The organism is Streptomyces sp. NPDC090119, from assembly GCF_044747085.1.
In the GTDB taxonomy this organism is placed as follows: domain Bacteria; phylum Actinomycetota; class Actinomycetes; order Streptomycetales; family Streptomycetaceae; genus Streptomyces.
Genome location: NZ_JBIVDK010000004.1, coordinates 448519 through 504083, shown reverse-complemented (window position 1 = coordinate 504083; position 55565 = coordinate 448519). Strand labels below are relative to the sequence as shown.

The following is a 55565-nucleotide window of genomic DNA, read 5'->3' as shown; positions in this document are numbered from 1 at the left end:
GTACCTCGTCGCCGTGGTGGTGCGCGGCGGCGGTGCAGATCCGGATCAGCGCGAGGGAGTTGTCGACCATCTCGCGGTACCAGTCGGGCAGTTCACGGCCCTCGTTGAGGACGTGCAGGCTCATCAGCCGGAAGTTCAGGTCCAGTTGCCGGTGCTGTGCCACCTCGAGTATCCAGCGGGAGGTGATCCAGGCGAAGGGGCATGCCGGGTCGAAGTAGAAGTCGACCTTGGCGGTGTCCGTACCGGCGCCGGAGGCCGACGCGGTGGCGGGCGTGTCTGCGGTCATGCGATGGACTCCTCGTGGACGGCGACGAGCGTGCCGTCGCGGTCACGGACAGGGGCGGTCGGCTCGGCGTACCGCTCGCGCGGGCGCCGCTAGGGCCTGCAACAGGCCCTAGCGGACCCTACCGGTGGCGCCCATGGGCAGACCGGTCTTTTTGCGGGACGCTCGCCCGCGGGCCCGGCGACTGCCCCTCCCGACCCTCCACGCCGTCCGCACGGGTGGTTCAGAGGCGCAGGTACGCCGGCGCTCCGGGTGCGGTGGCCTCGGCGACCGTGCCGTCCTTCGCGGGGTCGTCGCGCAGAAGGTCGGCCACGATCTCGGTGGCGAGCCGGTGCCAGGTGGACAGGCGGCGCAGCATGGCGTGTTCCGCCCCGCTGATCATGACCATTCCGGCATGCGCCCCGGCCGTGCGCGCCCGCAGCACGAAGTTCACGGAGTCGTCCGCGCCGGTGATCCGGTCGGCGTCCCCGTGCAGCACCACGAGCCGCTGTCCGTGCAGATGGACGGCGGGCTCGGCGGCGGGCAGCCAGGGAGCGAGCGCCAGCACCCCGCGCACGGACGGGTGGGCGGCCGCGTGCAGGGCGGCCCGGCCGCCCATGGAGTGGCCGACCAGCACGACGGGCAGCGGGCCGAACCTCTCCTGGAGTTCTCCGAGGGCGCGCAGCACGTCGTCGGCGGCCGCTCCGCCGTTCCAGCCGCGGTGCCGGTAGCGCACCTCGCCGAGCACGATGCCGTCCGACGGCAGCCCGGTGGCGACGGCGCGCAGGATGGGGCGCATACGCAGCGCCGCGAGGTGCCAGGGCCGGCTGACGGAGACGTCCTCGGCCCGGCCGCCGTGCAGGGTGAGCACCGCGGCCTTCGGGGACTTCGGGGCGTAGCGGACGACCAGCGCGCTCTCGGGGCCTTCCAAGCCCTCGCCGCCCTGGTGCCGTGTCGTCTCGTCCGGGCCGTCGCTGTGGACTCTCAACGGGGGCGCCTTCCCTTCGGGCGGTGGTACGGGATCGTCACGTGGAATCCGTAGCCGCTCGGCACGCGGCTTGGTCGGAGGGTCCCGTTCCGCCTACTGCGACGGGCGGGGCAGAAGCACGTCTGAGAGGGTCGGACCGGGGCACATGTGCTCAGGCAAGGACTTATCACCGCCATGACAGAGGTGAATCATGACCAGCCGGACCAAGGATCTGACCCCGAAGTACACCGTGCCGGGCCTCGAACGTGAGGCGGCGGGCAAGCTCATCGGTCTGCTCCGCCTCCGTCTGCACGCGCTCAACGACCTCCACCTCACGCTGAAGCACGTGCACTGGAACGTGGTGGGACCGCACTTCATCGCGGTGCACGAGATGATCGACCCGCAGGTCGACCGGGTCCGTGACATGGCCGACGACGTGGCCGAGCGGACCGCGGCCCTCGGCGGCGTCGCCCAGGGCACGCCGGGCGCGCTGGTGGCCGAGCGCACCTGGGACGACTACTCCATCGGCCGGGGCGACGCCATCGCGCACCTCGCCGCGCTCGACGTGGTCTACACGGGTGTGATCGAGGGCGTACGGGCCGCGGTCAAGGAGGCGGGCGAGATCGACCCCGCGACCGAGGACCTGCTGATCGAGCAACTGCGCGACCTGGAGCAGTTCCAGTGGTTCGTGCGGGCGCACCTGGAGAGCGCGCGGGGCACGCTCGCCACCGAGGACGCGCACTCCGAGAAGGAGGCGGCCGCCAAGGGCGCCAAGGTCAGCTGAGTCACCGGTACGGAATTCGCCGCGCGCCGCCGCCCCTTCTCGGGCGGCGGCGCGCGGCGTTTTCCGTGTCCGGTCGACCTGTCCGGTCAGGGGGGCGCGTCGCCCCGGTCCCGTTCGGTGCGCAGGACCTCCTCCAGGTCGCCGAGCCGGTCCAGGCCCTGCACGGCGCGCGAGGTGCGGTTGTTGGCGGCGAGCAGGTCGCGGTGGCGGTGGGTGAAGGCCCAGTACCCGGTGGTGTAGGGGCAGGCCCGGTCCCCCGTACGGTCTCCGGGCCTATAGGCGCAGCCACCACAGAAGTCGCTCATGCGGTGGATGTAGGCCCCACCGGAGGTGTACGGCTTGGTGGTCATCCGGCCGCCGTCGGCGTACTGGGACATGCCGACGACGTTGGGCAGCATCACCCAGTCGTACCCGTCGACGAAGCAGCGGTGGAACCAGTCGGTGACGGCGCGCGGCTCCCAGCCCTTCTGGAGGGCGTGGCTGCCGAGCAGCATCAGACGCGGGATGTGGTGGGTCCAGCCGGTGTCGCGCACCTGGGCGAGCGCGGTGGACAGACAGCGGGCGGTGACGGCGTCGGCGTCGAGTTCGAGGAACCAGTCGGGCAGCGGGGCGTGGGCGCCGAGAGCGTTGCGGTTCCGGTAGTCCTCCCCGAAGTACCAGTAGAGCTGCCACACGTACTCGCGCCAGCCCGCGACCTGCCGGATGAAGCCCTCGGCGCTGGAGATCGGCGTGTCACCCGCGCGCCAGGCGTCCTCGGCGGTGTGGACGACCTCGGCCGGGTCGAGGAGGCCGAGGTTCAGGGAGGAGGAGAGGAGGCTGTGGCTCATCACCGGGTCGGCGGCGAGCATGGCGTCCTCGTGCGGGCCGAATCCGGCGAGCCGGTGCCCGGTGAAGCGGCGCAGCGCGGCCAGCGCCTCGCGGCGGGTGGCGGGGAAGCGGCGCGGGCCGTCGCGGCCGACGAAGGTGATGCCCTCCTCCCGCTCCCAGCGATCGAGGTCGGCGCGTACCTCGGCGTCGATGTCGTCCTCGCGGGGCCGGTAGGGCTTGGGCGCGTCGAGGGTGCGGGCCCCCTTGGGCGGGGGTTCGCGGTTGTCGTGGTCGTGGTTCCAGCGGCCCCCGGCGGGTTCGCCGCCGTCCATGAGGAGGTCCAGCTCACGGCGTACCCAGTGGTAGAAGTCCTCCTGGCGCAGCTGTCGGCCGTCGCGTCCGTCGGCCCAGGCGCGGAAGGCGTCCTGCGGGAACAGGAAGCCCCTGGCGGGCAGCACGCGCACCTGGTCCAGTGCGCGGACCAGGCCGAGGGCGGCGCGTGAGGTCGGGTGGTGCACGGTGAGCGGGGCGTCGCCGACCGCCTCGCGCAGGCCGTCGCGGTAGGTCTCGGCGCGGACGTAGCGGGCGCGGTCGCCTAGTTCGGCGGCCCGGTGGCGCATCGCGGAGAGGATCAGCTGGGCCTTGGCCCGGTGGAAGCGGCGGCGGCGGAACACCGAGCGCGCTTCGATCATGACCACGGGGGCGTTCCGGTCGGGTCCGCCCGGTCCGGGGGTGAGGAAGTGGGGGCCGAGTTGGTCTCCGAACAGCCAGTGCCGGTCGGTCATCGCGGCCACTCCTCGATCGGGGCTACGTGCGGCGGACCGCACAGGCGGGGACGTATCCATGTGGCGTGGATCTCATGGCCGTCCGGTGAAACACTTGCCGTTTGACAACTATGACCATGAAGCAAGAAAGTATCGGTGTCATAGCAGGAGGGGAAGGATCTGGGATGTTCCGGTCGGCGGAGGCCGCTCCGTTCGCCGGTCACCGGCCACGATCCACGGCAGCCCTGGCGGCTGCGGACCGGCTCGCTCAGGCGGTCCGGGTGCCGGAGGACTCGTCGTACCCGTGTATCTGTTCCGAAGCCACCGCGCAGAACGCCTCGAGCCCGGTGAGCAGGGCGCTGCGGTCCCCGGACGACATCCGCTCCAGCACCGAGCGCAGCGTCTCCTCGCGCCGGGCGCGCAGGTCCGTCAGGAAGGCCCGGCCCCGGTTGCTGAGGTACAGGCGCACCTCGCGCCGGTCCGTACGGCTCAGTTCGCGCTCGACGAATCCCGCGGCCTGGAGCCGGTCGCACAGACGGCTGGTCGAGGGCGGGGTGGAGGCGAGATGGTCCGCGAGGGTGCGCAGGTTGATGCCCTCCTGGTGCTCCAGGATGAGCAGCACACGCAGCTGGGACGCGGAGGCGGGTGCTGTGGAGGCACGGCCCCACAGGACTTCCAGCAGTTCCGCGGCCGTCGAGGTCACACGCGCGACTTCGACGGGTTCTGGGCGGGGGTGGAAGTTCGTCACGGTCACACTCTCGCAGGTACGGGGACGACCCACAGCCTACTAGCAGGCAAGACGGTCCGGAATATCCAAGAAGACGGCACGCTACCTCCACCACTCGGCCCATCGCGGGGCGGGCGTAGCGTTCTCACGGGTGAGAGATTGGCATACCTACGATCGTGAACAGATTCATGGCTGTCGAGCGGGCGCTGCGCACGGCGCCCCCCTACGCCCTGGCCGACGCCGTCCGCCGGGAGCTGGCCGCGCACTACGCGGCCGAGGCCGTGGAGTTCCTCCTGGCCGATTACAGCCTCACCGTGCTCCAGCCGGTCACCACACCGGCCCACGCGCTGCCCCCGGTCTCCCTGCGCAACAGCGCCGCGGGCCGTGCCTTCGGCGCGCAGGAACCCTTCCTGGAGGGCGTCGCGGAGGACAGGGTGCGGGTCCAGTTGCCCGTGACCGTGCACGGAGACCGGCTGGGGGTGCTCACGGTGACCCTGCCCGACACCGAGGAGACCCGCGCGGCGCTGCCCGAGCTGGCCGCGATCGCCCAGGTGCTGGGGCACGAGGTGCTGGTCGCCGACCGCGAGACCGACCTGTATCTCCAGGCCCGGCGGCAGGACCGGCTCACCCTGGCCGCCGAGATGCAGTGGCAGCTGCTGCCCGGCCGCTCCTGCTCGCTGCCCGAGTTCGACCTCGGCGCCCAGCTGGAGCCCGCGTACGCGATACACGGCGACAACTACGACTGGTCGTCCACCGCGGACCAGCTCACCCTGTACGTCTCCAACGGCATGGGCGAGGGCATAGAGGCCGCGCTGCTCACCAACCTCGCGGTCAACGCCCTGCGCAACGCCCGCAGGGCCGGCATCCCGCTCGCCGACCAGGCGGCCCTGGCCGACCAGGCGGTGTACGCCCAGTACCAGGGACACCGCCATCTGTCGGTGCTGATGCTGGACTTCGACCTCGCCACCGGGCGCACCAAGGTGGTGGACGCGGGCTGCCCGCAGATGCTGCGGCTGCGCGACGGCGCCGTGGAGCGCATCGGCTTCGACGCCCAGCTGCCGCTCGGCATGTTCGAGGAGACCGACTACGTCACCCAGCACTTCCAGGTCGAGCCGGGCGACCGGCTGGTGTTCGTCAGCGACGGCGTGTACGCGGTCGCGTCGCCCAAGGGCGAGGCGTACGGGGACTCCGCGCTGACGCGGGCCATCCAGTCCACCCGGCTGCTCCCGGCCTCGGAGGTGCCCGGGGCGGTACTGCGCGAGCTGGCCGAGCACCGCGGCACCCCGGCCCCGGACGACGACGCGCTGGTGGTCTGCCTGGACTGGCACGGCCGCTGACGGCCCCGTTCATCGCGCACCGGCCCGGTGCGACCGCCGGACCCACACGGCGGCCGCACCGGGCCGGAGCTTTTCAGTCGACCAGCCGCAGCGAGCGGCGGGCCGGGGTCGCACGCGGTTCCCCGGCGGCCACCGGCGCCCCCGTGTCCGCGTCGACATAGCTGACCCGGATCACCGGATCGCCGGGCGTGTCACGGCCGACGGAGGCGTCCAGGGCGAACAGGACCGCCACCGGGCGGGCCGCGTCACCCTCGCCGTGGACGCCGGAGTAGTGCAGGATGCGCCAGCCGTCGCTCTCCCAGTGATCCAGCAGCGCCGACCGCACCACGGGTGAAGTGGTCTGCCAGGCAAGGGAGTTCTCCAGCAGTTCGACGCTGGCGGCCACCGGCACCCGCTGTGTGCCGCCCCCGCCGGTCAGCGGGTGGCCGAACACGCGCAGCCGGGTGCGGCGCAGCGGCAGCAGCCACCACCGGTCCAGGTCGGCCGAGAGCGCGAACAGCACCAGGGCGCCCACAACAAGCAGCACGGCCGAGGTCACCGGCCGGTCCCCCGGCGCGCCCCACCAGGTGCGACGCGCCACCGCCGCCGTGACCCCGCCCGTCAGGACGAGCGCGGCGCGGGCGAAGGCACGCCAGGTGACCGGTGTGTCCTCGCTCGCGGAGCAGCCGCAGGACGCCTGAGGGGCCCGGGCACGGCCGTACCCGAGATAGCCGAGGAACGCCGCCCCGAGGACCGCGGTGGCCGCTCCTGGCAGCGCGCTGCCGGGTACCGCCAGCAGAGCTCCGGCCAGGAGCAGTTCGGCCCACCCCGTGGCACGGAGCACCAGGACGGCCCGCTCGCTGCTGCTCAGCAGGCGGGCCAGTGCGGTCTTCGGCGCCGTACGGACGACGTTCCGGCCGAGGGCCTTCACCGCGCCGGCCCAGCCGAGCAGCCCGGCGAGGAGGAGCGGGACGAGTCCCGTGATCAGTGACAGCATCTGCGCCTCTCCCGATGTCCGATGTTCGACGTCCGATGTCAGTGCCCGACGGAGATACGGACGACGTCCACGGAGTCGTCGGACGGCCGCCAGGCGCCCAGCACTTGGGCGCTCTGTCCGATGCGCAGCCGGGACAGGTCCGAGGTCAGTCCGCGTCCGGCGTAGGAGGCGCCGGTGTCGGGGAGGATGTTGCCGACGACCTCGTGCTGTCCGTGGGCGAGGTGGACGCGGTTCCTGGCGATGCCCCGGATCTGGGTGTCGAGGTTGACGATGTTCACCCAGACCGCGTCGGCGGCCACCGTGCCGTCGGGCATGGGGACTCCGCGCGCGTAGAGCCCGTCGCCGACCTCGATGACCTCGGCGGTGGTGGGCCGGACCTTCCACACGCTGGTGACGTTGGTCATCCGTACCCGCGCGTGGCCGCCGGTGGAGCCGGCCACCTCCAGCACACTGCCGGTGATGCCGGTGATCCTCCCTTCCACGAAGGAGGACTTGGCGATGGCCGGGTCCAGCGAGGGCTCGGCCGCGAAGGCCGCGTCGGCGTCCAGCCCGCCGAGTGCGCTGGCGCCGACGATGGTCGCGCCGCCGAGGGCGGCGGTGGTGAGGAAGCGGCGGCGGCGCAGCCCCTCGGGGGGCATACCCGGGTTGTTCGTCGCGTTCATGTCGGGCCTCCTCACTCGTAGCTGTAGACGGGGAGCCTGCCGGAGCTGAGGTTGCCGATCGCCGAGAAGGCGGCCGGGGTCAGGTCGAGCACGCGGTTGGTGCGGCAGGCGCCGTTGCAGCAGGTGGCCTCGCCGCACCAGTCCTTGGTCCGGGGGCCGCAGTCGGTGATGGTGATGCACACCGTGGCGCCGGAGCACTGGTGGCGGACGTTCATCACCGAACCGCAGCCGCGCCGGGGGATGTTCTCGCCGCAGAGGTCGGGCCGGGTGATGTTGAAACAGTTCGCCGAGGCGTTGGGCCAGGCGCCGTGGTGCGCGCTGGACTGGCAGTTGCCGCAGGCGCCGCCACCGGCGCTGCCGCAGGGCCCCCATGAGTTGCCGCAGCAGAACCAACTGGTCTCACCGGCCCAGAGGCTGGTCGATCCACAAGCCATCGTGCGGTCCTCCCTTATTGCAGGTACATGACAAACTTGGGATGGGGCGGAGCGATGGAGCGATGGAGCGCTCCCATGATGCGCGCGTCTACGCGGGTTGCATAGAGCACGCACGCGGTGCCTGACGGTGATCTTCCGGGAGTGCGGAAGGTCACCGCTCGCCCCTGGGCTGGGATTCGATGGACCCCGTACGGCACGATGGCCTCATGGTGAACCGCAGTCAGATGTTTGAGGAAGCGATCCCCCCGGCGGTGGCGTACTCGCGGGCCGACGGAGAGCTGTGGGTGATCGGACTGCGCGGGCACCTCGACCCCGAGGAACTCGAGACGGTGGAGGACGCGACCGAGGACGCCCTGGTCGGCTGGACGGGGCCGCTCGTGTTCGACCTCAGGGAGGTCGGCTTCTGCGACTCCTCCCTGCTCAACCATCTGCTGCGTACGGCCCGGCGCCGGAGCGTCGGCGTCTTCGGCGGTGACGGAACCGTGCGGCGCCTGCTGGAACTCACGGGAGCGGGCCGGGTGCTGCCCTCGCATCCCGATCTGGAGTCGGTCCGTGCCGCCCTGTCCTCGCTGCCGCGTCAGGCACGGCCGTGAGCGGTTCTGTCCCTCTTGTCGGCGTGTACCGTCCGGGCGGGGGCACGTGCAGGGAAAGCACGCCCGCACGAAAGGGGCTCATGTTCACCGCACACTCCCAGGCATCGTCACCGGCCGACGCACGTCGGCTCGCGGCGGCGTACCTGGACGCGCACTGTCCGGGCGCGGACACGGAGGCGGTGCAGATCGTCGTGAGCGAGCTGGTCACCAACGCCGTCCGGCACACCCCCGACGGCACCTGGTCGCTCGTCCTCAGACACGAGGAGGGGCAGCTCGTCCTGGAGATCTCCGACGACAGCCCCGAACTGCCCACTCCGCGCCCGAACCCGCCCCTGGACGGCAGGGGGGGACTCGGTCTCGGGCTGGTGGAGAGACTCAGCGACCACACCGCCATCGCCCCCACCACACGGGGCAAGACGATCACCGCGTGGTGGAAGCTGCCCGCCGGTGACCTCGCGGAGCGGTCGGCCACGGAGCACTGAGGCGGTCGGTCCCGGAGCGCTGAGGCGGTCGGTCCCGGAGCGCTGAGGCTCAGGACGAGGTGGAACCGGCCTCGTCGGCGAGTTCCCCGCCGGGCCCGACGGTCTCGGCGGTGCCGTCCGCGGCGGCGGTGAGGTACTCGGCGGTCCCGGTGAGCGCCAGCATCCGGATCAGCTGCACCGGCCGGTGCCGCAGGTGCAGGGTGATGCCCGCCGGGTGGGTCCGGCGCCGCAGCGTGAGCAGGGCGGACAGCCCACTGGAGTCGAGCAGGCGCAGGCCCGCGCAGTTCATGTGCAGCTCGCGCAGGACCGGGCCGTGGTCCACGGCGTGCGCGTCCAGCGTCTCGCCCACGACGTCGAGGAACTCGTCCCCGGTCTCGAAGTCGAGGACTCCCTGGAGGGTCAGCCGTATCGTGCGCGGGTCGACGGCTTCGACGGTGACGGAGAAGCCGACGGGCTGGTGGAAGGTCATGCGGTCTTTCCTGGGCGGGAGCTGGTTCGGGTGGCGGGCGGCGCGGGCAGGGCCGCCCCGGCCGCCTTGAGGAAGCCGAGGGCGCGGGGGAAGTCGCGCAGTTCCTCCCCCAGGATGTCCAGCCCCGTCCGCAGACTGTGCGGGGGAACGCGGCGGGCCCGGAGGATCTCCGCGCTCCACAGGATGAAGCCGGTGAACAGCTCCGTGTCGTCCACGTAGAGGGCGGTGGCCAGGAAGTCCACGATGTGCGCGAGGTCCTCGGCGGTGCGCTCGCGCTGGACCTCGGTGTACGCGCGCATGCCGGGCCAGCGTGTCTCCAGCGTCGCGAGGGACTGCCGGACGAGGGCGGAACGGTTCCCCTTGATCAGGGTGTACTCCTGGTCCGCCAGGTGGGGCAGGTCGTCGACCTGCTGCCGCGTGACGGGCTCGGGGCGGATCAGCCCGTCCGCCAGCAACCCGGCGGCCGCGCGGGCGTCGGGGGCCCAGGCGTCGGCGCCGATCAGCCGGGCGTAGCGGCCGTCCTCGCCGAAGGCCGCCCCACCGACCATGACGGGGATGCCGACGGACTGCACGGCCGTCACCGCGGTGTGCGCGCTCGGCAGGTGCAGGGGCAGCGAGGCCGAGAGCAGCGTGGCCACCGGGTTGGTCGCGTGCAGGTGCGCGATCAGATGGGGGGTGGAGGTGTGGGCGCCCAGGAAGTCCACCTGCCAGCCGCGCCCGGTGAGCACCTCGGCGAGCAGCCGGGCGGGCAGCACATGCCATTCGCCGTCCACGCAGGCGACCGTGATCCGGGGCCGGGACCCCGAGCGGGCGGGCGCCGGGACGCGGTGGGCGAGAGCGGCGATGACCCGGTCGATGATCGCGGTGGCCGCGTGCTCCTCGGCGACGCTGATCCGGTCGGCGGCCCATTCCGTGCCGACCCGGCGCTGGACCCCGCCGAGCACCTCCAGCAGCAGACTCTCCCGGCCCGCTCCCTCGTCGGCCGCCGCGAACACCTCGCGTACGGCAGCCGACTCGTCCTTGGCGATCACCGCGGCCCACAGCCGCTCCGACAGCTCCGCGCGGTCCTCCACCGTCGCGCCGGTACCGCTCATCGACGACCCGCCCCGTGTCCGGACACCGCGTCGTGCTGGCCGCCCACGGCGTGCAGGGCGCCGTGGCCGCCGGCCGGGTTGGTGATGGCGAGGCTGGCCATGTCGTCGTGCCGACCGCCGTCCAGCCACTGCGCCGCCAGCATCTGTACCCGCTCCACCACCGCTTCCGCGGGCATCCGGGCGCACGGGCCGAGGGCCGCGCGCAGCCGCTCCTCGCCGAAGAACTGGTCACCCAGCGGGCCGCCGGAGGCTTCGGTGATCCCGTCCGTGTAGAGCAGGCAGGTCTCCCCCGGCGCCAGCGACACATGGGCGCTGCGGGCGGTGACCTCGGGCATCGCGCCGACCAGCTGCCCCTGGGTCGGCGCCTCCTCCACCCGGCCGTCGCTCCTGATGATCAGCGGCGGCAGGTGTCCGGCACTGGTCAGCCGCAGCCGCACCTGGCCGGAGCGGCGGGTGACGGACGCCAGCACCAGCGTGGCGAACCGGGTGTGGTGGCCGTTGAGCAGGGCGCCGTTGAGCAGCGACAGCACCTGCTGGTGGTCGGCGGACAGCGGCAGCAGCGCGTGCAGGACGCTGCGGATCTTGCCGGTGAGGACGGCGGCCTCCAGCCCCTTGCCCGCCACGTCACCGAGGACGACGAAGGTCTCCTTGCCCGCGTCCGCGCCCGGATGGACGTCGTAGAAGTCGCCGCCCACCCGCTCGTGGTCGCGTGCCGCCCGGTAGGCACCCGCGTACTCGACGCCGTGGACGCGCTCCAGGCGCGGCGGCAGGAGTTCCCGCATGAGGGTGGTGGTGATGGAACGTTGTTCGGCGTACAGACGTGCGGCCGAGAGTGCCACCCCGGCCCGTGCGGCGAACAGCCGCGCGAAGACCTCCTCGCCCTCCGTGAACGCCTGGTGGGTGCTGGAGCGCAGCAGGATCAGCACGCCGGCGGGCACGCCGTGGCCCGGCAGCGGGGTGACTATGACCGATCCGATCGGGCCGTCGAAGTCCTCGGGCACGGCCCAGCCGGGCAGCTCGTCGGGGTCGATCCAGCGGGCGGGGACCGGCGGGAAGCCCTGGAGCGCCTCCGCGAGCCCGGCCACCGAGCGCGGGTCGATCTGCAGCATGGTCTGGGTGACCTCACCGCTCGACCGGGCATAGGTCAGCGGGTGACGGCGGCCCTGGGCGGGGGCGACGATCATCGCCGCGTCAGCGAGATGGCCCGCGGCCATCCGCGCGGTGACCGTCATGCACCGCTCGACGTTCAGCGAGGACAGCAGGGCGCTGGAGACCTCGGCGAGCAGGGCGGCGCGCTCGCGCTCGCCGCGCAGCGCCCGCTCGGCGAGGCGGCGGTCGGTGTCCTCCAGCAGCCACCACACGACGGTGCCGTCGCCGCAGTCGGAGGGATACGCCTCGAAGCTGCGTCCGGCGATCTCGCCCGACACACGATCCACCGGGGCTCCCGCGGCGCGCAGCGCACGGTCGGCCGAGGCCAGCCAGGCCGGCATGGCCGCCGCCGCGATGGAGTCCCCTGCCACAAGCGGTATCAGGCGGCGTGCCGCCTCGTTCGTCTCGACCACGGTCCCGTCGGTGTCGACCACCAGCACGGGACAGGGGGCGTTGTTCCACGCCGTGTCGACGCCGACACCGGTGGCCTGCGGACTATCGGGTGTACCCGGAGAAGAAATCACAGTCGGGGAGCGCGAGCGTGCGCTCCACCACCTCTCTGTCGATCGAGAACGTTTACCGATGACAACGGTCTCGCATCCACCGGCCACACGCAACGCCCGACAGATTTCCGCACATATTCACCACACCTGGAGCAAATCGCCCCCTTGACCGGTGGACAGCCTTGTGGGCGGGGGCAGTTCAGGCGGGTCAGGCGGGCACCAGGGAGTCGTCCTCGGGGCGCGCGCCGGGCAGCCGGTGCCGGGCCGCGATCAGCGCCGCGTCAATGTCGCGGGTGCCGGTGGCCACGCAGAGGGTGTAGGCGATGTCGTCCATACGCCGCCTGACCTCGGCGCCACCCTCCTGCGCTGCCAGGACGCACAGGGCGTCGTACTGCTCGATCAGGTTCTGCAGGACGGCGGGGTGGGCCATCAGCATCTGGAGTCTCCCTCTGATCCACGGTCACATGGGTGCTGCGTCCATCCGATTACCCTGGGTGCGTTCCGTCATGCCTGTCTTTCTTCACCCCGTCGCCCCCCGATCTACCGGAGATCTCCCCGTGTCCGTTCCCCTCGGCGAGGAGTTGGTGGCGCTGTTGCGCGGCGCCAGCACCTGCTACATCGCCACCACGATGCCCGACGGCTCGCCCCAGCTCACCCAGACGTGGGTCGACACCGACGGCGAGCATGTACTGATCAACAGCGTGGAGTCCCATCAGAAGACGCGGAACATCGCACGGGACCCGCGGGTGGCCGTCGCGGTCTCCGACCCTGCCGACCCCTCGTCGTACGTGCAGATCCGCGGCCGGGTGGTGCGGGTGACCACCGAGGGCGCGGTCGATCACATCGAGGCGCTCGCGCACCGGTACCTGGGCGGTCCCTATCCGTGGTTCGGCGGACGGGACCAGGTGCGGGTGATCTACGTCATCGAGCCGGAGCGGATCAGCAGCCCGCGCGGCTGACGGGTCACGCGGCCTCGGTCCCGGCCTCGGATGCCTCCTGGCCGACCGGGGCCGCCTGGCCGACCGGGGCCGCCTGGCCGACCGGGGCTGCCTCCCGCCTGCCGCCGTGGATCAGCCGCAGGTGGCGGGACCGGGCGTGGCGGGGCGGCTTGGGCGCACGGCTCAGCCAGTCCTCGGTACGGTCCATGCCGTACAGCAGCATGGTCACGACCGGCAGCAACAGAAACGCGACGATGGCCACGATGGGGGCTCCTCCCCGGCAGACAGCTCTGTACGGATGCCCGCCGCGCCTCCGGCCAGCGAGCGGCCGCTGTGAAGGTGCGGTGCGTTTCCGGTGCCCCCGTCCCGGCATCGCACGCCCCGCCGGTCTCTCCGTGCGCGGCAGCGACCGTGTAACGGGCCGTTCACGGGAGGCGGGACCTCGGGAAACACGCGCTTCGTAGCCTGCCGGTCCCGCCGGCCCTGGTACGAGGGCTCGGACCCGGCACCCGCACCGAGGGAGACGTGGCATGAGCGCGACGGAGTCACGACCGACGGCAGACGCAGAGACAGAGACAGAGGCGGACGCCGAGGCGCGGGCCGGCGGCCCGGCGACATCCGCCACGAGCCAGGCGACCAAGGAGACGCTGGAGGACTACACCCTCCGCTACGCGCCCCGGAGTTACCGCCGCTGGACCCCGATGGTGGTGGCCACCACGGCGCTCGGCGGCATCGCGTACATGGCCGACTTCTCGATCGGCGCGGGCATCGGCCTGGCGCACGGCACCGGCAACGCGCTGGTCGCCATCGCCGTGGCCGCCGTCGTCATCTTCGTCACCGGCTTCCCGCTCGCCTACTACGGCGCCCGCTACAACATCGACCTGGATCTGATCACCCGCGGTGCGGGCTTCGGCTACTACGGCTCGGTCCTGACCAGCGTCATCTTCGCCAGCTTCACCTTCATCTTCTTCGCGCTCGAGGGCTCGATCATGGCCCAGGGGCTACGCCTCGGGCTCGGACTCCCTTTGTGGCTGGGCTACTTGGTGTCCACGCTGATGGTGATCCCGCTGGTGGTCTACGGCATGAAGGCGCTCAGCAAGCTCCAGGTGTGGACGACACCGGTGTGGCTGGTGCTGATGGTCGGGCCGCTGGTGTACCTGGTGGCCAACGATCCGGGCACGGTCGACCGCTTCCTCTCCTACCCGGGCACCGGCGGCGACGGCGGCGTGAACACCGCCTCCGTGCTCCTCGGCGCGGGCGTCTGCCTCTCCCTCATCGCGCAGATCGGCGAGCAGATCGACTACCTGCGCTTCATGCCGCCCAAGACCGACGCGAACAAGCGCCGTTGGTGGACGGCCGTGGTGATGGCCGGGCCCGGCTGGGTGATGCTCGGCGCGCTGAAGCAGGCGATCGGGGTCTTCCTCGCGGTCTACATCCTGGCCTCGGTCGGCCCGTCGGTCGCGCCCGAGCCCATCCAGCAGTTCAAGGGCGCCTTCGACGCGATGCTGCCGTCCTGGCTGGTGGTGCCGCTGGCCGTGGTGCTGGTGGTGATCAGCCAGATCAAGATCAACGTGACGAACGCCTACTCCGGCTCGCTCGCCTGGACCAACTCCTTCACCCGCGTCACCGGGCGCTATCCCGGCCGCATGGTGTTCGTGCTGGTCAACCTGGGCTTCGCGCTCGCCCTGATGGAGGCCGACATGTTCAGCTTCCTGAACGGCATCCTGGGCTTCTACTCCAACTGCGCCATCGCCTGGGTGGTCACCGTCGCCACCGACATCGGCGTCAACAAGTATCTGCTCGAACTGTCCCCGCTCGTCCCGGAGTTCCGCCGCGGCATGCTCCACCCGGTCAACCCAGTGGGCGTGGTGTCCTTCGTCGCCGCCTCCGGGCTGTCCATCGCCATGTACTTCCACGCCTTCGGTGACACCCTCCAGCCGTACTCCCCCGTCGCCGCCGCGGTCATCGCCTTCGCCCTCACGCCCCTGATGGCCGTGGCCACCAAGGGCGCGTACTACCTGCGGCGCGCGGACGACGGCATCCCGGAACCGCTCCTGGACGCGGACGGCAACCCGAGCGGCACGGCGTACGACTGCCATGTCTGCCACCAGCCGTACGAGCGGCCCGATGTGACGGCGTGCGCCACGCACGACGCGGTGGTCTGCTCCCTGTGCCTGAGCACGGACCGGGTCGGCGACCATGTGCTGCCCGCGTCGGGCCAGTCGCTCGCGTAGCACGGTGTCACGGTCAGAACGTCCACCGGGTGTGGGTGAAGACCCCGCCCTCCCGCCCGAATCCGTACGCCGTGTCGGGCTCCACCGCGAACACCACGGACCGCCCGGTCCGGAACGCGTCCCCCATCCCGAAGAAGGTGCCCTCCGGCGAGGTGATGTGCGCCCCGTACTTCGCCTCGTAGGCCGCGATCACCTCCTCCAGCCTCGCCGGATCGGTGACCTGTTCCGCCCGCCCCTCCACGATCAGGTCGAGCCCCTCGGTGAGGGAGTTCCGCCCGGTGGTCAGCGCGCAGTGCGCGTCCCGCGTGAGGTTCTTCGCCTTCTGCTCCTCCGGCCCGGTGGAGAAGTACAGCACCCCGTCGTGCCAGGCAGCGAGCACGGGGGTGACGTGCAGCCTGCCGTCGGGGCGCACGGTGGACACCCAGAAGATCTCGGCGTCCGCGAGGTGGCGCTCGGCCTCGGGCCAGGGGGTGGGGGTGGCGTTCTCGGCGCCGGGGCGGGGGTGGAGAGCGGAGCTGTAGCGGGCGTCGAGTTCGGTGGTGGGGTCGGGGGTGGGCATCGGGGTCTCCTTCCGTCTGCCGGGAGTAACGACGCTGCCCCCGTTCGGTCGCCACCTCGCACGCGCGCACGCACGGACGCACGGCCGCGGCGAGGTGCGGTGCCAGGCACCGCGAGCCCGGCGTGACCGACGAGGCACCCCCTAATGCGCCGCCACCCGCTCCACCAGCCCGATGGCTCGCGCCAGCAACTCCCGTTCTTCCCCAGTCAGTTCCGCCTCGATGGCCCGCGCGAGCCAGTCCGCCCTGCGTTCCCGTTCCTCCTCCAGCAGTGCGCGACCCTCGGTGGAGAGTTCGACCAGGCTCTTGCGGCCGTCGGTGGGGTGGGCCCGGCGGGTGATGAGGCCCTGGTCCATCAGGAGTCCGACGGCCCGCGCCATGGACTGCGGGCGTACCCGCTGGTCGGCGGCCAGTTCACTGGTCGTCATCGCACCGCTGCGGTCCAGTGAGCCGAGGACGGCCACCTGGCCGAGCGGCATCTGATCCTCGAGCTTCACGCGCCGCGTGAGCTTTCCCATCGCGGTACGCAGTTCGGCGGCGACGGCGGCGGATTCCGGAAGATGCATACCGAATTTTATCCCAGCACGACTGCGCAGCGAATCTGCGCAGCAGAACTGAACAGCCACACTCAACAGCATCGCTGCGCAGATTGGCTGTAGAGTTCCTCCGCGTCGGGTCCTGCGCCATCGTCGCCGCAGCCGGGTCCGGCACTTATGCGACAACGGGAGGACTCCCATGACCGCCATCACCTCCGTCACCGGCCGCCGCATCCTGGACAGCCGGGGCAACCCCACCGTCGAGGTGGACGTGACTCTGGCGGACGGCTCGCTCGGCCGGGCAGCGGTGCCCTCCGGCGCCTCCACCGGCGCACGAGAGGCCGTCGAACTCCGCGACGGCGACCCGGCCCGCTGGCACGGCAAGGGCGTCGACCAGGCGGTACGCCACGTCGACACCGAGCTGGCGGCCGTCGTCGTCGGCCGGGAGGCCGAGGACCAGGCCGGCCTCGACGCCGCCCTCATCGCCACGGACGGCACCCCCACCAAGTCCAGGCTCGGCGCGAACGCGATCCTCGGCGTCTCCCTGGCCGCCGCCAAGGCCGCGGCCGCCGCCCACCGGCTGCCGCTCTACCGCTACCTCGGCGGCTCCGACGCCCGGCTGCTGCCGGTGCCGATGATGAACATCGTCAACGGCGGCGCGCACGCCGACAATCCGCTGGACTTCCAGGAGTTCATGGTCGCCCCGATCGGTGCGGACACCTTCGCCGAGGCCGTGCGGATGGGGTCCGAGATCTTCCACACCCTGCGCCGGGACCTGCTCGCCGCCGGGCACTCCACGGGTGTGGGCGACGAGGGCGGCTTCGCACCCGCCCTGCGCACCGCCGAGGAGGCGCTCGAGTTCGTCGTGGCGGCCGTCGAGCGCACGGGATATCGGCCCGGGACCGACGTCGGCCTGGTCATGGACCCGGCGTCGTCCGAGTTCTTCCGCGACGGCGTCTACGACTACACCGGCGAGGGAGTGCGACGTACGCCCGCCGAACAGGTCGACTACCTGGTCAAGTTGATCGACTCCTACCCCGTCGTGTCCATCGAGGACCCGATGGCCGAGGACGACCTGACGGGCTGGCGGGACCTGACCGCACGGGTCGGCGCGCACTGCCAGCTCACCGGCGACGACGTCTTCTGCACGAACGAGACCCTGCTGCGCGAGGGCATCGCCTCCGGCGTCGCCAACTCGGTTCTGGTGAAGGTCAATCAGATCGGCACCCTGACGGAGGCGCTGGCCACGGTCGGTGCCGCCCACCGCGCGGGCTACACCGTCGTCATGTCCCACCGTTCCGGGGAGACCGAGGACACCACGATCGCGGACCTGGCGGTCGCCACGGGCTGCGGCCAGATCAAGACCGGCTCGCTCTCCCGCTCCGACCGTACCGCCAAGTACAACCAGCTCATCCGTATCGAGGAGGAGTTGGGCGACAGCGCCCGGTACGCGGGTGCGGAGGCGCTGCGGCGATAGGGAGCACGCCCGGTGCGGTGTGCGGTCCGGGGCCCGGCACACCGCACCCGAGGCTCCCTCACCGCTCGTCCAACCGCCCCAGATGCAGGGTGACATCGTCCACGAGCCGCCCCAACAGCCGCCCGAGGTCCGCGCGTTCCTCGTCCGACCAGCCCGCGATGGCCTCCGAGAACCATCCGACGAGCGAGGTCGCGTAGCGGTTCGCCGCCCGGGCGCCCTCGGAGGTCGGCTCGATGAGGCTGGCGCGGCGGTCGTGAGGGTCGGCCACCCGGTGCACCAGGCCGCGCCGCTCCAACCCCTGCACCTGGCGCGTCACATGCGGGCCCACGACCTGCATCCGCTCCGCGATCTCGCCGATCCGCAGCGGCCGGTCCGCCATGTGCAGGGTCATCAGCACCCCCACCGCCGGACGGTCCAGCGCCAGCCCGGCCGCCTCGGCGGCACGCTCGGTGAGCCGACCGCGATTGACGGCGTTACTGAGCTGCGCCAGGCGCGGCACCACGGCGAGGACGTCGGCCGACGGGGCGTCGGGGGGCTCTGCGTTCACATCGACTCCATTTGCATACCTGAGTTAGGTATCTATATGCTCCGGCGGGGAGGACTTCGGGAGTCTCCCATGCCCTCCAAAAGGATACCTAAGGTACGCATCTTCACCCGGAAGGAACCCCGAAGTGAACCACTCCGCGCACCGCACCGTCCTCGTCTCCGGCGCCAGCATCGCCGGTCCCGCCCTCGCCCACTGGCTCGACCGCTACGGCTTCGAGGTCACCGTGGTCGAGAAGGCCCCCGCCGTCCGGGGCGGCGGCTACGCCATCGACATCCGGGGCACGGCACGTGAGGTTGTCGACCACATGGGTCTGCTGCCGCGACTGCGCGCGGCGCACGTGGACTCCCAGCGGCTCTCCTTCGTGGACACCGAGGGCGCCCTGATCGCCGCCGTCCGCCCCGAGTCCGTCACCGGGGGCGCCGAGGGCCTGGACCTGGAAGTACGCCGGGGTGACCTGGCCGACGCCCTCCAGACCTCGATCAGCGACCGCGTCGAGTTCCTGTTCAGCGACTCCATCGCCACCCTGGACGACCGCGGGGACCGGGTGGACGTCGTCCTCGACAGCGGCATCCGCCGCTCCTTCGACCTCGTCATAGGCGCGGACGGACTCCACTCCCACACCCGTGGCCTGGTCTTCGGCCCCGAGGAGAGGTTCCACCGCTATCTGGGCCACACCTTCGCGGGCTTCACCCTGGCCAACGACCTCGGCCTGGAGCGCGAGGGCGTCATCTGGAACGCGCCGGGCCGGGCCGCCGTGCTGTACGCCCATGGGCCGAGCGACCGTGTGCACGGCTTCCTCACCTTCACCCAGGAGGTTCCGCCGTACGACGCCTTCCGGAACCCCGAGGCGCAGCGGGCGCTCGTCGCCTCCCGGTTCCCCGAGCGGAGTTGGCACCTCCCCCGGCTGGTGGAGGCCATGCGGGAGGCGGACGACCTGTTCTTCGACGTGGTCAGCCAGATCCACCTGCCCGCCTGGTCGTCGGGGCGCGTGGCGCTCGCGGGCGACGCGGCCCATGCCACCTCGTTCCTGTCGGGCCAGGGCTCCAGCGTCTCTCTCGTCGGCGCCTACGTCCTGGCCGGTGAACTGGCCGCGCGGGCCGACCACACCGAGGCGTTCACCGCGTACGAGCGGATCACCCGGGACTTCGTGGAGACCAACCAGGCCCTCGCCACCACAGGCGGCACCTTCGTGACCCCCACCACCCAGGAGATGCTGGACGGCCGCAACGCGGCTCTGCGCGATGCCGCCGCGCCGACCGGGGACGAGGGCCGCGCGGCCCACACCGGTCTGGTGCTGCCCGACTACAGCCACCTGGGCTGACGCGCTCCGCCGCGGCCACCCGGGCGGAAGCGTTCCGCCGCGGCCACCTGGGCGGAAGCGGTCAGCGGGCCGCCGGGCCCGGTCATCCCGCTGTCACTCGATCAGCAGGCCCTCGCGGCACGGATGGGCCGGTCAGGCTAGGTTTTGCCCATGGCTCCACCCCCACGACAGACACCCCCGCCGTCGCCCACCGCAACACCGGACGCCGGTCAGGACGGGCTGATCCGGGTCCATGGTGCCGACGAACACAATCTGCGGCACGTCGATGTGGACGTGCCCCGCGACCAGGTCGTGGCCTTCACCGGGGTGTCGGGGTCCGGCAAGTCCTCGCTCGCGTTCGCGACCATCTACGCCGAGGCCCAGCAGCGCTACCTGGAGTCCGTCGCGCCGTACGCCCGGAGGCTGATCGACCAGGGCTCGGCCCCCCGGGTCGGCTCGATCACCGGTCTGCCACCGGCCGTGGCGCTGCGCCAGCAGCACAGCGGCGGCAGCACCCGCTCCACGGTGGGCACCGTCAGCCGGGTCTCCAACGTGCTGCGCATGCTGTACTCCCGCGCCGGTACGTACCCGGCCGGCCGGACCCCGGAGGACCTCGCCGGAACGTTCCCACGCGATGCCGCGCCGCTGGACTCCGACAGCTTCTCCCCCAACACCGCGGTCGGCGCGTGCCCGACCTGCTCCGGCCTGGGCCGTCTGCACAGCGTCGACGAGGGCAAGCTCGTCGGCGACGACTCGCTGAGCATCCGGGAGGGCGCGATCGCCGCCTGGCCGGGAGCCTGGCAGGGCAAGAACTACCGGGACATCCTCGCCGAGCTGGGCGTGGACATCGACGTACCCTTCCGTGAGCTGCCCGCCGCCCGCCGGGAGTGGCTGCTGACCACCGACGAGCAGCCGACGGTGACGGTGCATCCGATCCGTGACGCGCACCGGGTCGCACGCTCCTACCAGGGCACATACATGAGCCCCCGCAAGTGGGTGATGCACACGTTCGCCACCTCGAAGGCGGCCCATCTGCGGGCGAAGGCCGCTTCCTTCATGGCCGAGGAGGTCTGCCCGACCTGCCACGGCAAGCGGCTCAATCCGGAGGCGCTGGCGGTGACCATCGCGGGGCAGGACATCTCGGTCGCCACCTCGATGCCCCTGAACCAGCTCTCGGCCTTCCTGGAGACGGCGCGCGACCACCCAGACACCCTGGCGCTGCCGGCCGAGCGCAGGCAGGCGGCGCACGCGCTGATCGGCGGTCTCCAGGACCAGCTGGGCACGCTGACCGACCTGGGCCTCGGCTACCTCGCCACCGGACGCGCCACCTCCACCCTCTCCAGCGGCGAGCTGCAGCGGCTGCACATGGCCACCCAGCTCCGCAGCGGCCTGTTCGGGGTGCTGTACGTGCTGGACGAGCCCTCGGCCGGGCTGCACGCCGCCGACACGGAGCTGCTGCTCAGCGCCCTGCGGCGGCTCCGGGGCGCCGGGAACAGCGTGTTCGTGGTGGAGCACAACGCGCAGGTGCTCGGTTCGGCGGACTGGATCGTCGACATGGGACCGGGCGCCGGACGGCACGGCGGGCAGGTTCTCTACAACGGGCCCGCCGAAGGGCTGCACGAGGCGACCGAATCGGTGACCGCCCGGTACCTCCCACTGGACGCGCCCGCCGTGCCCGGCCCCACGGAGCCGCGTACGCCCGAGGGGTGGCTGCGCCTGGCCGGTGTCACCGGCCACAACCTCCATGACCTGGACGCGAGTTTCCCGCTCGGCACGCTCACCGCGGTCACCGGCGTCTCCGGGTCCGGGAAGTCGACCCTGGTCCGGCGTGCCCTCGCGGAGACGGTCCGCGACCATCTGCACGCCGACGACAGTGCGGAGGACATCGCCCGCGACCCCGCCTCGGTGGAGACCGCGGACGAGGAGGAGGCCGGGGTGCCGGTCTGGGACCTGGCGGAGGACCGGGTGACCGTACGGTCCAGCACCGGACTTGAGCACCTCGACCGGCTCGTCGTCGTGGACCAGAAGCCCATCGGGCGCACCCCGCGCTCGAACCTCGCCACCTACACCGGCCTGTTCGACAGCGTCCGCAAGCTGTTCGCCGCCCAGCAGACCGCGCGCGAACTCGGGTACACCGCGAGCCGGTTCTCGTTCAACGTGCCCCAGGGACGCTGCCCGCACTGCCTGGGCGACGGAGTCGTCAGCATCGAACTCCTCTTCCTGCCCACCGAGACCTCCCCCTGCCCGGTCTGCGCGGGGGCCCGCTACAACCCCGGCACGCTGATGGTGCGTTACCGCGAGAAGACCATCGCGGACGTGCTGGCGATGAGCGTGGAGGAGGCGCGCGAATTCCTCGCCGACGTGCGGCCCGCCGCCCGTATCCTCAAGCTGCTCTCCGACATCGGCCTCGGCTACCTGACGCTGGGCCAGAGCGCCACGACGCTGTCCGGCGGCGAGGCCCAGCGCATCAAGCTGGTCAGCGAACTCCACCGGGCGCCGCGCGGCCACAGTCTCTACCTGCTGGACGAGCCGACCACGGGACTGCACCCGGCGGACGTGGACCTGCTGATCGGCCAGCTCCAGCGCCTGGTCGACGCCGGGAACACGGTCGTCGTGGTGGAGCACGACCTGCGCACGGTCGCCGCCGCGGACTGGGTCTTGGACCTCGGTCCGGGCGCGGGCGACGACGGCGGCCGGATCGTCGCCGAGGGCCGTCCGCGGGACATCGCCTCGGCGGGCGGCACCCCGACCGCCGACCACCTGGCCCGCCGCCTCTCACCCCGCTGACCTGCGGAGCTATGGTCTGTCCATATTTGTCGGCATATCCAATGATTCTCGGTAGCATGGATACGGCCGTGGCCGCGCGAGCGCCGAGACGTGCCCGTGAGGCCGCGTACCGAGGGGTGCGGGCAGGACGCTCCCCGACACGGAAGGTGAGCGATCATGACGGGCAAGATGGACGCATCAGAGGCCGCGCGCATCATGAGCGACCCGAACGCCACGAAGGAGGAGCGCTCGGTCGCAGCCAGCGCCCTGTCCGACGTCGAACGCGGCCACCACACGAGCAAGCGTGTCGGCTCCGAGGCGGGCCAGCTGCTGGACGACAAGAACATCTCCGAGGACGACCGTTCCGTCGCGGGCAGCGACCTCTCCCAGGACCGCAGGCGCGGCCGCAAGGACGACTGAGGGGCACCGTCCGGAAACGATGACAAAGGTGGGCGCCACACATGTGTGGCGCCCACCTCGTTCTGCCAGAAAGGGTGTTACGCGCCGTCCTCGTCCTCCGCCGCCTTGGCGGTCACCGCGAGATCGACGAACCGGCGGATGGTCTCCACGGGCATGTCGAGCCCCTGGGAGGCAACGTCCTCGTCGCCGAAGACCTCCACCGCCTCCACGACGGCCACGGCCAGCTCGGCCTCCGCCTTGCGCACCTTCACCTCGGCCTTGTCGACGGTGTCGACCACGGCCAGCTGACGACGCTGCTTCTCCTGGAGTCGCTGCTTACGGGACGGCGTCTTGCCGGGGCTCTGCACAGTCACAACCAAGATCATAAACAGACCCGCGGCCGGACCGGAAATCGTCAACCGCGCTTCGGCACGGCCTCGTTCGAGGCCCCGCGCAAGCCGCTCCCGTCAGGCCGACAGCTCCCACGCGTACGGCGGTTCGGCGCCGGACCGGGAACAGGTGAACGCCGCCGCACGGGCCGCGAATCCGAGCACGTCACGCCAGACCTCGGTGTCCAGACCCGCGACGGCCGCGTGGCTCAGCGCGTCGATCTCCCGCAGCCGGTGCAGCAGGGCCGCGTTGACCGTGTCGCCCGCCCCGATGGTGTCGACCACCGTGACCGGCGTACCCGGCACGCTCACCCGTCCGGCGCCCCGGCTCCGCACGCTGAGTCCGTCGCCGCCCCGGGTCAGGACGATCGCCGCCGGACCCTGCTCGAGCCACGCGGCGAGGTGGACGTCGAGGTCCTCGTCGGAGTCGGTGTCCGCGAGCCACCGGGCGTCCTCCACCGACAGTTTCAGCAGGGCGACGTACGGCAGCCAGGACAGGAAGCGCTTGCGGTAGGCGTCGGCGTCCGCGATGAGACCGGCCCGGATGTTGGGGTCGAGGGCGGTGAAGACCCCGCGCGCCGACTCCCGCAGCAGCAGTGCCTCGTACGCGCTCGCGCCCGGCTCCAGCACCAGCGAGCAGGTGCCGACGGAGAGGGCGGTGACGCCGTCCGGCAGCGCGGGCGGGAGGGCGAACAGCCGGTCGGCGGTGCCCTCGGTGTAGAAGCCGTACCCGGCCGACCCGTCGCTGCCCACGTCGGCGACGGCCAGCGTGGTGGGCTCGGGGCCCCGCTGGACCAGCTCCGTGTCGGCACCCGCGTCCCGCAGCCCCGCCAGCAGGGCGGTACCGAAGGCGTCCGTGGACACGCGCGAGCAGAACGCCGTCGGCGAACCGAGGCGTCCCAGCGCGACGGCGACGTTGTACGGTCCGCCGCCGCGCTGCGGGAGGAGCGGCGGCAGGGCGGGCGCCGGGTCGGAGGTGACGGGGGCGGGCACGAGGTCGATGAGTGCCTCGCCGGCGACGACGATCACTGTGCTGGTTCCTTTCGGTGCGCCGTGGTGCGGCGGGGCGAAGTGGGGGTTGCGTACGTCAGCCGGGAAGGGCGACGGCGCCCGGCGGGCAGCCGCAGGACGTGCGGTGGACGAGGGTGCAGGGCAGCCGGACGGTCCGCGTGGGGCGGTCCGGCGCGTCCAGCCGGTCCAGGAGGAGGCGCAGCGCCAGCTTGCCGAGGTCACGGCTCGGCTGGCGGACGGCGGTGAGACTGGGCGAGAAGAGGTCGGCCCACTCGAAGTCGTCGAAGCTGGCGAGCGCGACGTCCTCCGGGATGGCGAGGCGCGCCTCGCGGAGTGCCTGGAGGGCGCCGATGGTCATCGCGTTGTTCGCCGCGATCACGGCGGTGGGGCGTTCGGGCGCGGTCAGCAGGCGCTCGGTCGCCGCGCGGGCGCCCTCGGACGCGGAGTTGCCGTGGGCGAGGAGGCCGGGGTCGAACGGGAGACCGGCGGCGTCGAGCCCCTGCCGGTACCCCTCGATCCGCTCGGTCGTGGTGCTCAGCCCGGCGAGCCCCGCGACCATGGCGATCCGGCGGTGTCCGAGCGCGGCGAGGTGTCCGACCAGTTCGCGCACGGGCGCGGTGCCCTCGGCGCAGACCTGGTCGTATGCCGGTTCCTCGGCCTCGTCGACGAGCCGGTCGAGGAAGACGGCCGGGACGTCGGCCCGGTCCAGGTACGCGAGCAGCGCGGACGGTTCGGCCGAGGGCGCGATGATCACGCCGTCCACCCGGCGTTCGTGGAGCATGCGGACCACGCTCAGCTCGTGGGCGGGGTCGTCGTGCGGGTCGGCGATGAGCAGGCCGTAGCCGGAGGCGAGTGCTTCGGCCTCGACTCCCTGGAGGATCTCGGTGAAGTACGGGTTGCTGATCGCCGAGACGGCCAGGCCGACGGAGCGGGTGCGGGAGGTGACCAGGGATCGCGCCAGGGTGTTGTGGATGTAGCCCAGCTCGTCGATGGCGCGCAGCACCGCGTCACGGGTCTCCTGCCGTACCGGACGAGTGGCGTTCAGCACATGGGAGACCGTGGCCACCGAGACACCCGCGTGCCTCGCCACGTCCGCCATCGTCCGCATCGTTTTCTCCTCCGTGTGTCCCACGCCGCGTTGACCGCGTGTCCGGCTCGCCTGTCCGGCACGTCCGTCCGGCTCGTCCGTCCATGAGACGTCAGCGTCCTATCAAAAGTCACACGTAAGCGTTTGCGCAAACGCTTACGCGGCGATTAGGTTTCGCCGCGTCTTCGGACATCCGTCCGCACACCGTTGTGAGGAGGCGCCATGCGCGCTGTCGTGGTCACCCAGCCGGGAAGCGCCGAGCTGGCCGTCATACCCGATCCGAGTCCCGGCTCCTCGGAGGTGGTCGTCCAGGTCAGCTCGTGCGGCCTCTGCGGTACGGACATGCACATCCTGGGCGGCGAGCTGCCGTCGGTGCCCTACCCGCTGATCCCCGGCCACGAGCTGACCGGCGTCGTGGTGGAGGTCGGCAAGGACGTGCTCTTCCCGGCCGTCGGCCAGCGGGTCGCCGTCGACCCCAACACCCCGTGCGGCGCCTGCCACTACTGCCGGATCGGCCGCGGCAACCTCTGCGAGCACTACGAGGCCGTCGGTGTGACCCGCAACGGCGGCTTCGCCGAGTACGTGGCCGTCCCCGCGGCCCGCTGCCACGTCCTGCCCGAGGGGCTGTCCGAGGCGGCGGCCGGACTCGTCGAGCCGCTGTCCTGCGCCGTGCACGGCCTGAGCCGGCTGCCCCGCCGCCCCGGTGAGCACTACCTCGTCTACGGCGCGGGGACCATGGGCCTGATGATGGCCGCCCTGGTGGGCAACGCGGGCGCGGCCTCCGTGTCCGTGGTCGACCCCAATGTGCGCCGCCTGGAGTTGGCCCGGCACATGGGTGCCGACGCCACTGCCCCCAACGCCGACGAGCTGGGCCGGGAGCACGGTTTCGAGGTCGTCATCGACGCGACCGGCGTCATCGCGGCCATCGAGGACGGGCTCGGCCGGGTCCGCAAGGGCGGCACGTTCCTGCAGTTCGGCGTCGCCGACCCGGCACGACGGGCCACCTTCTCGCCCTTCATGGTCTACAACCGCGAGATCGACATCATCGGTTCCATGGCGGTGCACCACGGCTTCCAGCCCGCCGTGGAGATCCTCGCGGGCGGCCTGAACCTGGACCCGCTGGTCAGCGACGTGCTGCCGCTGGAGAACTTCGACGACGCCGTCAGCCTCTTCCGTGCGGGCACCGGCCAGAAGATCCACCTCGCCCCGCAGCAGGAGGACCCGCGCATCGCGGCGACCCCGTCGGCCACCGCCGCGGACACCGCGTCATGACCGGCCTGCCGGAGCCCGCGGCGGCACCGAAGCGGCGGCCACGCCTGCGCAACGCCCTGATCTGGGTGTTCGGCGCCCTCGGCGGCATCCTGTGGGGCTACGACACAGGGGTGATCTCCGGTGCGATGCTCTTCATCCGCCAGGACATCGCCCTGAGCCCGCTGCTGGAGGGCCTGGTCGTGTCGGGCCTGCTGGTGGGCGCGATGGCGGGCGCCGCGCTCGCCGGGAAGCTCTCCGACGCCTGGGGCAGGCGCCGCCTCATCCTGGGCGCCGCGCTCGTCTTCATCGTGGGCACGATCGGCGCGGCCCTCGCCTCCGAGGCGTCGCTGCTCATCGCCGCGCGGGTGTTCATCGGGGTCGGCGTCGGCATCGCCTCGGTCGTCGTCCCGCTCTATCTGACCGAGCTGGCGCCGGTGGAGGTGCGCGGCGGTCTCGCGTCCCTCATGCAGCTCCTGGTGACCGTGGGCATCTTCCTGGCCTACCTCACCGACTACGCCCTGGCTCCCGCGCACGCGTGGCGCTGGATGATCGGGCTCGGGGTGCTGCCCGCGGCCGTCCTCGCCCTCGGCATCCTCACGCAGCCGGAGAGTCCGCGCTGGCTGGTGGGACGGGGCCGCCGGGACGACGCCCGCGCGGTGCTGACCCGTCTGCGCGGCGACGACGAGGCCGCCCGCGGCGAGCTGCTGGACATCGAGAGGACGCTGGCGGAGGAGCGCGCCGAGACGCGCCGCCTGACCCTGCGCGACCTGCTCTCCCCCCGGCTGCGTCCCATGCTGGTCGTCGGTCTGCTGCTGGTGTTCTTCCAGAACTTCGGCGGCATCAACACGATCATCTACTACGCCCCGACGCTGCTCACGAGCATCGGGTTCGGCGACGACGGCGCGATCCTCGCCAACGTCGGCATCGGCGTGGTCAACATGCTGATGACCCTCCCGGCGATGCGTCTGATCGACCGGCGCGGGCGTCGGCCCCTGCTGCTGTGGGGCTCGGTCGGCATGTGCGCGGGCATGGTCGTCCTGGCCGCGGTGAACCTCACGCCGCTGGGCCACGGCTCGCTGCTCGCCCCGCTCACGCTCTTCGGTGTCGCCCTCTATGTGGCCGCGTTCGCCACCTCCTGGGGGCCGGTGCAGTGGGTGATGCTGCCCGAGCTGTTCCCCACCCGTATCCGCGCGGGGGCGGTCGGTGTGTGCGTGGTGTTCAACTGGCTGTTCAACATGACCGTGGCGCTGGTCTTCCCGTCCCTCCTGCATGCCTGGGGAGCGGGGATCAACTTCGTGATCTTCGCCGTCACGACCCTGGCCTCCGGCATCTTCGTCAAGAAGCTGCTGCCGGAGACGCGGGGGCGGACGCTGGAGCAGATCGAGCGGGACCTGCTGCGCCGCGGGGACACCGCCGAGGCCGCCGAGCGGGAGACCGCGCCGGTGAGCTGACGGAGTCCGGGGCCCGGCATGGTGCCGGGCCCCGGATGCTCATCACTCGAAGAACTTCAGGCCCCACCCGGTGTCCGCGGTGGGGCCGGGCACGTTGGCGCGCCGATATGTGGTGTCGCCCCACCAGGCGAACGATCCGGTGTACCAGTAGCGGTTGTCCCAGGAGTACGGCGTGCCCTTGGGCACCGCGTGGAACATCGACGGGAAGCGCGGCCCGGCCGGCGGGCTGGTGCCGATGTCCCCGTTCAGCAGGACGAAGGTGTGATGGCCGGGGCCGTTGACGTACAGCGTCGGGTCCCATCCGGCCATCATCGTCGAGCGGTTGGAGCCGAAGAGGCAGCCGTTGGACTTGTACCAGTCCCACACATAGGTCGGGTCGCCACCTGCCCGCAGCCGCAGGTCGGCCAGGCAGTACTGGTCGCTCCAGCTACCGTTCGCCGAGTAGACGATGTGGAGTTGGCCATTGGGGTCCCGGATCGCCTCGGGGCCCTCGTTGATGTACGGGTTGCCGACCACCCGCTCCCAGCTCTCCCGCGGCTGGGAGATGACGTACCGGGCTCCGGTCGGGGTGGTGGGGCTGCTCATCCGGGCGATGTAGAGGTTCTGCTCGACGTTGGTGTCACCGGCCCAGCCGGACCAGACGAACCAGCGCTGCCCATTGAAGGTGAACATGGTGCCGTCGATCGCCCACTTGTCGTCCGGGAGCGCGAGCCGGGTCTCACCGCCGTAGCCGCTGTCGGGGTTCGCGGAGCTGATGACGTACATCCGGTGGGCGGCGCCCCGTCCGGCGGTGAAGTAGATGTAGTAGCGCCCGCCGTCCGTGGTCAGCTCCGGCGCCCACACCTCCCCGCGCCCTATGGTGTCCGACCACACCTGCCGGGCGGGCGCGGAGGCGAGCCCGGCGGTGGAGGACGCCTGCCGTACCGCGATCCCGCCGCCGGTGGACTGCACCGAGATGTAGGTGCCGCCGACCCGGATGACACTCGGATCGGCCGCTCGCATCGAGGTCTGCTCCGCCCTGGCCGACCCGGCGGAGGAGAACGACAGCAGCGAGGCGAGCACGCCCAGCACCGTGAGCAAGAGGGCGGCATGGATGCCGCGAAATGGTTTCATGCCGGTCTTCTACAACGATGCATGGACCCTGCCCACCCCTCTTGCGGACCCAAGTCCTCCGCGTCGGCGCGGGGTTGTGCGTCGCCGGTGTCACCAAGCCACGGGCAGCTTCAGGGGGAACCGGCGGATCGTCTCGGTATCCCAGCGCACCTCCTCCGGCGGCACGGCCAGCCGCAGTCCGGGGAAGCGCTCCAGGAGGCGTCCGACGGCGACTTCGAGTTCCGTCATGGCCAGGGGCACCGCGATGCACCGGTGCCCGCCCCAGCCGAACGTCATGTGGGGACGGTTCGGCCGGTCGATGTCGATGACGTCCGGGTCGGGGTAGCGCTCCGGGTCACGGTTGGCCGCCAGGTACGACACATGGACGAAGTCCCCCGCCCTGATCTGGGCGCCGTCCAGCTCCATGTCCTCCAGGGCCAGGCGGGGGATTCCGACACCGTTGCGGAACGGGATGTAGCGGAGCAGCTCGTTCAGCACCCCGGTCAGGTCCGCGGGACGGTGCCTGAGGTGGTCAGCCAGCTCGGGACGGGTGAGGAGGAGGTAGATGATGTCGCTGATCTGGCAGGTCGCCGTGTCCTGACCGCTGAGCGCCAGCGTCAGGGCGGTGACCGCGAGTTCCCGGTCGCTGAGGCAGTCCTCGCCGTCCCGGGCCTCGGCCATCAGGCTGATGAGGTCGTCGCCCGGCGACTTCCGGCGCAGTTCGACGAGTTCGCCGAAGTACTCCGTGAGGTCCGTCTTCGCCGCCGCGGCGGCCTCCTTGTTGCCCGCGCCGACGACCAGCAGCCGGAGCACGGACTCCTGCAGGCGCGGCCAGTCCTCGCACGGGACCCCAAGAAGGTCCATGACGGTGTGCTGGGGCAGCGGGTCGGCCAGCAGCTCCACCGCGTCGGCCGGCGGCCCCTGTTCCTCCATCCGGTCCAGCAGGCGGTCCGCGAGCCGGACGATACGGGGCCGCATCTCATCGGCCCGCTGCTGGGTGAACGCCTGGGAGGCGAGTTGACGGACGCGGCTGCTGTGCGGCGGGTCCATGACGTTGATCGACTCGGGCGAGACGATGGGCTCCGCCGTCAGCCGGGGATAGTCGTGGGTGATGATCGCGGCCCGGCTCAGCCGGGGATCGGTGGTCACCCGTTTGACGGCGTCGAAGCCGGTGACGATCCACGCCTCGGCATCGCCGTAGGGAAGCCTGACGCGGACGGGGGCATCCCGTCCCATCAGGTCGGCGAGCGCGGGGTCGAACTCCAAGGCGTCACTGAAGTCGAACGGGCACGCGGCTGTCTCTTTGTCGATGAACACCGGACGGCTCCTCCGAGTGCGGGGCGGGTACGGGGCGAGTACGGGATGGACGGCGCCCACGCGTGGCGGAGCCCGTCGGCGATACGCGGTGTGCGCCGGGAGCGCGATGGTGACGCAGAGTAGGCGCGATCAGAGTGTGGCCCGGCACCATGGCACTTCGAAGCCGCCACGCCATGCCGATGAACAATGGCTTGAGGCACCATGTGGTCCTGCCGGATTCCCCGGCAGGACCACATGGGGTGCAGGGCGGGACCCCGTCCTGGACGAGCGGCTTGCCGCTTCGCCTCAACTACCGTCCGCTGTCGCCCTGACGGCCCGGCCTCACTTCAGATGCCGGGTGAAGAACTGCGCGGCCGCGTCCCCCGCGAACCGGGGGACTCCGGTGTGCCCGCCCATGTTGGCGTGCAGCGTCTTCTCCTCGGAACCGAAGGCGTCGAAGAGCTCCAGGGCCGCATGCCGTTCGTTCCCCTCGTCGTCCCACTGCAGCAGGACGTGCAGGGGGACGGTGAGCTGCCGGGCCTCTTCGAACATGGCGCGAGGCACGAGACTCCCAGCGAACAGGACGGCGGCCGCGATACGGGGCTCGACCAGCGCCAGCCGGATACCGATGGACATCACTCCCCCCGAGTAGCCGACCGGGCCGCCGATCTCGGGCAGCGACAGCAGGGAGTCCAGGGCGGCCCGCCATTCCGGGACCGCCTTGTCGACCAGTGGGAGGACGAGCGCGTCGATGATGTCGTCACCGACCGCCTCCCCGGCCTCCATGGCACGGCGCAGGTCGGCGCGAGCCTGGTCGAGGGCGGGCAGGCGGGGCCGTTCGCCGCTGCCGGGAAGTTCGATGGTGGCCGTGGCGAAGCCGTCCGCCGCGGCGCTCCGGGCGCGGTCCACCAGCCGGGGGTACATCTTGCGGAGCCCGAGGGGAGGGTGCCCGAGCAGGATGAGCGGCGCCGGCGCGGACGCGGATGCCGATGCCGGTGTCCACAGGATGCCGGGGATGTCACCGAGGGTGAATTCGCGTTCGAGGAGGTTGTTTTCGAGGAGGGCGTCGTCGAGACGCTGCTCGGAAGTGAAATGCATGGTCGTGCCTTTCGGGAGTGCACTGAGACGGCGCTCCCGGACGACCTGCCTATCGCCCGACCGTGACCCCGGAGGGGAGCACCCATGTCGATACTGCGTTCACGGGTACCACCTCCTCGATCTCTCGCACGGCCACTGGAAACTTAGCAGGGGGTCACCCTCGTGGGCCAACGGGTTTTTGATCGGCCCATGTAGCTCTTCACGCTGCCCGCACGCGCCCGGCGGAGCGCGGAGAGGGGATTCATGATGACGGTCAGCCTCGGGTGAGCAGGTGTGGAGAGGTATAGCAGCCGACATGGTGGCGGAACGCACACTCCCACCCCGAACTATGTAGCCCCACCACATGTGCCCCTGACCTGCCCCTTCCTACGGTGTGCCGACACCCACCCGTCCCCACCGCACACAAGGAAGTGGCGCACATGGCACCCGAGTCCACCGCTCCCCCACCCCCGGCGAAGCTCCCCCGCATCGTCGCCGCCAGCCTCATCGGCACCACCATCGAGTGGTACGACTTCTTCCTGTACGGGTCGGCGGCGGCCCTGGTGTTCAACAAGCTCTTCTTCCCGGACTCCGATCCGCTGGTGGGGACGCTGCTGGCGTTCGTGACGTACGCGGCGGGGTTCGCGGCCCGGCCGCTCGGGGCGCTGGTGTTCGGGCACTTCGGCGACCGGCTGGGGCGCAAGAAGCTGCTGGTGCTGAGCTTGCTGCTGATGGGAAGCGCGACCTTCGCCATCGGGCTGCTGCCCACCCACGCCACCATCGGCACCGCCGCGCCGGTGCTGCTGACCGTGCTGCGGCTGGTGCAGGGGTTCGCCCTGGGCGGTGAGTGGGGCGGCGCCGTGCTGCTGGTGTCCGAGCACGGGGACGCCCGCAGGCGGGGCTTCTGGGCCTCGTGGCCCCAGACCGGCGCGCCTGCCGGGCAGTTGCTCGCCACGGGCGTGCTGTCCCTGCTCACCGCCACCCTGTCGGACGACGCGTTCGTCGCCTGGGGCTGGCGCGTGCCCTTCCTGCTGTCCGGGGTGCTGGTCGTCGTCGGGCTGTGGATACGCCTCTCCGTCGACGAATCTCCCGTGTTCCAGCAGGCGTTGGCGCGGGCCGAGGCACGGCAGGGCGAGTCGGCGGAGAAGCTGCCGCTGGTGTCCGTGCTGCGTCACCACTGGCGCGAGGTGCTCATCGCCATGGGCGCCCGTATGGCGGAGAACATCAGCTACTACGTCATCACCGCCTTCATCCTCGTCTACGCCACCACCGCCGCCGACGTCTCCAAGCAGACCGCGCTCAACGCCGTACTCGTCGGCTCCGCCGTCCACTTCGCGGTGATCCCGGCCTGGGGCGCGCTGTCGGACCGGGTGGGGCGGCGGCCGGTGTACCTGTTCGGCGCGGCCGGCATGGGTCTGTGGATCTTCCCCTTCTTCGCGCTGGTGGACGCCGGGTCCTTCGGTGGCCTGGTGTTGGCCGTCAGCGTGGGACTGATCCTCAACGGCGCCATGTACGCACCTCAGGCGGCGTTCTTCGCGGAGATGTTCGCCACCCGGGTGCGCTACTCGGGTGCCTCGATCGGCGCCCAGTTCTCCTCCGTGGCGGCCGGTGCGCCCGCGCCGCTGATCGCCACCGCTCTGCTCGCGAAGTACGACAGCGCGACGCCGATCGCCCTGTACGTCATCGCCGCCGTGCTGCTGACCCTGGTCGCCGTGGGCGCCGCCCGCGAGACCCGGAACCGGGACCTCGCCGACGTGACGGCGGACGGCGTCCCTTCCGGCCGGGTGGACACTGCGGCCAAGTCCCCGACCGCCTGACCGGCTCGTGCGCTGACCGGCACCCGCGTGGATGCCGGTCAGCGGCGTCCCGGTGCCGCCAGCCCGTGCAGGCGCAGGGCGAGTTGGATCTCCAGTACGCGGGACGGTGTCTGCCAGTCCGCGCCCAGCAGGCGGGCCACCCGCTCCAGCCGCTGGGCGACGGTGTTCACATGGACATGGAGCGCGTCCTTGGTGCGGGCCGGACTCATCGCGGCCGCGAAGTAGGCGTCCAGGGTACGCAGCAGATCGGTGCCGCGCTGGGCGTCGTACGCCACGACGGGCCCGATGGTGCGTTCCACGAAGCCGCCGATGTCCCGGTCACCGGCGAGCAGCAGTCCGAGGAAGCCGAAGTCCTCGGCGGCCCCGCCGTCCCCGGCCCGGCCGAGCAGGTGCAGCGCGTCCAGGCAGCGGCGGCCCTCGCTGTAGGCGGCGGCCACCTTGTCGGGGCGGGCGGCCAGGCCGGTGACGGGGGCGGAGGCGCCGACGGTGACCGGCTGGCGGACGGCGATGCCGAGTTCGCGGGCGGTGCGGCGGGCCAGGTCCGTGGTGGAGTCACCGGGGTCGAGCGGGAGCAGCAGGACGATGCCGCCGTCGCGGGTGGCGGCCAGGCCGTGCCGGGTCGCGGCCAGGTGGGATGCGGCGGACCACAGGCGGCGCCGGGCGGCGGCCTCCTCGTCGGCGTCGGCCGCGGTCGCGTCGAGACGGGTGGCGAGGACGGTGTGGGTGGCGTCCAGGTCGGCGTCCAGCCGGCTGGCCCGTTCGCGGAGCAGCCGTGGGTCGCGGTCGTGGGCGTCGAGGAGGTCGTCCAGCAGCTCGCCGCGCACGCGCCGTTCGGCCTCGGCGGCGGAACGGCGGGCGAGCAGGAGCAGGGAGGTGACCATCGCGGCGCGTTCCAGGGTGCGCTGGTCGACCGGGTCGAGGCCGGGGTGGCCGTGCAGGACCAGCGCGCCGAACACCTCCTCCCCCGCGGCCACGGCCGCGATCCAGTCGGGTCCGTGACGCACGGCGTGCCCCTCGGCGCGGGACGCCTCCAGCGCCTCGGCCGGGGTGGTGCCGGTCTCGGTGAACCGGACCGCGCCGTCGAGTACTTCGGAGACGGCGTCGGCCACGTCGTGCACTCCGCCGCCGCGCAGGACGAGTTCGGCGAGCCGGTCGTGCACCTCGGAGGCGCGCTCGATGACGGCGCTGCGGTCCTGGATGACCTCGTTGGCGTGCTCGAGTCCGGCGAGGGCCGACTGGGTCTCGGTGAGCAGGTTGGTGGTGTCGATGGCGGCCGCGGCGAGGGCGGCGAAGGAGCCGAGCAGGGCGATCTGTTCGCGTTCGAAGACGCGTGCGCGCCGGTCGGCGGCGAACAGGACGCCGATGACGTGCGGGCCGAGTGTCAGCGGGACGCCGACGATGGCGAACAGGCCCTCGTCGCGCACCGCGACGTCGATGGTGTCGGTGTGCTGGAAGCGGGCGTCCTGGAAGTAGTCGTCGGTGACGTACGGCCGGGCGGTCTGGGCGACGAGTCCGCCGAGCCCCTCGCCCATGCCGAGGCGCAGCTGCTGGAAGCGGGCGGAGACGGAGCCCTCGGTGACCAGCATGTAGGTGTCGCCGCGCTCCGGGTCGTTGAGGCTGAGGTAGGCGATGTCGGTGCCGAGCAGGGAGCGGGCGCGCTGCACGATGGCCCTGAGGACCGCGTCCACGTCCCGGAGCCCGGCCAGGTCGTGGGCGGTCTCGAAGAGGGCGGACAGCTCGGCCTCCCTACGGCGCCGCCCCTCCAGCTCCGCGCGGACGCGCAGCGCGAGGAACTTGGCGTGTTCGAGCGCGGCGACGCGTTCGACGGATTCCCGCTCGGCGCGGGCGAGGAGGACGGGACGTTCGTACGCCTCCGGGGAGGCGTCGCGGGCGAGCAGTTCGAGGTAGGGGGCCTCCGCACAGGCGACGGCCCCCGCCGCGGCGGCCCCGGTGGCGGGGCGCGCGGCCGACTGGAGTTGATCGGGAGACATGGCCACAGGATCGCTCATCGTGGGCCCGGCCCGTCAGCCCTGTGGACAACTCCAACGAGGCCGGGCGGACGCCGGTTCAGTGGGCCGTCCAGCCGCCGTCCAGCACCAGTGAGGTGCCGGTGACGAAGGACGCCTGCGGTCCGCACAGATAGGCGACGGCCTCGGCGACTTCTTCGGGTTCGATGAGCCGACGCAGGGCGCTGTCCTTGAGCAGGATCTCGGAGAGGACGCGTTCCTCGGGGATGCCGTGCGCCTCGGCCTGGTCGGCGATCTGCTTCTCCACCAGTGGGGTGCGCACATAGGCCGGGTTCACACAGTTGGACGTCACACCGTGTGGGGCGCCCTCGAGCGCGGCCGTCTTGGACAGGCCCTCCAACCCATGTTTGGCCGCCACATACGCCGACTTGTAAGCCGAGGCGCGCAGACCATGGACGGAGGACACATTGACGATGCGCCCCCAGCCCTGCGCGTACATATGGGGAAGCGCCCCACGGATGAGCCGGAAGGGTGCCTCCAGCATCACGGTCAGCACGGTGTGGAAGACCTCGGGCGGGAACTCCTCCAGCGGCCGCACCAGTTGCAGCCCGGCGTTGTTCACCAGTACGTCGGCCCCGGCGGCGGCACGCTCGGCGGCGTCGAGGTCGGTGAGGTCCAGCTCATGCGGTACGACATCGCCCGCGAGCCCCTCGGCCCGCCCTGCCAGCTCGGCCAGGCCCGCCCCGTCCAGGTCGACGGCACGCACCTCGGCCCCGGCCGCCGCCAGCCGGAGCGCGCAGGCGCTGCCGATGCCTCCGGCGGCCCCGGTGACGAGGGCGACCCGGCCGGCGAGGTCCAGGGTCGACGGGGTGCTGGGCTGAGGGCTGGGCGGCGAGGTCATGTCCCGACCCTAGTGACGCGCCCCCAGCTCACCACATAGGGCGAGCACCCATACTTCAGCCGCGAGTCATAGGGTCGAACCATGTGGGTGTCTCGGACAGTGCCTGCTTGATCCGGAACAGCGAGAACTCGTTCAGCTCCGGGAGCGCGTCCACCGCGAACCAGTCCACGTCCAGCGACTCGTCGTCGTTCACCCGCGCCTCGCCGCCCACGGCGCGGCAGCGGAAGGTGATGTCCATGTACTGGCACTCGTCGCCGTTGCCGTAGGTGACGGGCTGCAGGGCCTGGACCAGGACGACCCGCTCGGGCACGCAGTGCACGGCCGTCTCCTCGAAGACCTCCCGCACCGCGCACGCGGCCGGCTGCTCCCCCGGCTCCGGGATGCCGCCGACCACCGACCACTTGCGGGTGTCGGTGCGGCGGCCCAGGAGCACCCGGCCCTCGTCGTCGAAGACGATCGCGGTGACGCCGGGGAGCCAGAGCAGCTGGGTGCCCGCCGTGGCCCGGAGCTCGGTGATGAATTCAGGTGTAGCCATGGCCCCGACCCTAAAGGGCCGCGTCCGGGCCGTTCGCCCGGGCCAGGGGCGTACGGCCGGTCGTACGGCTACGCGCCACCGGCGCGCCGACCGCGCACCGCGGCCGTACCGGCCCAGCCGAGGCCGCCCGCCGCGACCAGCAGCAGCGCCATCTCGGGCAGGATGCCGAGCCGGGTGGCGGGGGTCTCGGAGGTGCGCAGGGGCACCTTCATGTCGATGTGGGCGGGGACGAACATGCCGGTGTGCCGCGCGACCCGCCCGTCCGGCATGATCACCGCGCTGACGCCGCTGGTCACGGGCACGGTCACGGTCCGGCTGTGCTCGACGGCGCGGACGCGGGACATGGCGAGCTGCTGGTAGGTCATCTGGCTGCGGTCGAAGGTGGCGTTGTTGCTCGGCACGGAGATCATCTGGGCGCCGTGGGTGACGGTGTCCCGCACGGCCCAGTCGAACGCGGCCTCGTAGCAGGTGGCGAGGCCGACCTTGACGCGGCCGAAGCCGAAGACGCCCGGCTTGTCGCCCCGGCTGAAGTCCTGGCGGACCATGCCGGTCCACTCGCTGTTGATCGCTCCGACGAGCGAGCGCAGGGGGAGGTACTCCCCGAAGGGCTGCACCTGGCGCTTGTCATAGGTCTGGGTGGGGCCCTTGGCCGGGTCCCAGAGGATCTGCTCGTTGAGCAGCCTGCCGTCCCGCTCGACGACCGAGCCGACCGAGATAGGTGCGCCGATCGCCTCGGCGGCACTCTGGATGACGGCGGCCGCGTCGGGTTCGGCGAGGGGGTCGATGTCGGAGGAGTTCTCCGGCCAGAGGACGAAGTCGGGGCGCGGCGCCCTGCCCGCGGCCACGTCGGCGGCGAGCTTCAGGGTCTCGCGGGCGTGGTAGTCGAGCACGGCGCGCCGCTGGGCGTTGAACTCGAGCCCGGAGCGGGGCACGTTGCCCTGGATCAGGGCGACGGTCGCCGTGCCCGCCTCGGCCTGGTCGCTGACCAGCGCACGCGCGCCGACCGCGCCCACCACCGGCACCGCGACACTGAGCAGCGCGACGGCGGCGGCGGACCGCCGTACCTCGCCGTCGCGGCGGCGCAGGAGCAGCCGGACGGCCTCGTAGAGGCCGAAGCCGCACAGGACGACGGCGAAGCCGAGCACCGGGGTGCCGCCCACCGCGGCAAGCGGCAGGAAGACGCCGTCCGCCTGTCCGAAGGCGACCTTGCCCCAGGGGAAGCCGCCGAAGGGCATGCGCGCGCGTACCGCCTCTCCGGCGATCCACACCGCCGCGGCCCACACCGGCCACGCGGGCAGCCTCGACACGGCGTTGACGCCGACACCGACCAGGGCGACGTAGACCGCCTCGATGACGACCAGGGCGAGCCAGGGGCCGGGGCCCACCTCCACGCCGGTCCACACCAGCAGCGGCAGCAGGAAGCCGAGGCCGAAGAGGTAGCCGAGGCCGAGCGCCGCCTTCCAGGTCCGGCCGCGCAGCGCCCAGGCGAAGCCCGCGAAGGCGGGCAGGGCCAGCCACCACAGGGTGCGGGGCGGGAAGCTGACGTAGAGGAGCACGCCGCTCAGCGCGGACACGAGGGCCGGGACCAGACGGATCAGGCGGGCGCGGGCGCCCTTCGCCGGAGGCTGTCGGAGCCGGTGCGGCTGGTCCACGGAAGTTGCGGTGACGGTCACCCTGGGGAGTGTACGGCGGTCCGCGCGCCCCCTGACATGCCGGTCATCACGGCATTCCCGCTCAACTCGTCCACAAATCGGCTCACAGCCGTTAGCGTGTGCCGAGCCTCGGCGGTGCGGCCGGTCCCGGCCGGACGCCGTCGTGGGGTGCGGCCACAGGTCGGGGGACCGGGTGCGAGGGGCTACGGGTGGCGTCTACGGGGAGGGAACGCGCGTCCGACACGGGCGCGGACCGTGCGGGGCGGAACGTCTCCGACGGGACCGGGATGATCCTGCTCGGGCTGTGCGCGGCCTGGGCGCTGATCTCGGCGGCGGCCCACGACGGGCGGCCGGAGGGGATGCTGCTCGCCGTGCTCGCCACGGCGGCGGGCTGCGCGGCCGGGCGGATATCGGGGGCGTTGCTGCCGGTGGCGGCACCGTGCGCCGGGGCGGCGGCCGCGCTGGTGGTGGCCGTGGCGATGCCCGGCCCGATGCCAGGCCCCGCCTACCCGGCTCCGCTGGGGCAGGCCGGGGCCGTCGCCGCACTGCTGGCTCTGGCCACCGGGGCGCTGTGCTGCGCCGCCTGGTCGACGCCGGTGCCGGGACTCCGCCCGCCGCTGTGGCTGCTGGCGGCCGCGGTGGTGCCGGCCGGGGCGCTGCTGGGGTCGCCGGGCGGCTGCGCCGCCGCGGGTGCCGTGCTGCTGTGCTCGGTGGCCGCGGGTTCGATGCCGCACCGGGGCGCCGGGCTAGCGGGGCTGGCGGTCGCGGCCGGGGCGGCGGTGGGCGCGGTGTGGGGGCTGGCGTCGGGGGTGCTGCCGGGCGGGTGCGCCGAGGAGTTCACGGAGCGGATCGGGCCGTACCGGGTGGCGCTGTGGGGCCGGGCGGTGCGGCTGGCCCGTGAGGCGCCGGTGTGGGGTGTCGGGCCGGGGCGGTTCGGCACGCCGGGCGATCCGGCGGGGCGGCCGCATTCGGCGCCGCTCCAGTTGCTGGCCGAGCAGGGTGTGGTGGGGGTGCTGCTGCTGGCGGGTGTGTTCGCCTGGGTGCTGCACGCCCTGTGGCGGGCCGCCCGGCCGACGCCGGTGGTGCTGACGGCCGGGGCGGCGCTCGCGGCGTTGGCGGTGATCGCGTCGGTGGGCGACGCGCTGAGTTTCACGACCGTGACGGCGGGCGCGGGCCTGCTGGCCGGGTGGGCGACGGCGCGGCCATGGGGCGAGGAGGAGCGGATGCCCCGCGCGGAGCCGGCGGCCCGGCAGGAGCGGGTGGGCTGAGCGGGCTCAGCGCGCGGTGTCCGGGGTGATCGCGCGCAGCCGGGCCCGGATGACGCGGACCGCGGACTCGGCGTCGTCCACGGTGATGGTGAAGGTGTGGCCGTCCCACAGGCTCAGCACGATGCCCTCGCCCCGGCGGACGACGACGGCGGTGCCCTTCTCGGGGCGCCAGCGGTAGCCCCAGCCGCCCCAGTGGCGGGGGGTGACGTGCGCGATGTAGTCGGCGCCGACGACCTCGGAGAGCGGGATGCGGCGGCGCGGCAGCCCGACGTGGCCGCAGCGGACCTCCAGGGTGTCCTGGTCGAGCTTGAGGTCGACGTGCACGAAGGCGAGGGTTCCGAACAGGACGAGCAGCCCGACCGCGATGCAGCCCACGACGGACATGACCAGGGCGATGACGCCGGAGGTCCACGCGGACTGCACGGCCAGCTCGATCCCGAGCGCCATGCAGGCGGCGCCGGCCAGCGCCAGCACCCACTGCACACGGTTGGTGGCGCGTCCGGTCCAGACGTCGGGGTGCGGGGCGTCCTCGGCGTCGCGGTGCTCCCTCATGTCTATGAGGTTACCCAGGTTTCGCCGTGCTGGTACGTGCTCACGGAGAGGTACTGCTCCGTGCGGGCGGCCCCCGGCGGGGGCCGCGCCCGGTGTCACATCCGGTCGGCGAGCGGGCCCGCGGCGGGCAGGAGGCGGCCCTCGGCGTAGTGCAGCGCGGTCGCGGGCAGCGCGCCCTCGCGGCCGCTCAGCAGCACGGTGAGGGCGCCCTCGGCGGGGGCGTCGGGCGCGGGGCTCTCGCCGATCCGGCGCAGCGCCTGGGCGGCGACGGCGCCGGCGGAGCCGTGCAGGACGAGGGGGGCGGCGCCGGGCTGCTGTACGGCGGTGCGGATACGTTCCGCCACGAGTTCGTAGTGGGTGCAGCCGAGGACGACGGTCGTCACGTCGGGCGGGGTGAGTTCCGCGGCGGCGGCGACGGCGGCGGCGATGGCCCGCTCGTCGGCGTGCTCGACGGCCTCCGCCAGGCCCCAGCAGGGCACCTCGGTGACCTGGACGCCGTCCGCGAAGTCCGCGATCAGTCCGCGCTGGTAGGGGCTGCCGGTGGTGGCGGGGGTCGCCCAGATCGCCACGTGTCCGCCCCCGGCCGCGGCGGGCTTGATCGCGGGGACGGTGCCGATCACCGGGATGCCGGGTTCGCAGCGGGCGCGCAGCGCGGGCAGGGCGTGCACGGTGGCCGTGTTGCAGCCGACGATGAGGACGTCCGGCCGGTGCGCGGCGGCGGCCTCGGCGACGGCGACGGCACGTCGGCTCAGGTCCTCGGGGGTGCGCGGCCCCCAGGGCATGCCGTCGGGGTCCAGGGAGAGGACGAGATCCGCGTCGGGCCGAAGGCGGCGCACGGCCGCGGTGGCTGCGAGGAGGCCGATTCCGGAGTCCATGAGCGCGATCTTCACCCGGTCACGATAGTCGATGGCCGCCGGTGGGCCGTTCCGGTGGGGCAGACTGCGGCCGTGAGCGCCATCGTGTGGACCGCCGCCGTCTCCCTCGCCGTCTGGTGCTGGCTGCTGCTGGGTCAGGGTCTCTTCTGGCGCACCGACGTACGGCTGCCTCCGCGCCGCGAACCCGAGGTGTGGCCGCCGGTCTGCGTGGTGGTCCCGGCCCGTGACGAGGCGGCCGTGCTGTCCACGAGCCTGCCCTCGCTGCTCGCCCAGCACTATCCGGGCCGGGCGGAGGTCTTCCTGGTGGACGACGGGAGCCGCGACGGTACCGGCGCCCTGGCCCGCGAACTGTCCCGGCGGCTGGGCGGCCTGCCGCTCACGGTGGACTCCCCGGGCGAGCCTCCCGAGGGCTGGACGGGCAAGCTGTGGGCGGTGCGGCACGGGATCGCCCTGGCACGCGCGCGTGACCCCGAGTACCTGCTGCTGACGGACGCGGACATCGCCCACGCCCCGGACAGTCTGCGCTCCCTGGTCGCGGCGGCCCGTACGGGTGACTTCGACCTGGTGTCACAGATGGCCCGGCTGCGCGCGGAGAGTCCCTGGGAACGTCTGGTGGTACCGGCCTTCGTCTACTTCTTCGCCCAGCTGTACCCGTTCCGGTGGATCGGTCGCCGGGGCGCGCGTACGACGGCGGCGGCCGGGGGCTGTGTGCTGCTGCGCACGGACATGGCCGAGCGGGCGCGGATTCCGGACGCCGTCCGGCACGCGGTCATCGACGACGTGGCCGTCGCGCGCGCGGTGCGGGCGAGCGGCGGCCATCTGTGGCTGGGGCTGGCCGACCGGGTGGACAGCGTCCGCCCCTATCCGGGGCTGGGCGAGCTGTGGCGCATGGTCTCGCGGAGCGCGTACGCCCAGCTCCGGCACAGTCCGCCGCTGCTGCTCGGCACGGTGATGGGGCTCGCGCTGGTGTATCTGGTGCCGCCCACGGCGGTGGTGGTGGGCACGGCCATGGGGGACACGCCCACATGGGTGCTCGGTTCGGTGGCGTGGGCGGTGATGGTGGCGACGTACATGCCGATGCTGCGCTACTACCGGCAGCCGCTGTGGCTCGCTCCCCTACTGCCGTTCACGGCGTCCCTCTATCTGCTGATGACGCTCGACTCGGCCGTCCAGCACTACCGGGGCCGGGGCGCGGCGTGGAAGGGCCGTACCTACGCGCGTCCCGACGCCGTGCCGGACGAGGGCTGAGCGCGGTTCACCCGCGGTGGGGTTCACTTGTGGTGGGGTTTCACTTGCGGCCAGGGGTCCAGTTCATCCCCCAGCCGTAGGCCCGGTCGACGGTGCGCTGCGGGCTCACTCCGCGCTCCGGGACCAGGTAGCGGGCCTCGCGCCGGACGACGAGGTCGCCGCCGGTGTCGGTGATCAGGGCGAGCGCGCACACCGTGGAGGGCACCGTGCACTCGTCCAGCGAGAAGTCGATCGGGGCGCCGTGCTGCGGCCGGAGGGTGACGGTGGCATGCAGGTCGGCGAAGGAACTGGCGCCCTCGTAGATGGTGACGAAGACCAGGACCCGTCTGAGCTGGTCCTTGTGGTCGAGGCTGATGGTGAGGTTCTCGCCGTTCGCCGTGGCGCCGGTGCGGTCGTCGCCGTCGAGGTGGATGAAGGGCGGCCGGTCCAGCGCCCCGAAGGCGTTGCCGAGGGCCTGTACGACGCCTTTGCGGCCGTCGCTGAGTTCGTACAGGGCGCACAGGTCGAGGTCGAGGTCGCCGGGTCCGGCGCCCCGGTGGCGGCCCGTGACGCGCTTGCGGGTCTGCCAGTTGAGGTTGACGCGCATTACGCCGGAGGTGCCGCCCTGCTTGGCCAGCGACACCGAGGGGGCCGCCTTGGTGAGCGTGACCTTGGCGGGCTGCGGCGGCGGCGCGGCCGCAGCGGGGGGCGCGGCCGGGTGCTGGGGTACGTCGACGGTGATGCCGAAGTCCGTCGCCAGGCCCGCCAGGCCGCTGTCGTAGCCCTGGCCCACGGCGCGGAACTTCCAAGAGCCCTGACGGCGGTAGAACTCGCCGAGGACGAACGCGGTCTCCACGGTGGCCCCGGTGCTGTCGAACCGGGCGGCGGCGTCTCCCGTGACGGCGTCCGAGATCTGGACGGCGAGGCCGGGGACCTGGCCGAAGGTGCCGCCGTCGGCCGAGGCGGCGAGGACGATCCGCTCGATGCCCGCCTCCACGCGCGCGAGGTCGACGAGCAGCGTGTCGGTGACCTGCGCCCCGGTGGTCTCCTTGCCCTGGTGGCGGACCGCGCCGGAGGGGTGCGCGGGCTGGTTGTAGAAGACGAGGTCGCTGTCCGCGCGGACCCTGCCGTTCGCGAGCAGCAGCGCCGAGGCGTCCACGTCGGGGATGCCGGGGCCTGCCCGGCGGGTCACCTCGACGCGGAGCGCGGTGGTGGGCACCGGCGTGTTCGACCCCTTCGGCATGGACATGTCCGCCCCCATCTGCAGATCTTCCGACGCTCCGTCAACCGCCGGTAACCCGGCAGGAACTCGGCTTTACACGATCCAAACGCCGGATGGAGTCCATTTTTGGCAAGTTCGCTCGGATTAGCGATCCCAGATCGCCGTCGACACGGAAAACAACCCTCTTATCGGTCTCCCCAACCAGCACATCGTGGGCTTAACTTATGTGCCATGACCTCCCCCCGCTCCACCTATGGCGGCGGCTACTACTCCGCCTCCTTCCCGGACACCCCGATCTACGACTCGCTCGTGGCCGAGCGGGGCACCCCGCAGATCGCCCCGATCAGGGTCCCGGCCGCGTACGACACCGGTCTCGGCATGCCGTCCTCCCCCGGTATGCCCGCCCCCGGCAGCAACCTCCCCGCGCTGCCCTCCGCTCTCCCCGCCCTTCCCGCGGCCCCCTCGCCGCAGCCCCCGGCGTACGGCTACCCGCAGGCGGCGCAGGCCGCCCCGATGCAGCCGACGCCCACCGCGTACATCCCGCAGCAGGCCGGCGCCCCGCGCGGCTACCCCGGCGCGCAGCCCCAGCAGCCGCGCCCGGCGGCACCCTCGGGGTACGAGGCGATGCGCCCGGCGGCGCCCCGGCCGCCGCAGCAGCCGTACCAGGAGCAGCCGTACAACAACCAGCAGTACCGCGGATACTGATCCTCTTCCGCTCTCCGTGAGGCACCGTCCGGCAGGGTGCCCGCATGGGGAACGCCGTACCGCGATCGATCCACGTCCACCCGGTCGAGGTGTTCCGGCACCCGACGCTCCCGCAGGCCGAGGTGGAGCCCCGGGGGCCGGCCGGTGACCGGCATGGGCGCTGATCGACGACGGGGGGGAAGGTCGTCACCCAGCGCGAGCAGCCCCTTCTCGCGTGCCCCGTCGCCGAGCTGTCGCCCGGCGGCGGCATCCGTCTGTCGGCGTGCGGTCACTCTCCCCTGACTCCCCTGACGGTGCCCGTACCCCGTCCCGGCGGGACCATGCCGATCGATCTGGTCGGCCGCGAGGTGGAGGCCGTCCGCCTCGACTCGGCGCCCACCGAAGGCCGTCCCGCGGACGAGCGCCCCTTGCCGGTGAGCCGCTTCCGGCCCAGCGCGGTCGTCGCGGGCGCCGAGGCGTCGGACGAGGACCACCCCTCACCACCGGCACGATCCGGGTCGGCGACCCCGCGCGCGTCCACCTCTGACGCCCTCTCACCTCCGGTCGGCTGTTCGGGCGCGCGGACCGGGAACTCACGGCCCACCCGCGTCGTTGGGAGGAAGATGAGAAATCCGTGAGAGAAACCTCGTCGACGTGATGTCCCTCTCCCGTGCCCTCTTCACCGGGCCGGGGGATGAGCGGGGCCGACACGGGGCAGGACGGGGGCGTCGGAGCGAAGGGGGGTGGGGGCGTGCGCACCATCAGCGGTCTGTGGCGCTGGCGCGGCAATCCGCTGCGCCGCCCGACCGATGTCGCGGAGGCGTGGGTGTGCCTCCTGGCACTGCTGCTGACGGTCGTGGCCATGCCCGTCGTCGGTACGGTGACCGGGTCCGCCGCGCAGGACTCGCTGCGCAGGTCGGTGCGCGAGCAGCGGAGCACCCGCCATCTCGTCACGGCCACCGTGCTGCGCCCCCTCGCGCAGGCTCCCCCGGAGTCCGATCCCGACACCGGCGCGGCCCGTACCTCCCGCAGCCGGGTCCTGGCCGGATGGACCGCGCCGGACGGCACCCGTCGGCAGGGCGCGGTGCTGGCGGAGGTGAAGTCCCCCCGCGCGGGTGAGCACTTCAGGCTCTGGACCGACCCGAGCGGGCGAATAACGACCCGGCCCCTGGACTCCGCCACCGCGCGGGCGCACGCGGCGCTGGCCGGTTTCGGCGCCGCCGTGGTGGCGGCCGGGCTCATCGAGAGCGTGCGGCGTCTCGCCGTCTGGCGCATGGTCCGTCGCCGGCACGCGAGTTGGGACCGGGCGTGGGACCGGGCGGGCCCGGACTGGGGCAAGGCCGGCACGGGCAGCCAGTGACGGCTGTTCGCCGACCGCGGGACCGGGGTTCCGGCTCTGGTCGGTCCGCCACCCGCGCGCACGCTACGGTGGACCGGCCGACTCGCTTTCGGCATCGACCCGCGCGCGAGACAAGCCGAAGGCCGCGCCGGAGTCCGGAGCACGCGCGTACGCGAACGCCCTGGCGGCGCCCCGCGGTCGCCGTCCCGGCACCCGGCTGCGGAGCCCCTGAGGCGGACGAGCACAAGTACCACGAGGTGGGGGCACGGCAACGCCATGGCACAGGGCACGGTCCAGGTGACGCACACCGGCACATCGCGGTGGCGACGCCGCACGGGTGAGTACGCGTCGCTCGCGGCCGCCCTGGAGGCCGCCTCCGACGGCGACGTCCTCACCATCGCCCCCGGCACCTACCGGGAGAACCTCGTCGTACGGCGGGAGGTGACACTGCGCGGCCCCGACAACGCGCCGGGCTCGGTGCGGATCGCGCCCGTGGACGGCGTGCCACTGACCGTGCGGGCCTCCGCCGTCGTGCAAGGCCTGCACGTGGAGGGCCAGGACGGCGCCGCCCCGGCGCTGCTGGTCGAGGAGGGCACGCCGGAACTGCTGGACGTACGGATCGTGACCCGGTCCGCCTCCGGCATCGAGGTGCGCGGCGGGGCCCGGCCGACCGTGCGCCGCTGCACGGTGGACAACCCGGCAGGCATCGGCGTCCTCGTCCTGGACGGCGGCGCCGGGGTGTTCGAGGAGTGCGAGGTCGTCTCGGCCGGGCAGGCGGGCGTGGCCGTGCGCGGCGGCGGGCATCCGCGGCTGGACCGCTGCCGGGTGCACCACGCCTCGGGCACCGGGTTGAGCGCCACCGGGGAGAACTCGTCGCTGGAGGCGTTCGGTTGCGAGGTGTACGAGGTGCGCGGGGCCGGCGTGCAGATCACCCAGCGGGCCACCGCCCAGCTCACCGACTGCAAGGTGCACCGCACTTCGGCGGACGGCGTCACGCTCGACACGGACGCGGTGCTGACGCTGGCCGACTGCCGTATCCACGACATCCCGGAGAACGCGGTCGACCTGCGCTCCCGTTCGGTGCTGACCCTGACCCGGACCACGGTGCGCCAGTTCGGGCGCAACGGCCTCTCGGTGTGGGACCCGGGCACCCGCGTGGACGCCAACCAGTGCGAGATCTTCGACAGCACCGGCGACTACCCGGCGGTGTGGGTGAGCGACGGCGCGACGGCGGTGCTGGACTCCTGCCGGGTGCACGACGTGCCGGACGCGCTCTTCGTGCTGGACCGGGGCTCCCGCGCGGACGTGGTGGACAGCGATCTGTCCCAGGTGCGCAACACGGCGGTGTCGGTGAGCGACGGGGCGACCGCGCAGCTCGACGACTGCCGTATCCGGGACGCGGCGACCGGCGCCTGGTTCCGGGACCACGGCAGCGGCGGCACGCTCAGCAACTGCACGGTGGACGGCACGCAGACCGGGGTGATCGTCACCAAGGGCGCCGATCCGACGATCGAGCGCTGCGTGGTGCAGGGCCCGGCCGAGGCGGGGTTCTACGTCTCCGCGGGCGGCCGGGGCAGCTTCGTCGGCTGCCAGGTCACCGGCAGCGGCGGCTACGGCTTCCATGTCCTCGACGGCTGCCGTACGACGCTGCGCAAGTGCCGTACGGAGCGGTGCGTGCGCGGTGGTTACGAGTTCGCCGAGGGCGGCCCGGACGCGGGATCGGGCGGCGCGGGGCCGGTGGTGGAGGAGTGCAGCAGCGACGAGAGCGGTGGGCTGCCGCGGTCCCCGGCGTCGTCGCGGGACACGGCGGTGCAGACGGTACCGGCGTCCACGGGCGGGCTGCTCGGCGCGATCCCCGGACAGCGTGCCGTCGGTCCGGAGCCGTCCGCCGCGCCGCCGGTGCCGGAGCGGGAGACCCGTACGTCGAAGGCGGTGATGGGTGAACTCGACGCGCTGGTGGGCCTGGAGAGCGTCAAGCGCGAGGTGCGGGCGCTGACCGACATGATCGAGGTGGGCAGACGCCGCCAGCAGGCGGGGCTCAAGGCCGCCTCGGTGAAGCGGCATCTGGTCTTCACCGGCTCCCCCGGCACCGGCAAGACGACGGTGGCCCGGCTGTACGGGGAGATCCTGGCCTCGCTCGGCGTGCTGGAGATAGGGCATCTGGTGGAGGTGTCCCGGGTCGACCTGGTGGGCGAGCACATCGGTTCCACCGCGATCCGCACCCAGGAGGCGTTCGAACGGGCGCGGGGCGGTGTGCTGTTCATCGACGAGGCGTACGCGCTGTCGCCGGAGGACGCCGGGCGTGACTTCGGCAAGGAGGCCATCGACACGCTGGTGAAGCTGATGGAGGACCACCGGGACGCGGTGGTGGTGATCGTGGCGGGCTACACGGCGGAGATGGAGCGTTTCCTGTCGGTCAACCCCGGTGTGGCGTCCCGTTTCTCGCGGACGATCACCTTCGGGGACTACGGTCCCGAGGAGTTGCTGCGGATCGTGGAGCAGCAGTCCGACGAGCACGAGTACCGGCTGGCGCCGGCCACCGGGGAGGCGCTGCTGAAGTACTTCACGGCGTTGCCGAAGGGCCCGGCGTTCGGCAACGGCCGTACCGCGCGGCAGACGTTCGAGGCGATGGTGGAGCGGCACGCGAGCCGGGTGGCGCAGTTCCCCGACCCGAGCACCGACGACCTGACCCTGCTGTACCCGGAGGATCTGCCGGAGCTGCCGTGAGGGTCATCCCCGTCCGGGTTCCGGGCGGGGCGCGGGCAGGCCGGGGTGGAGGTCGGCCAGCAGGCGGTCGCGTTCGCGGGTGAAGACCGGGTCCTCCTGGTAGTCGGAGTGGCCGAGGATCGGTGCGGGCAGCGGGTGTTCGGGGGTGCGGCCGTAGGCCCGCGGGTCCGGCAGCGGCGCGTGGTCGACCTCGGGGCCGTGCCCGGCGGTCAGCCGGACGGGGCCGCCGATGGGGTCGGTGCGGCGGTGGAGGTTGCGCCAGCAGCAGACGTCGCGATGCAGGGCGGCGAGCGCGGCCGGGCCGAAGTGGGCGGGGAACCAGCGGCCGTAGAGCCGCTCCAGCGGTGAGCCGTAGGTGAGCAGGGCGACGCGTTCGCGGACGGCGGGCGTCAGCTGCCAGGCCGCGGCGGCGACCAGGACACTGCCCTGCGAGTGGCCGGAGAGGACGAGACGGCCGCCGGTGCGCTCGGTCCAGGTCGCGGTGCGCCAGGTCAGGTCGGGTACGGCGCGCTCGGCGTAGCAGGGGGGCGCGAAGGGGTGGGCGGCGCGCGGCCAGAAGGTGCCGACGTCCCACAGGATTCCTATGGTCCGCCTGGCGGAGGCGTCCTTGTAGGCGCGGCGCCCCCAGGCGACGAAGAGCAGGAAGCCGACGCCGATCAGCCAGGAGCCGAGCATCTGGCAGATCCCGGCGGCGATCCGGACGGTGTCGCCCGCGTTCCGGGCGGCGTGGGCGGGCGCGAGCCCGGTGGCGAGGGCGCCGGTGAGGGCCCCCGCACCGGCGATCAGGGTGGCGACGGAGCCCACGGCGAGGATCAGCGGCGCGCGGTCGGTGAGGGTGGCCATGGCGCGGACGTGGGCGATGCGCCTCGTGCGGTGGGGGTCCTCGGGTTCGCCGGGGTGCTCGGCGCGCACCCGTCGGCGTTCGGCGCGGGCGAGCCGGGCGGTGCGCCGGGCCAGGACGGCGATGAGGACGAGGAGCACGGCGAACACGGGCGGGATCGCGGACGCCTGCCAGGTGAGGGTGACGGGCGGCCCGGTGAGCGAGGCGCGGGTGCCGTCCAGCCAGTCGGCGACGCGCTGGGCGACCCCGCCGGAGGCGACTCCGCCGAGCGCGCAGGCGAGCAGGGCGACGGCCGGTCCACCGAGGCCGCGCATCGCGGCACGGGGGTCGGGCAGGCGCCGGTGGAGGCCGCGGGCGACGACGGCGAGCGCGACGACCAGGATGCCCTGGGCCAGCATGATCGCGCCGAACGCCGGGTCGCCGGGCAGCCGTCCGGTGGACCGCCAGCCCGGCCGGGACCAGGCCGCGTAGGTGACGGCGAGCAGCAGCAGACCGAGGGCGCCGAGCGGGAGAGCGCGCAGCAGGTGGCGGTCGAGCGCCTGGTCGAGTCGGCGTTCGCTGCGGCCCCGGCGGCACACGACCGCGACGACCACGCAGCCCCAGGCGAGGATGCCGGTGCCGAGCAGGACGCCGAGGAGGTGGAGGAGGGCGGGTCCGCCGGGGCGATGGTCGAAGCGTGCGGTGGGCACGGTGACGGCGGCGGCGACGGTGAGCAGACCGGCCGCGGTGTGCGCGGCACGGAGCCGGGCGCCGAGGCGGCGGCCGTACCAGAAGCCGGGGCGGGCCAGCGCGCTCTCGTCGGGCCCCGGTTCGGCGGTGGCGGTCAGCGGGCGGTGGGACTCGTAGGCGCTCCAGGTGCGGTGGGAGAGGTACCAGAGCAGCGCGGTGAGCAGGGTGGGGACCAGGGCGGCCAGGGCGAGGCGGCGGCCGGGCCCGCTCCACCAGCCGCCGTCGGAGAGGGCGGGCGAGAGGAAGGCGAGCCAGGTGTGGCGTCCGGCGCAGGCGGGGGCACCGGCGCACTGCCAGGCCACCAGGTCCAGGGCGACCTCGCAGGCGGCCGCGACCAGCAGCACGGTCAGGGTGAGGGCGGCCAGCCGGACGAGGAGGCCGTAGAGGCGGACCGGGGGGCCGGGGCGCTCTGCCGTGGGGCGCATCCAGTGGGCGAGGTTGACCACCATGAAGGGCAGCAGCAACAGCCACAGGGCGCGGGTGCCGTTGCCCGAGGTGAGGTTGCACCACACGTACGCCTCGCGCACCGGGCCCTTGCCGGGGAGTTCGTCCAGTGCGGGGCCCGCTCCCCCGGCGGGCTCCGGGACGTCCTCGGCACGGCGGTAGACGGCGGCCGTGTCGTCGCCGGTGACGCGGACCGTGCGCGGGTCGCCGAGCATCTTCTCCGGTGTGGTGCCGCCGACGCCGTGCACCAGCAGTTCCAGGCCGCGTTCCGTCGGCGTGGCGGCCTGGGTCGGCAGGTCCGGAGGGCCCGGCCGGGGATCGGTGAGGCGTTCCCGCGCGTGTTCCACTTGTCGTCCGCACTTCCGTTGTCACCTGAGGGGTCTCAAGTCCGTGCGGGCTTCAGGTTCTCCGTTTCCGGTGTGGCGTACACCTGGCGGAACGGCTTGTCACGGAATCTCCCCGATCCGGGTGACAGCGGTCGCCATAGAGCCCGCACACATGTGCGCGCACCCTATGTATGCGTGGTGACAGGCAGTGGCGCGCCCTATGGCGGCCCGTGACAAGATGAGAAGCCAGCGCATGGGGTGGACCTATCGAACGGGCAGGTCACCGCAGGTGTGTCAGGCGGCTCGGACAGGTGTGGCGAAAGGACCGGAGCGTACGTGAGCGAGAATCAGAACCTCCTCGCGGAGCAGCGGCGCGCCCTCATCGTGGACGAGGTCCGGCGCCGGGGCGGTGTCCGGGTCAATGAACTGACCCGTCAGCTGGGCGTGTCGGACATGACCGTGCGCCGGGATCTGGACGCGCTGGCCCGGCAGGGTGTGCTGGAGAAGGTGCACGGCGGTGCGGTGCCGGTGGTCGAGGCGAGCACGCACGAGCCGGGTTTCGAGGCCAAGTCGGGCCTGGAGCCGACCGCCAAGGAGGACATCGCGCGGGCGGCCGCCCGCCTGGTGGCGCCCGGTTCGGCGATCGCGCTGTCCGGCGGTACGACCACCTTCACGCTGGCCCGGCAGCTTCTCGAGGTGCCCGATCTGACCGTGGTGACGAACTCGGTGCGGGTAGCGGACGTCTTCCACACCGCGCAGCGCACCTCGGGCCGCCGTCAGGGCGCGGCCACGGTGGTGCTGACCGGCGGGGTGCGTACCCCGTCCGACTCGCTGGTGGGTCCGGTCGCGGACCGGGCCATCGCCGCGCTCCACTTCGATCTGCTGTTCCTCGGGGTGCACGGGATATCGGCGGAGGCCGGGCTGTCCACGCCGAATCTCGCCGAGGCGGAGACCAACCGGCAGCTGGTGCGCTCGGCGCGCCGGGTCGTGGTGGTCGCCGACCACACCAAGTGGGGCACAGTGGGGCTCAGTTCGTTCGCCGCGCTGGACGAGGTGGACACGCTCGTCACGGACGGGGGGCTGCCCGCCGAGGCCCGTGCGGAGATCTCCGAGCGGCTGCGGCGCCTGGTGGTGGCGGGCGAGCCGGAGGACGACGAGGAGCTGGAGGCTCCCGAGGAGGACTGACGGCGCGCCGACAGTAAGGCCACCGTCCGGGAACGTCCTCAGTCCGGCCACACGCCCGTGTCGAGCAGCGAGTCGATCGCGGCCGTGTACGGCCCGATGTCGAGGTTCTGCTCCTCCAGCCAGCTGTCCGAGTAGTACTTGTCGAGATAGCGGTCGCCGGGGTCGCAGAGCAGGGTGACCACGCTGCCGGTACGGCCCTCGGCCACCATCTCGGAGACGATCTTCAGGGCGCTCCACAGGCCGGTACCCGTCGAACCGCCCGCCTTGCGGCCGAGCGCCCGCTCCAGCGCGCGTACCGCGGCCACGCTGGCGGCGTCCGGGACCTTCATCATGCGGTCGATGGCGCCCGGCACGAAGCTGGGTTCCATGCGGGGCCGTCCGATCCCCTCGATCCGGGAACCGCAGTCGCAGGTGACATCGGGGTCGCCGGTGGTCCAGCCCTCGAAGAAGCAGGAGTTCTCGGGGTCGGCCACACAGACGCGGGTGTCGTGCTGGAGGTAGTGCACATAGCGGGCGAGGGTGGCCGAGGTGCCGCCGGTCCCGGCCGTGGCGACGATCCAGGTGGGCACCGGGAACCGCTCCAGGGCGAGCTGACGGAAGATGGACTCGGCGATGTTGTTGTTGCCGCGCCAGTCGGTGGCGCGCTCGGCATAGGTGAACTGGTCCATGAAGTGGCCGCCGCTCTCCGCCGCGAGCCGCGCGGACTCCGCGTACATGGTGCGCGGGTCGTCCACGAAGTGGCAGCGGCCACCGTGGAACTCGATCAACCGGCACTTCTCGGCGCTGGTGGTGCGCGGCATGACGGCGATGAACGGCACGCCGATCAGGGACGCGAAGTACGCCTCGGAGACGGCGGTCGAGCCGCTGGACGCCTCGATCACCGGGCGGTCGGGGCGAATCCAGCCGTTGCACAGGCCGTAGAGGAAGAGGGAGCGGGCGAGGCGGTGCTTGAGGCTGCCGGTGGGGTGGGTCGACTCGTCCTTGAGGTACAGGTCGATGCCCCACTCCTCGGGCAGTGGGAAGCGCAGCAGATGCGTGTCCGCCGAGCGGTTGGCGTCGGCCTGGACCTTGCGTACGGCCTCTTTCAGCCAGTCCCGGTAGGCCGCGTCACTGCGGTCGACATCGAGGGTGGCGCCGGTCCGGGCCGGTGGGGTGGGGTGCACGGCGGGGCTCCTTACGCTGGGCGCCGACCACGCCCAGCGCGGCCCGCAGCCCGATCATAGGCATCAGTCACACCGCTTCTCACCTGCATCAACGCATCTTTGAGCCACCCAAAGGGAGCCTGGGGCACGCCCGTACGAGGGGCGCGGGGGCGCGTTGGCGCGAGTGCTCCAGCGCCACGCGCGCCCCGTCCGCGCGCACTGGTGCTCCCGCCCGCGCCGGGGCAGACTGCACCGCGTGGACCGGCCGCCGTGCGGGGGCCGGTGGGCCGGGGCGCGCGAGGGGGCGGTGCGGGATGGCGGAGCCGGAGTTCACGGCGAGAGGCGTGCGCATCGGCAAGGGAATGCGCTCGCTCACGCGGGCGGGCCGGGTCCGGATCAGCGACGGCAGGCTGGAGCTGCTCACCAGCGAGGGCAGCGAGATCGACAGCGCGCCGGTGGGGACCGTACGGGCTTCCAGGCCGTGGTTCGCCCCGGAGAGCCGGGCGCAGGCCGATCTGAACGGCCACCGCTACCAACTGACGCTCACCGAACGTGACGCAGCACCGGACGAGCCGGGGCCGCCCGCCGCGCACAGGTTCATCGAGGCGGTGCGCCGCGCCGCCGGACGTGGTGGCTGACCTGCGGGCCACCATGGCGAGTTGCGGGAGGACGGGCACTGCGGCACGCTGATCTCACGTCACTCTGGGTTTACCGGAGGTAACGCTGCGGACCGGCCCGTCGGCCTCGACGGCAGGCGGCCACAGGGACGCCAGCACCCTCCCGGATTTCCGTTGTTCTCCGTGTTCCTCCGGTTCGTCCGGACCTCACATCGGGGAGTCGCAGCCGTGATCAGTTACCCGAACAGGCACTGCACGGTGGAGCTCCAAGCCCTGCCGTCGCGGATCGGCCAGGTCCGCAGAATCGTATCTGCGCAACTGCGCTACTGGCGTCTGGACCCGTTGATAGACCGGGCCGCGCTCGGTGTGACCGAGCTGCTGAGCAACGTCCACCGACATGCCCGGCCCGACAAGTCGTGCACCGTGGAGCTGGAGTTCCGGTCGGACCGGCTCACCGTCTCGGTCCGTGACCGCGATCCACGCCTTCCCGTGGTGGCCGACGCCGCCGAGGCTCCGGACGGCACCGCCGAGGGGCCGGACGCCGGACCGCTCGCCACCTGCGGGCGGGGCCTGGTGATGGTGGCCGCCGTCAGCGAGAGCTGGGGGTGCCGACCGGACGGCGAGGACGGCAAGGTCGTGTGGTTCGCGCTGTCCGCGACCGCCTCCCCCGCCCCGCGCCCACCGGCGCCGAAGCCGCCCCGCGCGACGGAACGGCGCCCCGCGCCCCCGCCGCTCACCGTCCAGCCGCCCGCCCGCGCCCCCGAGCCGGTCGTGGTGCTTGCGCCGGCACCCGAGCCCGCCGTGACACACACCTCCCCGGCGACCGCTGTGCCGGAGCCGGTCGTGGTGCGCGGTCCGGCCCGCACGCCGGAGCCCGCCGTGGCCCATGCCTCGGCCGGGACACCGGCACCGGAACCCGCGCTGGCGCACATGGCGCCGGAGCCCGCCGTGCCGGTCGGCCCCGAACCCGCCGTGGCGCACGCCCCTTCGGTGTCCGCCGCGCCCGAACCCGCCGTAGCGCACACCCCTTTGGTGTCCTCCGCACCCGAACCCGCCGTGGCGGCAGCGGCACCGGTCGCGTCGGCCGTCCCCGGCTGACCTGGCGACACGACGCACCCGGCACGGCCAAGTCGCCGTGCCGGGTCACGCCGTACTACGCACCGAAGAACCGCTCCGCCACCAGTCCCAGATAGGACGCCGACGGACCCGGCAGCGCCCGGAGTTCAGCCGGTGAGGCGACCAACGCCATTCGGTCGAACTCGGGGTCCACGCCCGCCTCGATCTCGGCGTGCGCCAACTCCCCGTACCGCTGGTGCAGTTCATGCGCGGGGCGTGGTGGGGCGCTGAACAGGAAGCCCAGGCTGCCTCCGGCGTCGCGGACAGCGGGTCCGGGCACGAGCGCGTCGGCGGGGGTGTCGGAGCCGGTCTCCTCCGCGAGTTCGCGGGCCGCGTGGCGCCGGAGCACGTCGAGGTCCAACGCGGCTCCGTCATCGGGGGGTTCGAGCGTCCCGCCCGGTAGTTGCCATCGGCCGGGGGCCACGGTCGTGGGTGACATCCGGCCCACCAGCAGGCGCCCCTCGTCGCAGGGCTGGAGCACCGCGACGAACAGCCCCGCCAGGGCGGGTGCGTCCGGGATGCCGCGCAGGACCCGGAAGCGGTATGTGAGCGGCGTCCAGGACACCAGCAGGCCGTCGGCGCCGTCGCGTTCGAGGCCGGTGAGCGCGGCCACCGGGCCGTCGAACAGGGTCGGGTTGGCGCGTACGGCGTCCGCCCAGCGGCGGTCCATCTCGGTGCGCAGGGCGGCGGTGAGGGCGGGCGGGGCCGTCTCCTCGAAACGCAGGCGGGAGACGTCCCACGACTCCGGTGTCACCGCAGGGCCGCGAGGGGGTCGTCGAGGACCGGCTGCCAGGCGAGTTCGGCGGCGCCGACGAGGCTGTCGTGGTCCAGGGTGCACGGCAGGATGGGGACGCTGCCGCTCCGTCCCCACAGGCTGCGTTCGGCGACGACCGCGCGCAGCCGCTCGGGGTCGGCGTCGAGCAGCCCCCGGTGCAGTCCGCCCAGGATGATCCGGTCGGGGTTGAGGATGTTGACCAGTCC

General features: G+C 72.6%; 52 protein-coding genes and 1 pseudogene (2 of these 53 only partly in view). 21 read left to right on the top strand and 32 right to left on the bottom strand.

Annotation, left to right across the window (positions count from 1 at the left end):
* A protein-coding gene (locus ACIPPM_RS20065; RefSeq protein WP_401449503.1) for a DsbA family protein crosses the window boundary here: on the bottom strand, positions 1–286 show its 5' end (the start). It extends 365 nt beyond the left edge of the window; the window shows 286 of its 651 coding nt (coding positions 1–286); it begins with the start codon at positions 284–286; its stop codon lies off the left edge, out of view.
* A 220-nt stretch (positions 287–506) separates the two neighbouring features.
* Positions 507–1250 (bottom strand): dienelactone hydrolase family protein, encoded by a 744-nt coding sequence (locus ACIPPM_RS20060; protein ID WP_401449500.1) that lies wholly within the window; start codon positions 1248–1250, stop codon positions 507–509.
* A 190-nt stretch (positions 1251–1440) separates the two neighbouring features.
* Between ACIPPM_RS20060 and ACIPPM_RS20055 the strand changes: the two genes are divergently transcribed.
* Complete coding sequence (locus ACIPPM_RS20055; protein WP_401449497.1) at positions 1441–2013, top strand: Dps family protein; 573 nt, start codon at positions 1441–1443, stop codon at positions 2011–2013.
* A gap of 86 nt (positions 2014–2099) precedes the next feature.
* Here ACIPPM_RS20055 and ACIPPM_RS20050 read toward each other — a convergent pair whose 3' ends face one another.
* Together ACIPPM_RS20050 and ACIPPM_RS20045 are read right to left on the bottom strand one after the other, a co-directional pair.
* Positions 2100–3605, bottom strand: a complete 1506-nt coding sequence (locus ACIPPM_RS20050; RefSeq protein ID WP_401449494.1) for a cryptochrome/photolyase family protein — start codon at positions 3603–3605, stop codon at positions 2100–2102.
* Positions 3606–3852: 247 nt separating this feature from the next.
* A complete protein-coding gene (locus ACIPPM_RS20045) occupies positions 3853–4338 on the bottom strand; it encodes a MarR family winged helix-turn-helix transcriptional regulator (RefSeq protein WP_388998459.1) in 486 nt (161 codons plus the stop codon).
* A gap of 161 nt (positions 4339–4499) precedes the next feature.
* Between ACIPPM_RS20045 and ACIPPM_RS20040 the strand changes: the two genes are divergently transcribed.
* Positions 4500–5648, top strand: coding sequence for a PP2C family protein-serine/threonine phosphatase (locus tag ACIPPM_RS20040; protein ID WP_401449490.1), 1149 nt, complete (start codon positions 4500–4502; stop codon positions 5646–5648).
* 73 nt (positions 5649–5721) lie between these two features.
* Here ACIPPM_RS20040 and ACIPPM_RS20035 read toward each other — a convergent pair whose 3' ends face one another.
* The 3 genes from ACIPPM_RS20035 to ACIPPM_RS20025 are packed head-to-tail and all read right to left on the bottom strand — an operon-like array spanning position 5722 to position 7720.
* Positions 5722–6624, bottom strand: a complete 903-nt coding sequence (locus tag ACIPPM_RS20035; RefSeq protein WP_401449487.1) for a MauE/DoxX family redox-associated membrane protein — start codon at positions 6622–6624, stop codon at positions 5722–5724.
* A 38-nt stretch (positions 6625–6662) separates the two neighbouring features.
* Positions 6663–7286, bottom strand: a complete 624-nt coding sequence (locus tag ACIPPM_RS20030; protein ID WP_401449484.1) for a cell wall protein — start codon at positions 7284–7286, stop codon at positions 6663–6665.
* An 11-nt stretch (positions 7287–7297) separates the two neighbouring features.
* The gene (locus ACIPPM_RS20025) at positions 7298–7720 is read right to left on the bottom strand and encodes a hypothetical protein (RefSeq protein ID WP_401449481.1); all 423 of its coding nucleotides are present in this window, start codon (positions 7718–7720) and stop codon (positions 7298–7300) included.
* 206 nt (positions 7721–7926) lie between these two features.
* On the opposite strand from ACIPPM_RS20025, the gene ACIPPM_RS20020 reads away from it, so the two are divergent.
* Together ACIPPM_RS20020 and ACIPPM_RS20015 are read left to right on the top strand one after the other, a co-directional pair.
* Entirely contained in the window at positions 7927–8313 is a 387-nt protein-coding gene (locus ACIPPM_RS20020) for an STAS domain-containing protein (RefSeq protein ID WP_401449478.1), read from the top strand.
* Positions 8314–8393: 80 nt separating this feature from the next.
* Positions 8394–8795, top strand: coding sequence for an ATP-binding protein (locus ACIPPM_RS20015; protein ID WP_401449475.1), 402 nt, complete (start codon positions 8394–8396; stop codon positions 8793–8795).
* Positions 8796–8844: 49 nt separating this feature from the next.
* Here the strand turns inward: ACIPPM_RS20015 and ACIPPM_RS20010 are convergent, their stop codons facing one another.
* The 4 genes from ACIPPM_RS20010 to ACIPPM_RS19995 all read right to left on the bottom strand — a co-directional run bounded on the left by ACIPPM_RS20010 (position 8845) and on the right by ACIPPM_RS19995 (position 12446).
* Positions 8845–9264: an STAS domain-containing protein gene (locus ACIPPM_RS20010; RefSeq protein WP_401449472.1), complete on the bottom strand. Its 420-nt coding sequence runs from the start codon at positions 9262–9264 to the stop codon at positions 8845–8847.
* Entirely contained in the window at positions 9261–10358 is a 1098-nt protein-coding gene (locus ACIPPM_RS20005) for a B12-binding domain-containing protein (RefSeq protein ID WP_401449469.1), read from the bottom strand. Before ACIPPM_RS20005 ends, ACIPPM_RS20010 begins: the two co-directional genes overlap by 4 nt.
* Entirely contained in the window at positions 10355–12031 is a 1677-nt protein-coding gene (locus ACIPPM_RS20000) for a SpoIIE family protein phosphatase (RefSeq protein WP_401449466.1), read from the bottom strand. Before ACIPPM_RS20000 ends, ACIPPM_RS20005 begins: the two co-directional genes overlap by 4 nt.
* 187 nt (positions 12032–12218) lie before the next feature.
* Positions 12219–12446 carry a DUF5133 domain-containing protein gene (locus ACIPPM_RS19995; RefSeq protein WP_401449463.1) on the bottom strand — a complete coding sequence of 76 codons (228 nt, stop codon included), beginning with the start codon at positions 12444–12446 and terminating at the stop codon, positions 12219–12221.
* 121 nt (positions 12447–12567) lie between these two features.
* Between ACIPPM_RS19995 and ACIPPM_RS19990 the strand changes: the two genes are divergently transcribed.
* A complete protein-coding gene (locus tag ACIPPM_RS19990; protein WP_401449460.1) occupies positions 12568–12969 on the top strand; it encodes a PPOX class F420-dependent oxidoreductase in 402 nt (133 codons plus the stop codon).
* 4 nt (positions 12970–12973) lie between these two features.
* On the opposite strand, the gene ACIPPM_RS19985 is transcribed toward ACIPPM_RS19990, so the two are convergent.
* Entirely contained in the window at positions 12974–13210 is a 237-nt protein-coding gene (locus ACIPPM_RS19985) for a hypothetical protein (RefSeq protein ID WP_401449457.1), read from the bottom strand.
* Positions 13211–13478: 268 nt separating this feature from the next.
* On the opposite strand from ACIPPM_RS19985, the gene ACIPPM_RS19980 reads away from it, so the two are divergent.
* Complete coding sequence (locus ACIPPM_RS19980; RefSeq protein ID WP_401449454.1) at positions 13479–15182, top strand: purine-cytosine permease family protein; 1704 nt, start codon at positions 13479–13481, stop codon at positions 15180–15182.
* A 13-nt stretch (positions 15183–15195) separates the two neighbouring features.
* Here ACIPPM_RS19980 and ACIPPM_RS19975 read toward each other — a convergent pair whose 3' ends face one another.
* Together ACIPPM_RS19975 and ACIPPM_RS19970 are read right to left on the bottom strand one after the other, a co-directional pair.
* Positions 15196–15741 (bottom strand): pyridoxamine 5'-phosphate oxidase family protein, encoded by a 546-nt coding sequence (locus ACIPPM_RS19975; protein WP_401449451.1) that lies wholly within the window; start codon positions 15739–15741, stop codon positions 15196–15198.
* A 141-nt stretch (positions 15742–15882) separates the two neighbouring features.
* Positions 15883–16305 carry a MarR family winged helix-turn-helix transcriptional regulator gene (locus ACIPPM_RS19970; protein ID WP_401449448.1) on the bottom strand — a complete coding sequence of 141 codons (423 nt, stop codon included), beginning with the start codon at positions 16303–16305 and terminating at the stop codon, positions 15883–15885.
* A gap of 169 nt (positions 16306–16474) precedes the next feature.
* Between ACIPPM_RS19970 and eno the strand changes: the two genes are divergently transcribed.
* The gene (gene eno / locus ACIPPM_RS19965) at positions 16475–17752 is read left to right on the top strand and encodes a phosphopyruvate hydratase (protein WP_401449445.1); all 1278 of its coding nucleotides are present in this window, start codon (positions 16475–16477) and stop codon (positions 17750–17752) included.
* A gap of 58 nt (positions 17753–17810) precedes the next feature.
* Here eno and ACIPPM_RS19960 read toward each other — a convergent pair whose 3' ends face one another.
* Positions 17811–18299, bottom strand: a complete 489-nt coding sequence (locus ACIPPM_RS19960; protein WP_401449442.1) for a MarR family winged helix-turn-helix transcriptional regulator — start codon at positions 18297–18299, stop codon at positions 17811–17813.
* Positions 18300–18423: 124 nt separating this feature from the next.
* On the opposite strand from ACIPPM_RS19960, the gene ACIPPM_RS19955 reads away from it, so the two are divergent.
* From ACIPPM_RS19955 to ACIPPM_RS19945, 3 genes are all read left to right on the top strand, one after another.
* Positions 18424–19620 (top strand): FAD-dependent monooxygenase, encoded by a 1197-nt coding sequence (locus ACIPPM_RS19955; protein WP_401449439.1) that lies wholly within the window; start codon positions 18424–18426, stop codon positions 19618–19620.
* 150 nt (positions 19621–19770) lie between these two features.
* Positions 19771–22386, top strand: coding sequence for an ABC transporter (locus ACIPPM_RS19950; protein WP_401449436.1), 2616 nt, complete (start codon positions 19771–19773; stop codon positions 22384–22386).
* A 156-nt stretch (positions 22387–22542) separates the two neighbouring features.
* A complete protein-coding gene (locus ACIPPM_RS19945) occupies positions 22543–22785 on the top strand; it encodes a hypothetical protein (RefSeq protein ID WP_401449433.1) in 243 nt (80 codons plus the stop codon).
* Between the two features lie 77 nt (positions 22786–22862).
* On the opposite strand, the gene ACIPPM_RS19940 is transcribed toward ACIPPM_RS19945, so the two are convergent.
* The 3 genes from ACIPPM_RS19940 to ACIPPM_RS19930 all read right to left on the bottom strand — a co-directional run bounded on the left by ACIPPM_RS19940 (position 22863) and on the right by ACIPPM_RS19930 (position 25272).
* Positions 22863–23138: a hypothetical protein gene (locus ACIPPM_RS19940; RefSeq protein ID WP_401449430.1), complete on the bottom strand. Its 276-nt coding sequence runs from the start codon at positions 23136–23138 to the stop codon at positions 22863–22865.
* Between the two features lie 93 nt (positions 23139–23231).
* On the bottom strand, positions 23232–24182 hold the full coding sequence (locus ACIPPM_RS19935; protein ID WP_401449427.1) for a carbohydrate kinase: 951 nt from the start codon (positions 24180–24182) through the stop codon (positions 23232–23234).
* A gap of 58 nt (positions 24183–24240) precedes the next feature.
* Positions 24241–25272, bottom strand: coding sequence for a LacI family DNA-binding transcriptional regulator (locus ACIPPM_RS19930; RefSeq protein ID WP_401449424.1), 1032 nt, complete (start codon positions 25270–25272; stop codon positions 24241–24243).
* 201 nt (positions 25273–25473) lie between these two features.
* Here ACIPPM_RS19930 and ACIPPM_RS19925 point away from each other — a divergent pair, with 201 nt between their 5' ends.
* Together ACIPPM_RS19925 and ACIPPM_RS19920 are read left to right on the top strand one after the other, a co-directional pair.
* Complete coding sequence (locus ACIPPM_RS19925; RefSeq protein WP_401449421.1) at positions 25474–26523, top strand: zinc-dependent alcohol dehydrogenase family protein; 1050 nt, start codon at positions 25474–25476, stop codon at positions 26521–26523.
* Positions 26520–27953, top strand: coding sequence for a sugar porter family MFS transporter (locus tag ACIPPM_RS19920; RefSeq protein WP_401449418.1), 1434 nt, complete (start codon positions 26520–26522; stop codon positions 27951–27953). Before ACIPPM_RS19925 ends, ACIPPM_RS19920 begins: the two co-directional genes overlap by 4 nt.
* Positions 27954–27995: 42 nt before the next feature.
* On the opposite strand, the gene ACIPPM_RS19915 is transcribed toward ACIPPM_RS19920, so the two are convergent.
* The 3 genes from ACIPPM_RS19915 to ACIPPM_RS19905 form a co-directional block, all read right to left on the bottom strand.
* Complete coding sequence (locus tag ACIPPM_RS19915) at positions 27996–29066, bottom strand: glycoside hydrolase family 43 protein (RefSeq protein WP_401449415.1); 1071 nt, start codon at positions 29064–29066, stop codon at positions 27996–27998.
* A 90-nt stretch (positions 29067–29156) separates the two neighbouring features.
* Positions 29157–30362 carry a cytochrome P450 gene (locus ACIPPM_RS19910; protein ID WP_401449412.1) on the bottom strand — a complete coding sequence of 402 codons (1206 nt, stop codon included), beginning with the start codon at positions 30360–30362 and terminating at the stop codon, positions 29157–29159.
* A 321-nt stretch (positions 30363–30683) separates the two neighbouring features.
* The gene (locus tag ACIPPM_RS19905; protein WP_401449409.1) at positions 30684–31439 is read right to left on the bottom strand and encodes an alpha/beta hydrolase; all 756 of its coding nucleotides are present in this window, start codon (positions 31437–31439) and stop codon (positions 30684–30686) included.
* Positions 31440–31858: 419 nt separating this feature from the next.
* Between ACIPPM_RS19905 and ACIPPM_RS19900 the strand changes: the two genes are divergently transcribed.
* Positions 31859–33235: an MFS transporter gene (locus tag ACIPPM_RS19900; RefSeq protein ID WP_401449406.1), complete on the top strand. Its 1377-nt coding sequence runs from the start codon at positions 31859–31861 to the stop codon at positions 33233–33235.
* A 38-nt stretch (positions 33236–33273) separates the two neighbouring features.
* Here the strand turns inward: ACIPPM_RS19900 and ACIPPM_RS19895 are convergent, their stop codons facing one another.
* The 4 genes from ACIPPM_RS19895 to lnt all read right to left on the bottom strand — a co-directional run bounded on the left by ACIPPM_RS19895 (position 33274) and on the right by lnt (position 38311).
* Positions 33274–35226 carry a helix-turn-helix domain-containing protein gene (locus ACIPPM_RS19895; protein WP_401449403.1) on the bottom strand — a complete coding sequence of 651 codons (1953 nt, stop codon included), beginning with the start codon at positions 35224–35226 and terminating at the stop codon, positions 33274–33276.
* Between the two features lie 76 nt (positions 35227–35302).
* Positions 35303–36103, bottom strand: coding sequence for a 3-hydroxybutyrate dehydrogenase (locus tag ACIPPM_RS19890; protein WP_401449400.1), 801 nt, complete (start codon positions 36101–36103; stop codon positions 35303–35305).
* Positions 36104–36158: 55 nt separating this feature from the next.
* The gene (locus ACIPPM_RS19885; RefSeq protein WP_401449397.1) at positions 36159–36638 is read right to left on the bottom strand and encodes an NUDIX hydrolase; all 480 of its coding nucleotides are present in this window, start codon (positions 36636–36638) and stop codon (positions 36159–36161) included.
* Positions 36639–36706: 68 nt separating this feature from the next.
* A complete protein-coding gene (gene lnt, locus ACIPPM_RS19880) occupies positions 36707–38311 on the bottom strand; it encodes an apolipoprotein N-acyltransferase (protein ID WP_401449394.1) in 1605 nt (534 codons plus the stop codon).
* Positions 38312–38577: 266 nt separating this feature from the next.
* Here lnt and ACIPPM_RS19875 point away from each other — a divergent pair, with 266 nt between their 5' ends.
* Positions 38578–39558: an O-antigen ligase family protein gene (locus tag ACIPPM_RS19875; protein WP_401450131.1), complete on the top strand. Its 981-nt coding sequence runs from the start codon at positions 38578–38580 to the stop codon at positions 39556–39558.
* Between the two features lie 6 nt (positions 39559–39564).
* Here ACIPPM_RS19875 and ACIPPM_RS19870 read toward each other — a convergent pair whose 3' ends face one another.
* Positions 39565–40110, bottom strand: a complete 546-nt coding sequence (locus tag ACIPPM_RS19870; RefSeq protein WP_401449391.1) for a hypothetical protein — start codon at positions 40108–40110, stop codon at positions 39565–39567.
* A 95-nt stretch (positions 40111–40205) separates the two neighbouring features.
* Positions 40206–41000 carry a glutamate racemase gene (locus ACIPPM_RS19865; RefSeq protein WP_401449388.1) on the bottom strand — a complete coding sequence of 265 codons (795 nt, stop codon included), beginning with the start codon at positions 40998–41000 and terminating at the stop codon, positions 40206–40208.
* 57 nt (positions 41001–41057) lie between these two features.
* Here ACIPPM_RS19865 and ACIPPM_RS19860 point away from each other — a divergent pair, with 57 nt between their 5' ends.
* Positions 41058–42233 carry a glycosyltransferase gene (locus tag ACIPPM_RS19860; protein ID WP_401449385.1) on the top strand — a complete coding sequence of 392 codons (1176 nt, stop codon included), beginning with the start codon at positions 41058–41060 and terminating at the stop codon, positions 42231–42233.
* A gap of 40 nt (positions 42234–42273) precedes the next feature.
* Here ACIPPM_RS19860 and ACIPPM_RS19855 read toward each other — a convergent pair whose 3' ends face one another.
* Positions 42274–43455, bottom strand: a complete 1182-nt coding sequence (locus ACIPPM_RS19855) for a TerD family protein (RefSeq protein ID WP_401450129.1) — start codon at positions 43453–43455, stop codon at positions 42274–42276.
* A gap of 210 nt (positions 43456–43665) precedes the next feature.
* Between ACIPPM_RS19855 and ACIPPM_RS19850 the strand changes: the two genes are divergently transcribed.
* The 3 genes from ACIPPM_RS19850 (at position 43666) to ACIPPM_RS19840 (ending at position 48184) form a co-directional block, all read left to right on the top strand.
* Positions 43666–44139, top strand: a complete 474-nt coding sequence (locus tag ACIPPM_RS19850; RefSeq protein WP_393593118.1) for a DUF6643 family protein — start codon at positions 43666–43668, stop codon at positions 44137–44139.
* Positions 44140–44869: 730 nt separating this feature from the next.
* The gene (locus ACIPPM_RS19845; RefSeq protein ID WP_401449382.1) at positions 44870–45478 is read left to right on the top strand and encodes a hypothetical protein; all 609 of its coding nucleotides are present in this window, start codon (positions 44870–44872) and stop codon (positions 45476–45478) included.
* A 255-nt stretch (positions 45479–45733) separates the two neighbouring features.
* Positions 45734–48184, top strand: coding sequence for a right-handed parallel beta-helix repeat-containing protein (locus tag ACIPPM_RS19840; RefSeq protein ID WP_401449379.1), 2451 nt, complete (start codon positions 45734–45736; stop codon positions 48182–48184).
* A gap of 3 nt (positions 48185–48187) precedes the next feature.
* Here the strand turns inward: ACIPPM_RS19840 and ACIPPM_RS19835 are convergent, their stop codons facing one another.
* Entirely contained in the window at positions 48188–50545 is a 2358-nt protein-coding gene (locus ACIPPM_RS19835) for a hypothetical protein (protein ID WP_401449376.1), read from the bottom strand.
* 315 nt (positions 50546–50860) lie between these two features.
* Between ACIPPM_RS19835 and ACIPPM_RS19830 the strand changes: the two genes are divergently transcribed.
* Positions 50861–51709: a DeoR/GlpR family DNA-binding transcription regulator gene (locus ACIPPM_RS19830; protein ID WP_401449373.1), complete on the top strand. Its 849-nt coding sequence runs from the start codon at positions 50861–50863 to the stop codon at positions 51707–51709.
* A 38-nt stretch (positions 51710–51747) separates the two neighbouring features.
* Here the strand turns inward: ACIPPM_RS19830 and ACIPPM_RS19825 are convergent, their stop codons facing one another.
* Positions 51748–52872 (bottom strand): PLP-dependent cysteine synthase family protein, encoded by a 1125-nt coding sequence (locus tag ACIPPM_RS19825; protein WP_401449370.1) that lies wholly within the window; start codon positions 52870–52872, stop codon positions 51748–51750.
* 293 nt (positions 52873–53165) lie between these two features.
* Between ACIPPM_RS19825 and ACIPPM_RS19820 the strand changes: the two genes are divergently transcribed.
* Together ACIPPM_RS19820 and ACIPPM_RS19815 are read left to right on the top strand one after the other, a co-directional pair.
* Complete coding sequence (locus tag ACIPPM_RS19820; RefSeq protein WP_401449367.1) at positions 53166–53489, top strand: hypothetical protein; 324 nt, start codon at positions 53166–53168, stop codon at positions 53487–53489.
* 207 nt (positions 53490–53696) lie between these two features.
* Positions 53697–54206: pseudogene (locus ACIPPM_RS19815) on the top strand (ATP-binding protein); the annotation flags it as partial.
* A 415-nt stretch (positions 54207–54621) separates the two neighbouring features.
* Here the strand turns inward: ACIPPM_RS19815 and ACIPPM_RS19810 are convergent.
* Positions 54622–55338: an NUDIX domain-containing protein gene (locus tag ACIPPM_RS19810; protein WP_401449364.1), complete on the bottom strand. Its 717-nt coding sequence runs from the start codon at positions 55336–55338 to the stop codon at positions 54622–54624.
* Positions 55335–55565: the 3' end of an ROK family protein gene (locus ACIPPM_RS19805; RefSeq protein WP_401449361.1), read on the bottom strand. 1008 nt of this gene lie beyond the right edge of the window; only the last 231 of its 1239 coding nucleotides appear in the window; its start codon lies off the right edge, out of view — the gene reads right to left on this strand; the stop codon is at positions 55335–55337. The genes ACIPPM_RS19810 and ACIPPM_RS19805 overlap by 4 nt, the downstream gene beginning before the upstream one ends.

Bases quoted from the DNA above. Each gene is read 5' to 3' on its own strand.
- ACIPPM_RS20020 (WP_401449478.1), top strand. From the start codon at position 7,927: ATGGTGAACCGCAGTCAGATGTTTGAGGAAGCGATCCCCCCGGCGGTG.
- ACIPPM_RS19995 (WP_401449463.1), bottom strand. From the start codon at position 12,446: ATGCTGATGGCCCACCCCGCCGTCCTGCAGAACCTGATCGAGCAGTAC.
- ACIPPM_RS19870 (WP_401449391.1), bottom strand. From the start codon at position 40,110: ATGAGGGAGCACCGCGACGCCGAGGACGCCCCGCACCCCGACGTCTGG.
- ACIPPM_RS19980 (WP_401449454.1), top strand. From the start codon at position 13,479: ATGAGCGCGACGGAGTCACGACCGACGGCAGACGCAGAGACAGAGACA.
- ACIPPM_RS20025 (WP_401449481.1), bottom strand. From the start codon at position 7,720: ATGGCTTGTGGATCGACCAGCCTCTGGGCCGGTGAGACCAGTTGGTTC.
- ACIPPM_RS19945 (WP_401449433.1), top strand. From the start codon at position 22,543: ATGACGGGCAAGATGGACGCATCAGAGGCCGCGCGCATCATGAGCGAC.
- ACIPPM_RS20010 (WP_401449472.1), bottom strand. From the start codon at position 9,264: ATGACCTTCCACCAGCCCGTCGGCTTCTCCGTCACCGTCGAAGCCGTC.
- ACIPPM_RS20055 (WP_401449497.1), top strand. From the start codon at position 1,441: ATGACCAGCCGGACCAAGGATCTGACCCCGAAGTACACCGTGCCGGGC.
- ACIPPM_RS20030 (WP_401449484.1), bottom strand. From the start codon at position 7,286: ATGAACGCGACGAACAACCCGGGTATGCCCCCCGAGGGGCTGCGCCGC.
- ACIPPM_RS19820 (WP_401449367.1), top strand. From the start codon at position 53,166: ATGGCGGAGCCGGAGTTCACGGCGAGAGGCGTGCGCATCGGCAAGGGA.
- ACIPPM_RS19855 (WP_401450129.1), bottom strand. From the start codon at position 43,455: ATGCCGAAGGGGTCGAACACGCCGGTGCCCACCACCGCGCTCCGCGTC.
- ACIPPM_RS19905 (WP_401449409.1), bottom strand. From the start codon at position 31,439: ATGCATTTCACTTCCGAGCAGCGTCTCGACGACGCCCTCCTCGAAAAC.
- ACIPPM_RS20005 (WP_401449469.1), bottom strand. From the start codon at position 10,358: ATGAGCGGTACCGGCGCGACGGTGGAGGACCGCGCGGAGCTGTCGGAG.
- ACIPPM_RS19850 (WP_393593118.1), top strand. From the start codon at position 43,666: ATGACCTCCCCCCGCTCCACCTATGGCGGCGGCTACTACTCCGCCTCC.
- ACIPPM_RS19890 (WP_401449400.1), bottom strand. From the start codon at position 36,103: ATGACCTCGCCGCCCAGCCCTCAGCCCAGCACCCCGTCGACCCTGGAC.
- ACIPPM_RS19930 (WP_401449424.1), bottom strand. From the start codon at position 25,272: ATGCGGACGATGGCGGACGTGGCGAGGCACGCGGGTGTCTCGGTGGCC.
- ACIPPM_RS19885 (WP_401449397.1), bottom strand. From the start codon at position 36,638: ATGGCTACACCTGAATTCATCACCGAGCTCCGGGCCACGGCGGGCACC.
- ACIPPM_RS20050 (WP_401449494.1), bottom strand. From the start codon at position 3,605: ATGACCGACCGGCACTGGCTGTTCGGAGACCAACTCGGCCCCCACTTC.
- ACIPPM_RS19915 (WP_401449415.1), bottom strand. From the start codon at position 29,066: ATGAAACCATTTCGCGGCATCCATGCCGCCCTCTTGCTCACGGTGCTG.
- ACIPPM_RS19975 (WP_401449451.1), bottom strand. From the start codon at position 15,741: ATGCCCACCCCCGACCCCACCACCGAACTCGACGCCCGCTACAGCTCC.
- ACIPPM_RS20040 (WP_401449490.1), top strand. From the start codon at position 4,500: ATGGCTGTCGAGCGGGCGCTGCGCACGGCGCCCCCCTACGCCCTGGCC.
- ACIPPM_RS20035 (WP_401449487.1), bottom strand. From the start codon at position 6,624: ATGCTGTCACTGATCACGGGACTCGTCCCGCTCCTCCTCGCCGGGCTG.
- ACIPPM_RS19970 (WP_401449448.1), bottom strand. From the start codon at position 16,305: ATGCATCTTCCGGAATCCGCCGCCGTCGCCGCCGAACTGCGTACCGCG.
- ACIPPM_RS19950 (WP_401449436.1), top strand. From the start codon at position 19,771: ATGGCTCCACCCCCACGACAGACACCCCCGCCGTCGCCCACCGCAACA.
- ACIPPM_RS19920 (WP_401449418.1), top strand. From the start codon at position 26,520: ATGACCGGCCTGCCGGAGCCCGCGGCGGCACCGAAGCGGCGGCCACGC.
- ACIPPM_RS19840 (WP_401449379.1), top strand. From the start codon at position 45,734: ATGGCACAGGGCACGGTCCAGGTGACGCACACCGGCACATCGCGGTGG.
- ACIPPM_RS19925 (WP_401449421.1), top strand. From the start codon at position 25,474: ATGCGCGCTGTCGTGGTCACCCAGCCGGGAAGCGCCGAGCTGGCCGTC.
- ACIPPM_RS19875 (WP_401450131.1), top strand. From the start codon at position 38,578: ATGATCCTGCTCGGGCTGTGCGCGGCCTGGGCGCTGATCTCGGCGGCG.
- ACIPPM_RS20015 (WP_401449475.1), top strand. From the start codon at position 8,394: ATGTTCACCGCACACTCCCAGGCATCGTCACCGGCCGACGCACGTCGG.
- ACIPPM_RS19895 (WP_401449403.1), bottom strand. From the start codon at position 35,226: ATGTCTCCCGATCAACTCCAGTCGGCCGCGCGCCCCGCCACCGGGGCC.
- eno (WP_401449445.1), top strand. From the start codon at position 16,475: ATGACCGCCATCACCTCCGTCACCGGCCGCCGCATCCTGGACAGCCGG.
- ACIPPM_RS19900 (WP_401449406.1), top strand. From the start codon at position 31,859: ATGGCACCCGAGTCCACCGCTCCCCCACCCCCGGCGAAGCTCCCCCGC.